The following is a 57,671-nucleotide window of genomic DNA, read 5'->3' as shown; positions in this document are numbered from 1 at the left end:
TCCGGATGCCGTCGCCGACGCTGCCGCTGATCACACAGTGGTGCAGCTCCGCGCGGGAGCCCGCGGCGAGCAGCACACCGTGCGCTCCGGCGCCCCTGACCCGTGCCCGGGTCAGGGCCAGCTCCCCGCCCTCCTCCACGGCCACGCCCGAGGCGCCGCTGGTGTCGATCTCACAGTCGAGCACGGCCGCGACGGCGTCGCGGCCCACCGAGACGCCGGTCTCCGAGGACGAGCGCAGCACACAGTCGTCGACCCGGGTGTTGCCGCCGTCGGCGACACGTATCCCGCCGTCGCCCGCCCGCTCGACGGTGCACGACTCCAGGCGTCCGCGTCCGTCGTCGACCACCTCGAAGCCGTACTTGCCGGGCGCGGTGATACGGGCGCCGCGCAGCAGCGGATTGGCGTGCGAGCGGATGGCGACCGCGGTGCCGACCGCGTCGGTCACCTCCAGCCGGTCGAACTCGGCGGTCGACTCCTCGGTGAGCAGCACGGCCGCCGCCGCGTCGGCGCAGTCCGACACCGCGGTGCGCAGGAACGACGGCGAGCTGGAACCCGACACCCGGATCGCCGAGCCGGTGGCCGCGGCGAACTCGCAGTCCTCGAAGGTGCCGCGGGACCGTTCGGAGACGACCACTCCGCCACCCTTGGTGCGCAGCGTCCGGCACCGGCGCAGCAGCGGGTCGGCGCCTGCGGACAGCGCGATGGCGGGGCCGGTGGTGCCGGAGACCGTGACGTCCTCGACGGTGGGGCGGGACGCGCTGGTGAGATAGACACCCACCGCCGTGTCGCGGACGGTGCAGCGGGAGACGTAGGTGGTGCTGTTTCCCTCCAGGGCGATGGCGGGCTTGTCGGTGGCGGTGATGTCGCAGGACTCGACGGTGCCCTGCGACTCGCCGTTGGCGAGGACGCCGTTGCCGCGGGCGTCACGGATGCGGCAGCCGCGCACCGTCGAGCGGGCGCTCTCGCTGAGGACGACGCCGGAGGTGCCGAGGTTCTCCAGCACACAGTCCTCGATGACGCTCGCCACCTCGGAGGTGTCCACGATCCCGGCGCCCTCGCGGTTGGTGACCCGGCAGCCGCGCATGGCGAGCGAACCGGTCTGCCGGGCCAGCACCGCCGTCCAGCCGGAACCGATCACCGTGCAGCCGTCCATGGCCACTTGCCCGCGCGGCGCGTCCACCACCGCCACGTCCTCGCTGCCGCCGCGCAGCGTCAGGTCGGTGAGCATCACCGCGTCCGCGACCAGGGTCAGCGCGGTGCCGCGGCGCGGACAGATCTCCACGCTGCCCGGCTCGCCCTCGGCGACGAGCGTGACCCGGGTCTTGACGGTGAGGTTCTCGGGGTAACGGCCGGGCCGGACATGGATCACCGCTCCGGTACGTGCCGTGGCCAGCGCCTCACCGATCGTCCGGAAACTCTCCGGTTGTTCCGGGCAGACCGTCAGTACCTGCCGTGACACGCTCGGACCTCCTGAATTGATGGTGCCGTGAACAATGCCCGGACCTGGCCGGGTTGGCGGCCGGGCTTCCCCTATCATGCGTGGCATGCGAAGCGATCGTTACCGCCGCGCCTCTGTGACACTCGCGGTGGCAGCCGCTCTCCCCGCGCTCATGATGTCCACGCCCGCACAGGCCGATGAGGACGAACCGGTCAGCCTGCCCGCGCTGCGCTCGCGCGTCGCCGCCGACGAGAGTTGCGCCACCGCGTCGCGCAAGACCGCCGAGCAGCAGCCGTGGACGTGGCAGGCGTTGCAGCTCTCCCGGGCCTGGCAGCTGTCGAAGGGCGCGGATGTGACCGTGGCCGTCGTGGACACCGGCGTGGGTTCCGACCTGCCCGCGCTCTCGGGCCGGGTGACCCAGGTGGGGGACGCGGGCGTGGACTGTGTAGGGCACGGGAGCTTCGCGGCGGGCCTCATCGCGGGAGCCCCCAGCGGTAAGGGCGCGGTCACCGGTGTCGCCCCCCGGGCCCGCATCCTGGCCGTCAAGGCCACCGACGCGCGCGGCACGACCACCGCCCAGCAGGTCGCCGACGGCATCAGGACCGCCGTGGACCAGGGCGCGGACATCGTCTACACCGGGCAGGCCCTGCCGGTGGGCAGGAGCGTGTTGACCCAGGCGGTCGCCCACGCCACCGCCAAGGACGTGCTGGTGATCGCCCCGGCCGCGCCGGACATCGCCCCCGAGGGCGCCGACGGGCGCCCCGATCCGCGGGCCCGCGCCTACTGGCCCGCCCAGGTCCCGCAGGTGCTGTCGGTGGTGGACTATGGGCCGGGCGGCGGCCGCCCCGAGAAGGCGGCGGCCCCCCTCGCCCCGGATCTGGCCGCCCCCGGCGACGCCGTGGTCGGCATCGGACCCAAGGGTGGCGGCCACTACATCGGTTCGGGGTCGTCGCTGGCGGCCGCGCATGTCGCGGGTGCGGCGGCGCTGATCCGCTCGTACCACCCCGAGCTGTCCGCCGCCGAGGTCTCCCGGCGGCTGACCGAGGCCGCCTACCCCGGGGAGGCCCCGCGCCTGGACACCTACGCCGGGCTGACCGTGGTCCTCGGTGACGGCACGCGGGCCGAGCCGAAGGCCGCCGCCGCCCATGTCCCGCCCGCCGCCCCCCAGACGCCGCGGATACGGGCCCTGCTGATCGCGGGCGGGGCCGGGGCCGTCGTCCTGCTGGTGGCCGCGGCCGCGTTCATCGTCCCGCGCGGCAAGGCCCGCGGCTGGCGCCCGGCCGGATAGGCCAGGTCCGCCCGCGCCCCGTCGGGGCACACCCCGCCTGAGCCGGCACGCCGGTGACGGCGTACGGAGCCCGCTCCGTACGCCGTCACCGCGGCCGCCGCCCGGGGTCATGAATCCTCCGGGCCCATCAGGGCCGTCTGGATCTGGACGCTCTTGCGCCGGGCGATCCGCAGACCCCGTCCGGGCAGCAGGATGCGCCCCTTGACGTTGCCGAAGAGGTAGCCCTCGGTGGGCGGGCAGGACAGCAGGATCGCGGGGGTGTTGACCTCCTGGAGCCGGCGCATCAGCGGGTCGTTGAGGCCCCGGCCGGCGCCCGCCGCCGCGCGCGCCACGACCATGTGCAGCCCGACCTCGTACCCCAGCGCGAGGAAGTCCATCAAACCCTCGAAGGGCTGGTTCAGCGGCCCGCCGCCGCCCACCATGTCGTAGTCGTCGACCAGGATGAACAGCCGCGGCCCGGTCCACCAGTCGCACAGCCGCATCCGGGACGGGGCGATGTCCGGGCCCGGCATCCGGGTCTTCACGGCCCGCGCTGCGCCCCCGACCAGCTCCTTGAGGGCGTCCAGCGAGACGGCGTGGCCGAGCCGGTACTCGTCGGGGACCGCCTCCACCAGCTCGCGGCGGTAGTCCACGACCATGATCCGGGCCTCGGCGGGGGTGTACCGGGCCATGATGGCCTGCGCCGCCAGCCGCAGCAGGTTGGTCTTGCCGCTCTCGGTGTCGCCGACCACGATCATGTGCGGACTGGTGCTGAAGTCGTGCCAGACGATGCCCATCCGGTCCTCCTCCAGACCGAGCGGCATCCGCAGATCGCCCTCGACGGGCGGCAGTTCGGCGGCCGGGAACTTCGTCGGCAGCATCCGCACCGGGGGAGCGGGCGGGCCCGACCAGTGCTCGCGCACCGCCGCCACCAGCCCGGCGACGCCGTCCGCGAGATCGTCGGACCCGGCCACGCCGTCGATGCGCGGCAGCGCCGCCAGATAGTGCAGCTTGGACTCGCGGGTGAGGCCACGGCCCGGGACCCGGGGCACGCCCGCCGCCTTGCGCACATCGATCCCCGAGTCCATCGGGTCGCCCATGCGCAGCTCCAGGCGGGTGGCGGCCTGGTCGCGCACCGCCGAGGACAGCTCGACCCAGCGGGCGGTGGTGACGATCAGGTGGACGCCGTAGTTGAGGCCCCGGCCCGCGATGGCGTTGAACGTCGGGATGTGCTGGTCGTACTCCTGGCGGACCGTGGACCAGCCGTCGATGACGAGGAAGACATCGCCGTGCCTCTCCTCGGGGAACTCCCCGGCCGCCCGGCGGCGGCGCAGCGTCGCCATCGAGTCGATGCCGTTGTCCAGGAAGAACCGCTCCCGGTGCGCCAGCACCGCGGAGACCTCGGCGATCACCCGGCCGACCCGCTCCTGGTCCAGCCGGGCCGCGACCCCGCCGACGTGCGGCAGGCCCACCAGACCCGCGAGCGTGCCGCCACCGAAGTCCAGGCAGTAGAACTGGACTTCGCGCGGGGTGTGGGTGAGCGCGAGAGAGGTGATCAGGGTACGGACGAGGGTCGACTTGCCGCTCTGCGGGCCGCCCGCGACGGCGACATGGCCGCCGGCCGCGGACAGGTCCACCCGCAGCTCGTCCCGGAGCTGGTCGAAGGGCCGGTCCACGACGCCGACCGGCACCGACAGCCGCCCCCGCTCGGTGAGATCCGTGGTCGTCAGCCCGTACTCGGCGTGCGGGGCCAGCGGCGGCAGCAGCGCGTCCAGCGGCGACGGGTCCGTCAGCGGCGGCAGCCACACCTGGTGCGCGGGCGGCCCGGCGTCCCGCATCCGCTCCACGGCCACCGACAGCAGCGACTCCCCGTCCCCGGCCTCGTTGTCGACGTTCTCGTCGGGCTTTTCCGGCTCCTCCGGCGGAAGGTCGGGCATCTGCCGCGGCACCACCCAGCCCGCCGTCCACGGCACCACCTGACTGGCCACCCGCGCCTGGTGCGCCGAGCCGCTGCGCCGCCGGTACGGGCCCGAGACGTAGGCCGCGCGGAAGCGGGTCAGCGCCTCGACGCCGGTCTTGATGAAACCGCTGCCCGGGGTCGGCGGCAGCTCGTACGCGTCCGGCACGCCCAGCACGCCCCGGCTCTCCATCGCGGAGAACGTGCGCAGACCGATGCGGTACGACAGATGGCTCTCCAACTGGTGCATCCGGCCCTCGTCCAGGCGCTGCGAGGCGAGCAGCAGATGCACCCCCAGGCTGCGGCCGAGCCGGCCGATCATGACGAACAGCTCCATGAACTCGCGGTGCGCGGCGAGCAGTTCACTGAACTCGTCGACCACCACGAACAGACTCGGCAGCGGCGTCAGCGGCGCGCCGTCCGCCCGCGCCTTCTCGTACTCCAGGGCCGAGGTGTAGTTGCCCGCCGCCCGCAGCAGCTCCTGACGCCGCATCAACTCGCCGTGCAGCGCGTCCTGCATCCGGGAGACCAGCGCCACCTCGTCGGCGAGGTTGGTGATCACGGCCGAGGTGTGCGGCAGCTCGTCCAGGCCCAGGAAGGTCGCGCCGCCCTTGAAGTCGACCAGCACGAAGTTCAGTGTTTCGGAGGAGTTGGTGAGCGCCAGGCCCAGCACCAGGGTGCGCAGCAGCTCGCTCTTGCCCGAGCCGGTGGCGCCGATCAGCATGCCGTGCGGCCCGGTGCCGCCCTGCGCGGACTCCTTGATGTCCAGCTCCACCGGCACCCCGTCCGGGCCCACCGCGATCGGCACCCGCAGCCGGGCGGCTCCGGTGCGGCGCGCCCACAGCGTGGGCGGCTCGTGGCGGTACAGGTCCGGGATGCCCAGCAGCGAGGTCAGCTCCACATCGGCGGCGAGCGGCTCGGCGGACTCCGTGGCCATGCCCATCCGGTACGGGGCGAGCCGCTTGGCCAGCGACGCGGCGACGGTCGTGTCCAGCCGGTCGGGCCGGCCGAGGAAGGTCACCTGCTCCTTGCGCTCGCGGTCCGTACGCACCAGGTTCATGGTCTCGTCGGCGACCTCGAACCGCAGCGTCGCGCGCCCCGGCCGCCAGGGCAGCTCACCGGTGAGGTCGAGCACCACCGCGTTGCGGTGGCCGGGCCCCTCCATGCGGTGTCCGCCGGGTGGCGCCACGCCGTCCAGCACGACCACCGTGTACGGCTCCTCGCGGCCCGCCGTCGCGTCCGGGTCGAACGGCGGCCGCTCCTGGAACTCCGCGCCCAGCAGGTCGTCCAGCTCGTTCACCGACGACACGACCATCCGCACGGAGCCGGCGCCGTCGCTCTCCTGCGCGTGCAGATTGTGCGGCAGCCACTTCACCCAGTCCCACTCGGCCCGCCGCTCGTCCGTGGTGACCACCGTGATCCACAGGTCCTCGGGTGAGTGCAGCACGGCCAGTTGGGCGAGCATCGCCCGGGTCAGCTCGCGGATCCGGGCCGGCTCACCCCGGAACAGCACCCGCGCCCAGGTCCGCAGATACACCGCGATCGGCTGGTCGGGGACGGTGGAGTAGGCCCGGATGAAGCTGCGCAGCGCGTGTGCGGTCAGCGGTTCCAGGTCCTCCACCGGCTTGGTGGACAGCGGCGAGAGCCTGAGCCCCAGCTTCTGCTCGCCGACCGCGACCCGTATCTCACCGAAGTCCGGGTCCGCCGGGCGCCGTTCCCACAGCCGGGTGGTGCCCACCAGCGACCACAGCGCGGCCGGCTCCGGATGGCGCCACAGCAGGGCGCGCTGCTGCTCCACCACGGCGGCCCGGACCTTCTTCCGGGTCTGTCGCAGATAGCGCAGATAGTCCCGCCGCTCGCCCTTGAGCCGCTGCTTGCGCTCGCTGTTGCGGCGTACGAACTGGCCCAGGATCATGGCGACCGCGGAGACCACCATCATCCCGAGTGCCAGATAGATGAACGCGCCGCTCCGGGAGCCGCCCGGCCGCATGTACATCAGCATCATGGACACCGACATCAGCGCCATCGGCAGGTAGTTCCACACCGCCGAGCTGTCGGGTGTCACTTCGGGGAGCGTGGGCGGCTCCTGGAGACTCAACTCCCCTTCGGGCATGTCCGGGCCGCGCCGACGCGCGGGCCTGCGGAACAGGACGGTACTCAAGTGGGCGGTCTCCTTCGGGCCGGGGGTGCTGCCGGGTGCTGCCAATGGGGCTGAAAAACCGGGTGAACGGGCGGCGACACGCGCGGCCGGGGCAGGCCGGGCCCGGCCATCAGGGCAGCCGCAGCAGATGGCAGGAGCGGTGAACCCGGGCCGGGGGCAGGAACCCCGGGCCGGTGGAGAAGAGTCTACGATCCGTTTGCACGGTTCACTTCGCAGGCCGTGACCGAAGCAGGCGGTTCAGCCAGTAGTGTGCAGCCTCCCCGCGCACACGTCCAACGACCCGAGCCCCCCGGAGACTTATCCGTCTCCCGAACACCGTCTTACGAAGAAGCGTGAGTACTCTCATGACTGACAGCGCTACGGCAGGGCTTTGCCGCGTCACCGTGCGCGCCCCCGCCACCTCCATCGACCTCGCGGTCCCCGCCGATGTCCCCGTCGTCGATCTGCTGCCCACGCTGGTGCGGTACGCGGGCGACGACCTCGCCGAACAGGGGCTGGAACACGGCGGCTGGGTGCTCCAGCGGCTCGGTGGCGAGCCGCTGGCCGAGGACAGCAGTCTCGAATCCCTCGGCCTGCTCGACGGCGAGACGCTCTACCTCAGGCCGCGCACCGACGCCCTGCCCGAGGTCCGGCTGGACGACCTGGTCGACGGCGTCGCCACCACCATGGCCGACCGCCCCTTCGGCTGGACGGCGACCATCAGCCGCCGTCTGCTGCTCGGCACGCTGATCCTCACCCTCGCCGCCGGACTCGCCGTCCTCTCGATACCCGGCCCGCCCGCCGAACTGCGCGCCCTGGCCGCGGCCGTCACCGGGGCGCTGCTACTCGGCGGCGCCGCCTCCGCCAGCCGCGCCGTCGGCGACGCGGAGGCGGGCGCGGCGCTGGGCTTCGCCGCCGTGCCCTACTTCGCCCTCGCCGGCTGGCTGCTGCCCGGCGGCGACCTCGGCGGACCGCACCCCCACCAGGTGCTCGGCTCCCGGCTGCTGGCCGCGAGCGCCGCCGCGGCGGGCGGCGCGATGCTGGCCGTCGCCCTGGTCGTCGCCTTCGCCGCGCTGTTCGTCGCCGCCGTGGCGGTCGCGGCCGCGGGCGTCCTCGCGGCCGTGCTGATGATGACCGCCGATCTGTCGGCCGCCCACGCCGCCGGTCTCGTCTCCCTGGCCGCCGTGCTCTTCGGCGCGTTCGTGCCCTCGATGTCGTTCCGGCTCTCCGGGCTGCGCATGCCGCCGCTGCCCACCAACGCCCAGCAGCTGCAGGAGGGCATCGAACCCCACTCGCCGGCCGCCGTGGCCGCCCGTACCGTCGTCGCCGACGGCTGGATGACCGGCCTGTACGCCGCGGCCGGGACGATCTGTGCCGGCTGCATGCTGGGCCTGGCACGCGCCGAGGACCTTCCCGAGATCATCACCATGGCAGCCCTGTCGGTGCTGCTCCTGCTGCACAGCCGCGGCCTCGGCAACACCCTGCAGCGACTGTCCCTGGTCGCCCCCGCCCTGTGGGGCGGCGCCCTGCTGACGTACGAGGCGGCCACCTCCTACAGCTCGACCGGCAAGCTCCTGCTGGTCGGCGGGTTGCTCGCGGTCGCCGCAGCCATCGCCATCGCCTCCTGGACGGTCCCGGGGCGGCGGCTGGTCCCGTACTGGGGCCGGGCCGCCGAACTGCTGCACTCCGCCATGGCGATCAGCATGCTGCCCCTGTCGCTGTGGGTGCTCGGCGTCTACGGCGCCCTCCGCTCCCTCAACGGATAACGCCCCAGACCGCCCAAGGACGAGTTCTCCATGCAGACCAAACGCGACCAGGTCCAGGCCCATATGTTCCTCATGGGCCGGCTGACCTCCAGCATGCTGCGCTCCGACCCGGACGCACCCGAGAGCCCCCAGGGCCGCACCAACCGCGGCGTCGCCATCGGCGTGATCATCGCCGTGCTGCTGTGCGCCGGCGCCTTCGTCCTCGGCCTCGTCTCGCCCGGCCAGAAGGACTCGTGGCGCACGGCCGGAAAGCTGATCGTCGACAAACAGACCGGCGCCCGCTACCTGTACCTCGACGGACGGCTGCGCCCGGTGCGCAACTACGCCTCGGCGCTGCTGCTCGCCGGCGCCGATCTGGAGACCGTCACGGTGGGCACCAAGTCCCTCAAGGGCACCCCGCTGGGTACGCCCATCGGGATCGAGGGCGCCCCCGACGCGCTGCCCGGGGCGAGCGACCTGTCCGACGACCCGTGGCAGGTGTGTTCGGCACCGTCGGCGCAGGACGACGGCAAGGTCGGCACCACGCTCGCGGTGGGCGCGGAGAGCCCGGGAGACGCGCTCGGCGAGGGCGAGGGTGTGCTCGTATCGGGCCCGGACCGCAATCGCTATCTGCTGTGGCAGGGCAGCCGGCTGCGGCTGGACCGCGACTCGGGCGCGGCCGCGGCGCTGGGCTACGCCTCCACCAAGCCGGTGCCGGTGTCGGCCGGGTTCCTGAGCGCGCTGCCCGCGGGCCCCGATCTCGCGCCGCCGGAGAACCCCGGGATCGGCCGGCCCGGTCCGACGCTGGGCGGCCGGTCCACCCGGGTCGGGCAGGCGTTCACGCTGGACGTCCCCGGCTCCGGCAGCCGCTACTACCTGCTGCGGAAGGAGGGGTTCGCGCCGCTCACCGCCACTGAACTGGCGCTGGTGCTGGGCGATCCGCAGACCCGGGCGAGGGCGTACGGGGGCCAGGCGCCGGTCGCCTCGCCGGTGACCTCCCAGGCGCTGCAGGGCAATCTCGCGCCGGAGGGCTCGCTGAACAAGGGGCCCGGAGAGGCGCCGAGTTCGCCGCCGAAGGCCGTGACCGTGGCCGATGGGCAGTCCCCGTGCGTCCGGGTGGCGCCGCAGGGCAAGGGCACCCGGGTCGGTGTCACGCTGGTCGAGGAGCCCGAGCTGGGCCCGGTGGCCCAGCACTCCGCGGGGGCGGCCGCGGCCCCCGCGTGTCTGCCCGTGGACCGGATCACCGTGCCGCCGGGCCGCGGTGTTCTGGTGCGGGCGCTGGGCGCCGGCGGTGGCCGGGTCGGCACCACGCTCTACCTGGTCACGGACTCCGGTGTGAAGCACCGGCTGGCGAACCAGGACGCGGTCAAGGCGCTGGGCTACGAGGGCGAGGGCCCCCAGGAGATGCCCTCGCTGATGCTGTCGATGCTCCCCTCCGGCCCCGATCTGTATCCGCGGGCCGCACAGAACGGCCAGGTCAACGTGGTGGCTCCGCGCTGCCGCTGGCCCGGCAAGGGCGGACAAGCGAAAAGCAATCTGACGACAAGTCAGAAGGGCGGGAAGACAAACAACGCCTCATAGCATCGCCGTCCTGACACCGATCGAGGAGAGGGGTGCTTGTGTCCGCCAACGGCATGCAGCAGTCAGAGGAATCCGCGACACGGAACGGCATCCAGGCCCTGGAGATGGCCTTCAGCGGCGTCATGAAGTGCCGGCAGGACGTCGAGTCCACCAAGAACAACCTCATGGCCCACTACAAGGGCAGTGACGGTGGCGCCTTCCGCGACCTCGTCACGTCATGGGAGGAGAAGGCCGATGTCATCCTCACCAACGTCCAGGACATGATCGAGACGCTCAACCAGACCCTCGTCGAGCAGGGCAAGCAGCAGGGGTCCTCGAACGAGGCCATCAACCAGGCCTACTCGCAGTCGGACGCGGTTTTCGACACCCTGACCGGCTGATCCGGCCGCCGGCTTCCCCACCATCCGTTCGGACCTAGGCGAGACGAGGACAGGCAATGAGCGATTTCACCGACGGCTACATCTACGTCGACTACTCGCACATGAGCAACGCGGCCGACGACATGATCACCCAGACGAAGGCCATCGCGACCACGCTCGAGAACCTGGAGATGGAGCTCAACGAGCTGAAGAACACCTGGATCGGTGACGACAAGGACGTCTACACCCAGAAGCAGCAGGCCTGGGACAACGCGGTCAAGGCGATGGAGGACCTGCTGACGAAGCACTCCGCCCTGCTGACCTCGGTCTCCGAGAACTACCAGTACAGCGAGCAGTCGCTGACGCAGATGTGGGACTCGGTGAAGATCGGCCGCTGACGCCCGCCGGCGGCCGGCCCGCCGCGGCCGGCTCGCCCATCACACCCCCCAGCGGGAAGGACCCGGAGTGGACACCAAGGATCCGAACGAGAAGACGACCAAGCTGACCTTGGACAAAGCCGGTCTCCAGAGTTTTCTCGACGATCGTGTGCTGCCCTTCAAGGACGAGATCCGCAAGATCGCCGAGGACGACCCCACGTTCGGTCCCTCGATGGGCTCATTGATCGGCAAAGAGGACATCAGCATCGAGGATTTCGACTCCTACCAGGCCGGGAAGCCGCTGTCGCTCGGCTGGATGCTCCAGGAGGGCGAGGTCGACGGGCAGGTGGCGAAGCTCAACAAGAGCCTCGCCACGATGGCGGAGAACGTCATCCAGATCTACAAGGAGCAGGCCAAGCTCTTCGAGGACATCGAGCAGAACCTGAATACCACCCTCACCACACTGTTCTCCGCCCAAGGCGACAACCTGACCACCATCGACGGCCAGGAGTTCCTGGACATCTTCGAGGACGTGGACGACGACCTCGGGGGCGGCAAGTCCGGCGGCGGCAACGATGACGAGGACTAGCCGCTGAGCGTCCCGCCGCCCCCGTTCCCGCCCGCCCCCACCTCGCTGACCGGCCCGCCGGAGGTCCCGCGCCATGTCCAAGAAAGTCCCCGTCGCCCACTCCGACAACGACTGGTGGGCCAGGGCTGTTCGTGTGCTGACGGGCGTCACCCTGCCGGCCCGGGCGGACCTCTTCGACAGCCTCCTCGGGAACAACGACATCCCGCTGATGCGACTGGAGTTCTCCGACTACGACGGCGAGCCCTCCAACGCGATCGTCGAAGCGGTCGACGACCTGTCGTGGCGTACCGAGAACTCCGGCTGGCGCATCAACAACACCGACTTCGTGATCCCGTTCTACTCCGGGAAGCACGGCCCCATCAGCGGGGCGCCCCCGGGCACCAAGGTCGTGATGAAGCAGGCCCGCATCACCCTGCTCGGCACGAACGGCACGGACGACCCCCCGGCCGGCGGGGTGGTCGTGGGTTCCGAGTTCAAGAGCAAGCTGGGCAAGGACTTCGAGGGTCAGTCGAAGGACACGACCTGGAGCAACGTCGGCCTGTCGCACTACAGCTACGGCGGCGGCATGGCGCTTGTGTCGCTGATCAACAACAACAAGACCACCGGATTCGATTGGTACGGCCTCAGGGTCAACGAGAAGGACGCGGTGGACCTGGATTCCTTCACCAGGTCGGCCGAAGCCCTCGACCGGGCCGCGCACTTCTTCAAAAACCGGTACGACGACCTCCGGGACTGGGAGTTCGACCTCGGCAAGGAGGAGGCGTCGTGGAAGGGAATGGCTGCCGGGGTCTTCCGGGACATGGTCCACGGGATGGCGCGCAACTACAAGTCGTACAGCGAGCAGATTCCCCTCAAGGGCACCGAATCCAAGTACGGGTCTGAACTCCGCAACTACCGGAAGGACATCCACAACGCAGCCTATGGGCTGTACGAAAAATGGAACACCTGGCAGCTGCTCACCGGAAATCCGCTGCGCTGGCTGCACGACATCCTGCTGGATGTCTCCGAGTGGATCTGGAAGAACAACATCACCAAGGTCCGTTTCTATGAGGACTACGGATACGAGTATTACGACTCGTACCACGCGGTGAAGCTGGATGGCTTCCACGGCGACCACCCGACTTACGGCCAGCTCGAGGACAAGGAGACCTGGAAGAAGATCGGCGAAGAGGCCATCAAGAAGTGGCAGCAGTCCGTCGTGGACGTGCTCGGAGAGGCGGGTAAGGCAGCCATCCTCGCCATTCAGAACTCGGTGAACGACCAGGACCTGCCCAAGAAGATCGATACGGAGACGACCAGCCTGAGCCAGGAGTTCGCCAAGGACCAGGCGGCGAAGGAAAAGGCGGACGCCGAGAGGGAGAAGAAGAGGATCGAGGAGGAGAACAAGAGGAAAGAGGAGGAGAACAAGAGGAAGGAGGAGGAGGCTGAACGCAAGGCCGAGGAGAAGGAGAAGGAGTGGGAGAGGAAGCAGGCAGAGGCTGAACGCAAGGCCGAAGAGAAGGAGAAGGAGCAGGAGAGGAAGCAGGAGGAAGCCGAGCGCAAGGCCGAGGAGAAGCAGCGGGAGCAGGAGGCGAAGCAGGAGCAGAAGGAGAAGGAGCAAGAGGAGAAGCAGCGGGAGCAGGAAGCGAAGCAGGAGCAGAAGGAGAAGGAAGCCGAGGCCAAGCAGGCCGAGAAGGAAGCCGAGCAGGAGGCGAAGCAGGCCGAGCAGGAGCGCAAGGCAGAAGAGAAGCAGGCGGAGCAGGAGGCCAAGCAGGAGCAGAAGGAGAAAGAGGCCGAGGCCAAGCAGGCCGAGCAGGAACGGAAACAGGAGGAGCGCTACAAGGAGCAAGAGGCACAGCAGCAGATTGCTACGGCATTGGCGCGCACGGAACGCGAGCAGGAGAAGAAGGAGCAGGAGAAGAAGCAGGCGGAACAGGAGGCCAAGCAGGCCGAGAAGGAAGCCGAGCAGGAGGCCAAGCAGGCCGAGCAGGAGCGCAAGGCAGAAGAGAAGCAGGCGGAGCAGGAAGCGAAGCAGGAGCAGAAGGAGAAGGAGGCCGAGGCCAAGCAGGCCGAGCAGGAGGCCAAGCAGGCCGAGAAGGACAAGGAGGCGGAAGCCAGGCAGGCCGAGCAGGAACAGAAGCGCATTCAGACCGAGAGCGAATACGAGGCCAAGCAGGAGCAGAAGGAGAAGGAGCAGGAGGCCAAGCAGGCCGAGCAGGAGGCCAAGGCCGAGGCCAAGCAGGCGGAGCAGGAAGCGAAGCAGGAGCAGAAGGAGAAGGAGGCCGAGGCCAAACAGGCGGAGCAGGAAGCGAAGCAGGAGCAGAAGGAGAAGGAAGCCGAGGCCAAACAGGCGAAGCTGGAGCGCGAACAGGAACAGCGCCAGGCCGAGGCGGAGCAGCGCTACGAGCGCCAGAGCCGGGAGCTCGGCGGCGGGAACCCGCGGCGGTACGAAAGCCCGGACCTGCCCTCCGACCTGCCCTCCGACTACGGAAACCAGAGCCCCTCGCTCGACCGCAGCGGCGGCACGACGACCCTCAACCCCGACCGCTCGGTCACCCTGGAGTACCCGGACGGGACCTCACGGACCATCGATGTGCCCGGTGGCGATATCTCCACCGTCCTGCCGGACGGCTCGACGGACATCGACAATCTGCGCCCCGGTGACTCGATCACCAACAGCGACGGCAGCATCACGACCCTGGAGCGGGACGGGACCCTCACCACCGACTTCCCCGACGGCAGCAGCACCCGGATCGACCCGGAGAAGGGCCTGATCACCAACCATCAGGCCGACGGGACGACCACCACCACGTCGATCGAGTCGGGCGAGACCCTGCCGAGCAACCTCGGCGGCTCCACCGGCCTCCACTCGCCGTCGAGCTCGTCCTCGTACGACGACGGCCTGTACGGCCGCGGCTACGAGGACGAGCTGTACGACTCCACCCCGTACAACGGCGATCCGTCCGGCAACGGCTACGGCTCGGGCACCGGGAGCGGCAGCGGCTCGCCCGGCGGTATGCCGATGCTGCCCCCCGGCACCCGGATGAACGGGTCCACCAGCGGCGGCGCGGGCTCCGAAACCGAGCGGGTCCGCGGGGTGTTCGACGACCCCAGCCAGCCCATCGTGCGCCGCGTCGGCTCCCCCCGGCCGTCGGGTTCGAGCTATCAGGAGGAGGAGATCGTCGCGGCTCGCGGCGGCGGGATGGGCACCGCCGGCGGTATGCCCTTCGCCACGCCGATGGGCGGCGGCATGGGCGGCGGTCAGCCGCAGACCCAGAGCTCCGACCGTGAACGGGCCGCGTGGCTGGAGGAGGACGAGGACGTCTGGGGCACGGACGAGGGCGGCGCGCCGGCCGTCATCGGGCGTTGAGAGCGGCGAGGGAGACGAGCCGATGAAGAAGGAATCGATCAAGAAACAGCTGGCCAGGGCCATGGCCGACATGGAGCGGACCCAGCAGGCCGTCGCCCAGGCCAAGGCACAGCTTCGGACGGCCTTCGTCACCGTGCGCTCACGTGACCGCGCGGTTGAGGCGACCGTGGGCGCACAGGGACAGCTCACGGATGTGAAGTTCCTGGACGGCAAGTACCGCACCATGGGCGCCGCGCAGCTCGCGGCCTCCGTGATGGAGGCGGTGACCCAGGCCCAGGCGCAGATGGCCCAGACGGTCATGGACACGTTCCGGCCGCTGTCCGACAGCGTGAGCGGCGCCCCCCGCCTCGACGGGGTCGGCATCGAATGGGACGAGATCTTCGCACCGCTCGCGGACACCGCGTCGAAGGGCCGTACCGCGCACACCCGTGCCGGCGACCGGCTGCGGGACGAGATCGACGAGGACGGGGACCGGAGGTAGGCCCGATGAGCTACGGATACGGTGGCGAGGCGTACGAGGCCGACCCCGCCCGGCTGCAGGCCATGATCGGTGAGATCCAGGCCATCGCCAAGCAGGCGAGGGAGCTTCCGGGCGGATTCACCTCGGCCCTGCAGCCCACCCGGCGGTGGTACGGGATCGACGACGAATTCGCCAAGGAGACCGGCGTCAAGTACGAGCAAACCGTCGAAGGGGTCGCCGACACCTTCTCCGCCATCTCCGACTGCATCATCGGCGTGGTCGAGGGCCGGCTGCAGGAGCTCCAGGAGGTCCGGGGGGCATCGTCCTTCGCCACGGACAGCATCGACGAGCTGCGGCGGGGAGTTGACTCCGTGGGCGGGGGCGGCTCCGGAGGCGGCGGCGGGAAACATTGAGCGGTGCCGACAGAGGAAGCTCCGTCCCCGAGGACTCCATCGAATTTCCCGATGACGTCAACGACATGCTCTTCGTCCTGCTGGGTGAGCGGCCGCTACAGGCCTCCTCGGACATGGCGTACAGCAGCAGCATGCCGTTCGACGAGTACGCGCAGGCGCTGCTGGACCTGCGCGATCGCATCCTGGACTCGGTCAACCGGGTCGACGGCGCGCTGCCGACCCAGGTGGCCGAGGTGTACAAGCAGGCGATGGGCATGCTCACCGGCGCCGGCGGCCAGGACGCCATGGCGGAGTTCGCGGAGAGCCTGAGGGATCTGAGCAAGGGGCAGGTCGAGCACTCCAGAAACATCATGGAGAGCAAGTGGGAGATCATCGCGGAGATCATCCAACTGCTCATCGAACTGGCCTTCATCGCCGCCATGGCGTTCTTCACCGGAGGGCTGTCCTTCGGCGACGCCGCCCTGGCGAAGGCCAGAAGCCGTCTGACGGTGCTGATCATCCTCGACCGGCTGCTGCGGATGAGCCACTTGATGCCCGCGTTCAGCGAGGCTCTTCAGGAGGCGTTCACGACCTTCGCGGTACGGCTGGCGATGCTGGGCCTGAACAAGGGGGATCGCCGCCCCGACGGGATCGACTGGGGCAACATCGGCAAGTCCGCCGCCTTCGGGGCCCTGGCCGGGTTCTTCATCAGCGGCCTCTCGAACATATTCGGCAGCGTCTTCAAGAACTTCTTCAACAACTTCGGCAACAACAAGTGGGGGAAGTTCGGCGGCGACGTCTTCAACAGCTTCGGGAGCGAAGGTGTCGGGGAGGCCTTCGCCGAGTTCCTGATCAACGGCCTCTTCGAAGGCAAGTGGAAGTTCGACCCCATGTCGCTGGTGGGCGGGGGCCTCAGCGGAGTCTCCGAACTCATCATCGGCAGTGGCCTGGACTACATCGGCAAGAGCCTGAACCAGAAGTTCATCGGCGGCAATCTCTTCAGCAACCTGTTCAACAGCCCGCCGGGGCCGAACTCCGTCCTGGGCGGGGGTGGTGGTGGCGCAGGCTCCGGCGGATCGACCACCGTCGACACGGTCACCAACGACGACTCGACCGCGGCCCCGACACCGACTCCGCCCCCGACGCCGCTGCCACCCACGCCCGTTCCCACGACGGTCACCCCTCCGATCGTCCACAACAACGTCGGCCCCACCCCGACGAGCGAAGTCCCTGACACTTACCCGGACATCGACCCGTATGCCGACAGCGACGTGTACTCGGACACTGACACGGTGTACTCCGGCTCCGACACCGACTCGATCGTGAATTCGGACTCCGACGCGTACTCGGACATCACCGACTGGGACGCATACGAGGACACCCCTTCGGACACCGGTCCGGGCGCCGTGCCGCTGCCCGCTCCCAAATCCGGGGCTCCCGACCCGATGCCGCTGCCGTCGACGTCCCCGCGGCCGGACACCACCTCGCTCCCGGATTCCGCGTCGGCCGACCCCATGGCGTACGTGTCCCCGTCCGGCACGCCCACCCCGACCCCCTCGACCACGCCGTACACATCGCCCCGCGGCCGCGACACGGACCTCTACGGAGACGGGTTCGACGCGACCCTCGACGATACGCCGGACACGACCCCCGCCCCGGACACCACCGCCACCCGAGACGACGCCGTCACCGACGAGACGGCACAGTCCACCCCGCACCACAACCCGGCCGCGGACCCGGTCCGGGACCCGGTACGCCCCGAGCAGTGGCGGGGGCGGCAGCAGCAGACGTCGCCGACCGAGATCCACACCGAGATCCAGCCCCCCGCCACCGACGATCAGACGCAGGACCAGGACCAGGACCAGGACCAGGACCAGGACCAAGGCCAGGGCCAGGGCCAGATCCAGGGCCACGGCCCGGTGACCCAGCCCGCCCCGGACACGTCGGTCGTCCGCACCACGGTCCAGCGCGTCCAGGCCGACGACGGCCGCTGGGTGCGCAACCTGACCCTGGACCTTCCGGTGCGCTTCGGCGACGGGTTCTCCGCCGATCAGCTCCAGGAGTTCCAGGAGCGGATGCGCGGACTGCTCGACACCCGGATCAACCACGGGCTGCCGCTGCCGCGCTCGGGGGATCAGCTCCACGTCGACCTCAACCTCGTCCACGCCCCCGACGACGCCGAGGCCATCGAGCTGACCGCGACGGACACCCCCGCCCCGTCCGATCAGTTCCACCTCCGGATGTCCTCCGACGACCCGTCACTCGGCGCGCCCGAACGCGCCCGGCGCCAGGCCCGCGACGACGCGACCGCGCTGCGCCAGGTGCTGCGCTACGCCGGTCTCGACCTGGACCCGGACGCGCTGCCCGGCCCTGCCGTACGGCCGGAGCACCTCCAGACCGTCGAGGACCTGACCGACACCGGCCCGGCCGTGGCCGACCAGACACCGCTCACCCCCGCCGTGGCCGACCACGCACCGCCCGCCCCGCCCGCCCCGCCCGTGGCGATCGCCACGACGTCCACCGCGCCCACCGCCCTGACCGACCCCACCGCCGTCACCGGCCCCACGCCCCCCACCGGCCCCGCCGACCGGACGGAGCCCGTCGAGCCCGACACGGCCCCCGTGCCCGAGCCGACCATCCTGGCGACGGCGTCCTCGTCGCCGGCCCAACTGCCCCCGCCGCCTGCGAACCCCGTCCCAAACGTGCCGGTGATGGCGGAGCCCGTCGCCGACCCCGTGCGCCCCGGACAGTGGCGCCCCCGGCGGGACGGCGCGCCCTCGGCGCCGCTGTGGACCGAGCGCTACGACCCGGCCGCCGACCCCCTGGCGGACGGCCCGGGCCGCGGGCCGCAGACGCTCGGCGGACGCGACACCGTCATCCGTACGTGGATCCGGCGCATCCAGGCCGACGACGGCCGCTGGGTGCGTAACCTGACGCTGAATCTGCCGGTGAGCTTCGGCCAGGGGTTCCCCGCCGACCGGCTCCCCGGCTTCGAGCGCCGGATGCGCGAACTGCTCGACACGTACTTCAACCACGGACTGACGCTGCCGCGCTCCGGCGACCAGCTGCACATCGACGTGCACTTCGTCCACGCGCCCGACCACCCGGAGGCCATCGAGCTCAGCACGGCCACCGACCCCACCGAGTTCGACCAGTTCCACTTCCGGCTGTACTCCGACGACCCGTCCCTCGGGGCGGAGGAGAGAGCCGAGCGCCTGCGCAAGAACGACGCCCGGTCGCTGCACGAGCTGATGCACTTCGCAGGTCTGGGGGACCGGTCGCTGGACCCCTCCTCGCTCTTCCGCCGGATCGCGAACGGCTCGGTCGACAGCGTCGGGATCATGGCCGATCCGAACACGCTGCCCGGCCGCGCCGTGCCGCTGCACTACCTGAGGACCATCGAGGACGTCACCGACTCCGGGCCCGCCGTGCCCGACCACCCCCGGTCGGCGCGGCCCCTGCCCACCACCTCCGGCGACCCGGCCGATCTGCTGCCGCCCGCCCACCTGCGGCCCGCGCATCCGCCGTCCCAGGCGAGCGTCGGGGTCAAAGCGGCGCCAGAGACCGCCGGAGACCTCAACGAGCTGTGGGAGACGGCCAGGCGCCAGAACCCCGGCGGCGGGCCCCTCACCATCACGGTGGACGGCGGCAGCGTGACCGCGGGGGAGCTGATGACGGCCGTCCTGGACCGGCTCGGCGCCACCGGCCGGGCGGGCGAGATCACCCTGTCCAAGCCCACGGCCAAACTCAAGGCGGGGGCCACCCACAAGGTGCTGCTCTCCTTCAACGAGGACGGCCGGCCCGCCACCGTCACCTGGGAGATCCGCGTCGAGTCGGCGCTCACGGCCACCGCACCCGAGCCGGGGCCGGCCGGCCCGCCACCCGCCCCGTACGACCCGGCGACCACGCCGGAGGCCAACGCGCGGGCGCTCGCGGTGGGCCGCGACGTCAGCGCGCTCATCAACCGGCTGATCCGGGACGACGGACAGCCGCAGGGCGTCCAGGGACCCCTCGTGCTCACCGGCGGCGCCCAGGCCAATCTGCGCTACGGCAGCCCACGCCCCCTCGCAGACCTGGACTTCCGGCTCGCCACCCCGGATGTGCGGCAGCACGAGGAGCTGATCAACCAGGCCCTGGCCGAACACTTCCCGAGCCCGCCCGGCGCCCAGCCCCCTGTCCTGCGGCAGGACGAGCGCGACCCCCGCGCCCTCAGCGGCCGGATCAACGGCGTCGACATCACCATCGGCCCGACCACCACCCCGTACCGCGACACGGACGAGGCCGACGGCATCGTCGTCCCGTCCCTCATGGACTCCCTGGTCGACACGGCGTACGCACTGGCCACCCGCCCGGGGCGGCACCAGCGGGGCGCGGACCTGTTCGACCTGCTGTGGGCGCTGGGCGAGCACCCGGGCCTGGACGCGGCGCTCGCCGAGGAGCTGGTCAAGCGGCGCGGCGCGGAGTACGCCGCCCAGCGGCCGGCCGACGGCAAGGGGAATGTGACGGGTCAGTTCATCGACGTCCTGGGCGGGCTGATGGGGACCAGAGCGGCGCGCAAGTCCCTGGAGGCCCAGTGGCGCGAGTTCGGCGCCACCCCGCAGGACGTCGAACGGCTGCGCACCACCCTCGCCGACCTCGCCGACAGCTTCCGGGCCGGGTCCGGCCCGTACCGCGCGCTGGTCCTGACGGCGGGCAACTTCACCGGCGACATGTTCGGCCTCGCCACCGCCCTCTCGCTCAACCCGAAGCTGCACGTCGGCGTCATGACCGGACCGCGCACCCGCGACCAGGTCGGGCCGTTCCTCCGCAAGACCCTCACCGCCCCGGTCCACGCCCGCTACGCCCGGGCGATGGCCGAACTCGACGCGGCCACCGATCTGTCGCCGGGCGAGCGCGCACAGGCACGGGACCGGCTCACCGCCCGGCGGGACGCCGAGCTGCGCGCGCAGCAGGACCGCCTCCACACCCTGCACACCGACGATCCGCACCAGCTGTACACCCAGACCGCCAACGGTTACGAGGCCCTGCCCTACGACGGGATGAGCCCGCCCGTGCCACCGGCGCTGCGCGGCACCCGGCTGCAGAAGCCGACGAAGTACGCCACGGCCGAGGTGGCGCAGCTGTGGGACGCCCAGGGGCGCTCGCGGGCGCAGATCCGTGGCGCCTGGGGCCTGGAGACACCCCACACCGAGCGGGTGCGGCGTTTCCTCGCGGCCCGGGGAGTGCCGGAGGGCGGCCCGCACGTGGTGCTGTGGTCGCGGCTGGGCAGCCGTCAGGAGGGTGACGCACACCCGCAGCACGACAGCGGCACGACCGGCCTGCGGCAGATCATCGACCGTCTGCCGCCCGGGACGAACGTGATCATCGCGGGTGACAGCGCGCGCAACGGCGCGCTCAAGCGGCTCGCCGACGGCTACGAGAACGTCCACGACCTCACGGAGTTCTGGAAGGACGACGACTGGCGGCAGGCGTTCCCCGACGAGACGCGCGAGGTCCAGTTCCAGGTCTTCGACCACCTCTCCCAGGCCTCCGGCGGCGACCTGAAACACCTGGGGTTCCGCAGCGGCAACCTGGAGGCGTACGCCCTGATCGGGCATCAGGTCCGCTATCTGGAGGAGACCGGAAACCTCCAGGCCAAGCGCATGAAGGCCTGGCACGACCCGAAGATCGGCTATCAGCGGATCACGGTGAACAAGGTGCCGACACTCGCCGGGCAGTGGGTGGTCAAGAACGCCGAGGTGACCGGCAACGAGGCGCCGGTGCCGTGGTGGTCCGACCTCGACGGCGCGGGCGCGGAGTCCCGCGCGCGGCTGAAGACCGAGGCGCTCGCCGCCTACGGCATCAAGAACGCCCCCGCCCAGCGCGGTTTCGACCCGCTGGACCTGGAGGCCATCGGCTCGTATCTCGGCTTCTCCGCCCAGGGCTCGCAGGGCTCGCTCGACGCGCGCCCCCTGCCGCCGCCTCCCGGCACCCCGGCCCAGGCCCCGACCCCGCTGGCCGGCCGGACGGGGCAGCGGCCGCGGGCCCGGCGGCCCACCCCGTCCCCGGCCTCCCCGGGCCGCGTGGCGGACCTCGCCTCCCGGCTGCCGGACATGCCGGCGGCGGAGCGCGCGAAGGAGCTGGCGCTGCTGTCGTCGGCCGACCGCGAGAAACTGGCGTCGGACCCGGCGCTGATCGACGCGCTGGAGGCCAGGCTGACCGCGCCGGAGTTCGCCGCGACGGCGGCGCGGCTGCTGATCCAGGTGCCGAAGGGGGTGGGCCAGCCCGACTCGGCACGGCGCGAGGTGCTCGGCCGGCTCACCCCGATGCTGGGCAACCCCAAGGTGGCGGCCACCCTGCTGAGGGCCCGTGCGCGGGTCGTGGTGGTGCCCAAGGACGAGGCGATGACCTCGCTCGCCCCGTTCCGCCATCTGCGAGGCAAGCCGGTCGGCGCGGACGGGCGGGTCTGGGACACCGTGCGCGGCATGGGCGGCCGGACGACAGCGGTGACGGAGGAGAACCTTCTCGGCAAAGAGAGCACCATCGGCGACGAGCACATCTACGCCAAGGGGTACTCCACCACCACACACGAGTTCGCGCACGCCATCCATCGGCACGGGCTCTCCGACAAGGACCGCAAGCGCATCCGCGACGCCTTCTACGCCAAGCGCAACCGCGAGCGGCGGTCGCAGCTGCCGGGCTCCAAGGTCCCCCCGCCGCAGTGGCCGGACGGCGTGGCCAGGGACCTGGCGGGGCGGCCGGTGCTGAACTACTCGGCCCGGGACGAGTACGAGTTCTTCGCCCAGCTGACCAACGCCTACCTCGGGACCAACGAAGGCACCGACCCGTACACCGGGCGGCGCCGCAACAACGGCGCCCAGTGGGTGCGGGAGTACGAGCGGGGACGGCCCAAGCGGGAGCGGCTGTTGCCCCTGCTGGAGCGGCTGTACGGCACGAGCCGTATCCAGGCGGAGAATCACCTGTACGAGGGGTTCCGGGGCCTGTGGGACCAGGCCGAGAACACCCACCGGCCCCAGCCGCACGTCCCGGCGCCCGCGCCCGACCCCGCGCCCACCGCTCCCGCCACCGTGGACACCCTCGCGGCCGACGGGCCGCGGACCACCACCCAGGACCAGCAGGAGCGGAACGGAGACCAGGACGCAGACCAGGACGGAGACGGTACCGAGACCGGTACGGACACGCCGGAGACGACGCCGCCCAAGGATCCGCTGAGCATCGAACACCACCTCGACCGCCGCCGCCCGCCCCGCCTCGACCGCGGGCTGCCGCCCGCCCCGCTGGAGCGCGAAGGCGCCCGGTTCACCGACGGCAGCCGGATGCCCGCCCCCCTCGACGGCATCCGACAGCTGATGTCGGATCTGCCTGAGGAGGTGCTGGCGCGGTCGGCCGCCTTCGGCACCAAGGACTTCACCCTGCGCGGCACCGACCAGGCGCTGAAGGAACTCGAACGCGAGCTGCGGGCCAGGCCGGGCGCCCGGCCACGCAAACCCCGCACCGGCGCCCCGCGCGACACCGGGCTGCTCGCCGAGGTGGCGACGGCGCTCCGCGAGGACCTGGGCGGACTCAGCGGCGACGGGCGCGAGTTCACCTACACCGACGAGAAGGGCCGGGTCCGGGTGCTGCACCTCGCGGTGCGCCACTACGGCGGCTGGGAACGGTTCACCGACACCTCCGACGGACCGCGGAAGGTCGAGTCGACGGCGCGGACCCAGCGCACCACGGGACGCACCCCCACCCAGAGCACCAGCTACGCCCTCAATCCGTTCGCCCCGCTGTGGCCGCTGACCAAGCCGCTGGGCGTCTTCGGCCGGGTCGGCCTGCGCTTCGCCCGTACCCACGCCGTCGGCTACACCCTCACCTCCCAGACCACCAGCCAGTCCAAGACGAGCAGCACCGACACCTCGCACCGCTACCTCGACGACGTCTACTACGAGTTCACCGTCACCGATGAGCGGGGCCGGCCCGTGACGGAGGACGGCGGCCGGACCCCGGCGACGTTCGGCTTCGGGATGCGCGGCGGGCTGTCCCTGCGGCTCTCGGACAGCGCGGTGACCGAGGCCAAGCCGGGCCGCATCCCACCCCTGATCCGCTACCGGGGCCGGCCGCACCACCGGCTCGTCACCACCGAGGACTTCGGCCCCCTCAGCCATGTCCGGGACTGGGCCGCCGGGCAGATCGGGGCCCGCCCCGGCTCCTCGGCCCACCGCGAGCTGGACGCGTTCCTCTCGTCCCGCAACTTCCAGCGGATGGCCCGGGTCCTCGGCACCGGCCGGATGACCACCGCCCCGCTGTTCGCCGATGACAAGCTCCGCACGCCACTGGGCGTCTTCACGGTGCAGGTCCTGCCACGCCGGGCCGTCCTCGTCGACGAGACGACCGCCTCCGCCCTCAAGGACGTCACCGCGCTCACGCTCACCAACGAGCGGAATCTGTCGATATCTACCGGCCAGGAGCTCAACGGCTCGGTGGGACCGGCCTTCAACTGGCTCGGCCTCAACGGGGATGAGCTGAATCTGCGTTTCCTGCTCGGCTTCGCCGCCCGCTACGGCCACCGGACCACCCGCGCTATGAACACCGGCGGCTCCGGCGCGGTCAAGACCGAGGGCGAGGTCAAGAACACCCCCGTCGGCCTCTATCTCGTCGAGAAGGCCGTCGTGGTGCGGCGCGCCGGCCGCGACCGCACGGCGGGAACCACCCCGGGGACCGAGCACGCGGCCCGGGTGTTCGTCACCTGGAGCCTGGACCGGATGCCCCGGTCCGAGGCGCGCCGGCTGGCGGGCTGGGACGACGGGACACGGCTGCGCATGCGCAGTGGCGCGCCCGAGCCGTACGCACCCGCGTATCTGACCCCCGACCGGCCGCCCACGCTGGGGGTGGCCAGGGTCGAGGAGTTCACGGCCGACGACGCCACCGCCGACGACGCCACCGACACCACCTGGCTCGACAGGCTCGCGGACACCGTCCTGCGGGAGGCCGCCCGCGCCTACCCGGGCCTGGTCGCGCCGCTCGACGAGCTCGACCCGGACAACCCCCGCTGGCGCGACGCCGACCACTTCCAGACGGTGCTCACCAACACCCTGGAGATCCTCACCACGCTCTCGTACCACACCATGGCCGGATCCCTGGAGACGCTGATCACCAGCGGCGTCCGGATCCCGCTGCGCGAGTCCCTGCGCTTCAAGCGCGGCTATCGCTATCTGTGGCTGGACGGCGAGCTGACCGGCCGCCGCTACGAGGGCACCCAGGCCGGGCTGAAGATCAAGCACTCCGCGCCCGGCGGCGAGAAGCTCGACAGCGACCACGGGGTGGTCCACGACCTGGAGGGGGGCATCGAGGGCAACGGGACCCTGCGTACCACGGCGGCCACCGCGCTCGGCCTCTCCAAGCACTCCGGCAGCCTGTTCCTCGGGCTGAGCGGGGGTCGAGGCCGCGGCCAGAACAGCGTGTTCGGGCCCAGTACCGCCGTCGAGCGGGCGGTGGCGAGCGCCCGACCGCCGCATCTGTACAGCTACCGCCTGACCGTCACCGTCTCCCGTGGCGGCTACTGGCGACTGCCCGGCCTGCTGCGCGGATTCGCCTCCGCCGGGCTGCTGGGCACCCAGCCCTTCGTCTTCCGCGAGAAGCCGTCCGACGTGATCGGCACCACCGCCGGCGGCACCCCCGTGGGCGGCGGCCCGCTCACCGGGCGGGTGCTGCTCAGCATCCTCGACGAGCACACCTCCGCCACCGATCCGCACGCGCCGGGCACGGCCAACCCCTACCGCGACTTCGACGACGGCATCGACAGCACCCCGCTGGGCGACGCACAGGCCCTGGCGCTCGCGAAGGCCGACCACACCGCCCTCGACGCCGCGGCCCGCCGCGCCCCGCAGCCGTTCCAGGGCCACGCCCAGCTCACCATCGCGGTCCTCGGCCAGCCCGCCCTCATCCGGGCCGTGGAGGAGTCGCTGCGGGGCGCCTCGGGCGGGTCGTGGCATCTGACCCAGCAGGGCGCGCCCGCCCATGACGCGGCGCTGCGCCCGTTCCAGGCCCCGTATCTGACGGCCAACGCCGACCAGAGCCTCAGCCCGTCGGGCTGGCGGATCACCGGGCTGTGGGCCAAGGGCCCGTACCTCAACCGGGGCGGCGTCCTCGCCCACCGGATGACCGTGGCGGGGCTGACGCCGCTGTCCGAGCCGGCCCCGATGGCCGCCGCCCTGAAGATCACCGGCGGTACGCAGTCGGGCGGGAAGAACACCGTCACCTACAGCTTCCTCTTCGGCGGGCGGCTCTCCGCCTTCCAGCCGCACGGCGGCGAGCGCGGCCCGGCCGGGTTCTACTCGCTGAACATCAGCCCCTGGTCGTACGGCCGGACCAAGGGCGACACCGTCACCCGGTCCGTCACCAACGAGGTCTCCCGGCAGGACAACACCCACCAGGTGCTGGTGTCCGGCAACGCGGAGCACGAGATCGCGGTGGCCTCCAGCGCGCTCGGCACTACGACCGGCGCGGGCAGCCGACTGGTGCCGCGCGGCCTCGCCGCCGCCTCGGGACAGACGCTGGCCGTCCCGGGCGGCTGGATCGGGCTGCTTCCCGAGTACAGCGCCGTGGAACTCAAGCTGATCGACGACGGCTGGGGCGCGGTGCCGCACTACGACGCGCAGACCTGGTCGCCGCAGGCGTGGCTGCCGGGCAACGCGCTGAGCGGCTATCCGCTGGGCGAGCTCAACGCGGCCGCGGTGCTTGACGCCTTCGACCGCGCGCTGCGCGGTCTGTCGCTCGACGAGACCGGCCGCAACGCCCTGCTGCGCCTCGCCTCAAGCCGGCTGCTGCGGGCGCTGCGCGGGGACATGGAGGGCACTGGCTCCACGGTGCCCGCCAGGACCGGGCGCTGGGGCTGGGACGGGATGCGCATCGGCGGCCGCCAGGTGCGGCTGCGGGTGCAACTGATCGCCGGCGCACCACGGTTCCGCCGGCTCGGACACGGCATCGACTGGGAGGACAACCTCGCGGCCACCGAGTCCACGGGCTCCAGCCTGAGCCGCACCCGCGGGCCGGACTTCGGGCTGTCGGTCGGCGAGAACGCGTACACCCACAACCCCGACGCCCCCACGGCGGGCCCCGGCTACAGCGAGACCGGCTCCGGCCGCAAGACCCTCACCGCCAGCCACTCGTCCAGCCCGATGACGACCTGGACGGTGGCCACCAGCGAGCCCTACGCCGAGTACGACACCCCCTACCGGCTGCGGATCGTCCTGGAGGTCGAAGACGCCCCGGACCCGGCCCCGCCGACGGCCGCCGACAGCCGCGTCAGACACCTGACCCACCGGGCGCGGCAGGCGTCCCGCTACGTCCGGGGCAAGCGCCGCGTCGTCGAGGAGGGGGACGTCGGCACGCTGCGCAAGCAGACCCCGCTCAGCCTGATGAGCCCGGACCCGGCCGGTCCGCGGACGGCCCCGGCCACCGTCGACCCCCTCGGGCCGCCCGATCTTCCCGCCCCCTCCGACCCGCGGCCGGCGGCGCCCCCGTCGCTGCGCGGGGACGGCGACTGGCGGCGCGTCACGTTCCTCGACGGCACGGTGGGCGTGTTCGAGATGCCCGCCCAGGGGTTCCAGGTCCGCGGGGTCATCGGCTTCGAACAGGTCCGTGCGGGAAGTTATCTCGCCCTCGCCAAGGCGTACGACATCGGTTTCAAGACCGATGGCGACGACGTCCTCGTACGGGCCAAGGACACCGGCCTGACCGGGCTCGGCACCGGCTCGGCCCACACGCTGGACGAGGGCACCGGCAACATCGTGCTCGCCGCCCACTACCCGCTCACCCTCGAGCCGATCGGCTACCAGGTGCCGGGGCTCACCGAGGACAGCCTGGTCGGCGGGGCGGACGGTCAGCTCGCGCTGTACTCCAAGCCGCACTTCGGCGGGGCCCAGCTGCTGACGGTGGCCCCCGGCACCAACCTCCAGATCGCCCGGCGCCAGGTCACCGCCGACGGGGTGTCCGCCTCGGGGTCGGAGGGCCAGACCTCGGCCGTCGACGCCGGCGTCTCGGCCTCGATGGGAGGCGCCGGCTCGACCAGGCCGGGCGCCGCGGCCACCGGCCCGAACACCTCGCAGGGCGAGGGCGCCGCATACAACCGGGACTTCATGGCGGAGATCTCCGTCAACGACGGCGAGGACCGCGCCTTCCTCTTCGCCGTCCCCACCACCTGGCTCAGCAGCGCCACCGTCCACCGGCACATCAGGGACAGCGCCCTCGGGCGGATGGTGGCCTCCCCGTTCCACAAGCTCATGCCGGGCCACTTCGGCTCCGCCGGACGGCAGGCGTTCGAGACCGACGCCGCCGTCATCGCCTGGGTACGGGAGGACGTGGCCCGCAGGCTCGGCCTGATCGACGACACCAACTTCCCCGCGGAGGCCGGGAAGGCGTGGGACGCCGTCCAGGAGGCGGCCAAGGCCTGGACCGAGGCCGACGAGAAGTACTGGGAGGTGCGCCGTCAGCAAGGCTCCGGACCACGTGACACCCTGGCCAGGGCGGAGCGTGAACTGCGGGACCTCCAGCGGCGGCTGACCGAGGCGCGTGACGCGGACGTGGCGGCGCGGCAGCCGCTGGTGGACGCCAGGGCCGCCGCCGCGGAGGCGGACCGCGCCGCCGGTGAGCTGGTGGCCGCCGCGCGGCTGCGCGTCGAGCAGGAGCGCGGCGCGGCCGAGGACGCCGCGCCCGAACACGACGGCTGGGCCGAGCTCCAGCGCGAGGGGCTGGCGGACGCCCTCGGCGCGCTCACCGCCGCCGAGACCCGCGCGGCCGAGATGCGGGCCTCGGCCACCGAGCGGGTGGCCGAGGCCGAGCGGACCACGGCCACCGACCGCGCGCGCACCGCGCGGGAGCTCCAGGCCGCGACGGCCGCGGAGCGCAGGGCGACCGACACCCGGGACGCGGCCCAAAAGGCCCTGGACCACTGGCAGGGCACCCTCGACAAACTCCAGGTGACAGCCGAGGCGCTGGCCACCGAATACCACCGGGTGCGCACCGCCGCCGACCGGCTGACCCGCTGGCACCGGCTCAACGCCACCGAGGAGGGCCGCACCCGGCTCGACGGGCTGCCCAAGCCGCCCGAGGTGACATTCACGGACCCGACGAAGCCCACCGCCGAGGAAGCCACCGCGGACACCGCGGACACGGACCCCCAGGACGCGCCGCGCTACACCCAGGAGGACGGCGACGAGGACCCCGCGGCGCTCATCGCCCCGGACGGCGAGCGGTTCGCCCTCCTCGATGTGCCCAGGGACGGCGACGCCTTCTTCCACGCCCTCGCCGAGGGCCTGCACCGGCTGGACCCCGCCCTGCTCGCCGACGCGGGCCTGGACCTGTCCAGCCGGGCGGCGCTGGTCCGCGGCCTGCGGGAGCTGCTGGCCGCCCGGCTGGCCGACCCCGGCAACGCGGATCTGCTGGACGTCCTCGCCCCGGACACCACGGACACCTTCACCGACGACGAGATCGGCGGCGCCTGGATCGAACTGGGCGAGGACACCGCCGAACGGCGGGAGTTCGAGGCAATCGGCGTGCTGCCCGACTCGCTCCCCGTACGCACCCGCTCCCGCCTCGCCCTGGCCGTCACCCAGTTGCTGCGGCCCGGCGGCACGGCGGAGCGGGGCGGCTGGGACCACGGCGCCGCCGACCTGCTGCCGCTGCTCGCGGCGCGCACCTTCGGCGTCCCCGTGCGCGTGGTGACGCCGGACGGAAGTTTCCTCCAGTTCTCCCCGGACGGCTTCTCCGCCGACGGGTCCGGCGCCGACGCGGACCCCGTGCAGCTGTGGCTGGGCGGCGAGGGCGACGACCGCCACTACCAGCTGATGCTGCCCGAGGAGTCCGTCGACTCGAACCCGCCACCCGGTCTGCCCGCGCCCGCACCGGCCACCACCGCACCCGCTGCCGCGGCCGCCACGGGGACCCAGCGCCCGGCGCACACCACACCGCCCTGGACGGCTCCTCAGGACGGCCAGGACGGGCCCCGGTTCGACGCGGCGAAGGACCACCGCACCCTCACTGGCCCCGACGGGCGGGTGTACGACCTGGTGGAGGCCGAGGGGGACGGCAACCGCTTCTACGCCGCCGTGGCGGCGGCCCGGCCCCCAGCCACCGCCCGGACCACCCCGCAGGGCGGGGACACCGGACCGGGCGTACCGGGGGCGACCCCGCTGGCCGCCCTGTCCACCCCCCAGGTGGCGCGCCGCATCGCCACGCGCGTGGCCGCGCAGCCCCTGCCGGACGGCGTCCGCCTCGACCCGTCGGCGACGTTCCGCTGGGAGGACGTGGCGGGGCTCTCGCTGGGGCTCGACGCCACCCGGCGCGACGCCCTGCGCGGCGAGATGCGCCGCACAGGCGGCCGGATCCCGCAGGCGACCCGGGACGCCGACGGCAACGGGGAAGCGCTGCTGCGCGTCCAGCTGCACGCGGCCCGCCGCTGGGACGCCACCACCGCCGCGCTGGCCGCCGCACTGACCGCGCGGGCGGAGAGGATCACCCTCACCCTGGTGTCCGAGGACGGCACCCACCGTACCTTCGGCGACCCCGCGGCCACTCCCGAGAACACCGTCACCCTCTATCAGCGGGGCGACGAATTCTTCCTCGCCCGCCCCCGCCCGCGCCCCGCAGAGGACGAGACCGGCGACGTCGAGGACCACGTCAGTGACGCCGAGGACGAAGCGCCGGACACCGAGGACCGGACGCGGGACACTCAGGACATCCCCCTGCCGCCCCCGCCCGGGAGCGGCTCGGGCCGCTCCCTCATTCCCGCGAGCCCGGACGACCTCCAACGGCTCCGCTATCAGCACGAGGCCGAGGCGTACGAACGCAGGCTCGGCGACTACCTCGCGGAGCATCCCCAGGTCGTCGAGCAGATCTCCCGGTTCGCCCGCCTCGTATGGGAGAGGACGCCCCCGCCGCTGCGGGGCCTGCTCGGCACCTACGAGGAGGTGGTGCCCGGTGCGGTCGGCGTCGATCCCCAGACCCTGGAACAGGTCGCGTACCACGGCAACTTCCGTGAACAGTCGACCCTCCTGTGGAACGCGCTGCGCCGCGGCGTCTTCCGTATGCTGCTGGGGACATCGACCGAACCACCGCCCCTGATCAACGAAGAGCGCCGCTGGCGCGGCGACCCGTCCGACGGCCCGTTCGCCCGGCGCGCCCCGCACGAGATCCGTCCGCCGCTCGGCGCCGCCGAGCGGGCGTTCACCTCGGACGGTGCCACCTGGAAGCCGGGCGAGGAACTGTCGGGCATCAACCACGAACCCCCCCGGCGCCTGGCCCAGGACCCCCGCCCGCTGACCCTGGAGGACTCGCCGCATGCGTCGGCCCAGCGCACCGGCGGCCTGATCATGACCGGCACCTCCGGCACCGCCTACAACCTGCTCGAGGCCGCCGAGGCGGCGAACCAGCGCTGGAACGCCGGTCTGGACCTGCGGTGGACGCGTCTGGCGACCGTCGGGATGCTGCTGTCCAACCGTCACCACACACTCCACGAGGTCCTGACGGGGACCGAGCTGTGGGCCGGCGAGGAGGCACATCCGGACCGCCGCGAGCTTGGCTTCGACTACGACGACAACTGGGGCCGCTACCACCGTCTGTCACCGCTGTCGGAGGAGGACCTGCGGGAACACGTCGCGGTCGGCGGGCGGTTCCCCGACGAGCGGATCCGGGAGTACTACGCGGACACCACCTCGGGGGCCCCGTCGGGCGCGGCAGCCCCGCGGCTGTCCCGGCTGCTGCCCCGGGATTCGTGGTGGCGGCTGTTCATCGACCCCAATGTGCACGCCGAAGCGTTCCGGGCGACCCCCGAGGACGTGGGCGGCCACCTCGACACCCGGACGTACCCCGGCTACCGGCTGGGCATGACCGAGGCGTACCAGCAGGTCCTGGACGTCGGCGGCACCGGACGCGACTGGTCGCGCATCGACGCCGACGCGTACGAGGAGCTGCACCACATCGCCACCCGCCATCTCACGCCGGGCGAGGGGCAGAACGTGGCGACCACGTGGTCGGGCCACGAAGGCGGCCGGATGAAGACCACGATGCGCGGCACCGGCGCCGACCGCGTCGCGGCGGACATCAAGGACGACCTGCTGCTCGGCCGCAGGCTGCTGTTCTCCCTGAACGAGCCGCGTGAGCCGGGCATGGCCAAGCCCTGGGTGGTCTTCCACCACGGGCAGCGCGGCGGCCAGATCTCCATCGACTACGCCCCGGGCGAGGCACGTCAGGTGGTGCAGGCCGCGCTGGACCGCTACTACGGCGAGGTGGCGGTCGCGGTCACGCCCGACGAGAAGCTGCGGGCCGTCGCCCGGGTGACCCGGGCCCTCCAGATCCTCCAGCCGTTCACGGATGCCAACAGCCGAGTCAATGTCCATCTGCTGATGCAGAAGTTCCTGCTGGAACAGGGCTTCCGCCCGGCGGTGCTGATGGACTCGCGCTCGCTGTTCCTCGGCGGGTTCACCGTGGACGAGATCGTGGCGAGCCTCAAGGAGGGCATGGCGCGGTTCGCCGGGCATGCCGCCCAGGCGCGCTGGGACGGGTTCAACGGGCCCCAGGGGCCGCCCGCCGAACTGGTGGTCCGGCTGGCCACGGCCCTGGGGCTCGCCGACGCCGGCCCGGAGGCGCGGCTCCGTGAGGTGACCGCCACGGTGCGCACGGCCCGGGCGCTGTTCGGCGACGCGCTGCTCGGCCCCGACTCCCGCTCCGACGTGACGGACCTGGCGCGGCTGGCGGCGATCCGGTCGCTGAGCGGACCGGCCACGGCGCGGTTCCCCTCCCGTACCGCCGACCGGGCGATCAGCGAGTACGCCCGGGAGGTGTTCGGGCTCGACTCGGTGGACGAGGTGAGCGAGGCCCACCTGGGCGCGCTGACCGACGCCGCCACCGAGGCGGCTGCCCAGGACCGGCCCCTGGACATGGACGTGCTGCGGTCCCTCGCCCGGCCTCCGGCCACCGACGCGACGGCGGAGGACGCTGCGTCCGACCGGTCGCGGCCTGCGTCGCCGGGCCCGGAGGGCGTCGTGGAGCCCGCATGGGACACCCTCGTCCACATGGCCCCGGACGACGGCCGGAAGACGCTGGAGTTCCGGCTCTCGGAGCTGACCGGGGGCGCTCCGGTGCGCGAGGCCGACGATCTGGGCGAGGCGCTGCTGCCCTCGGTGGCGGGCGAGCCGCTGGGCGGGGTCCGGCTGGTGCTGCGGGCCGACGCCGTCTCGTTCGGGAGCGATCCGGTCGAGACGGTCGCCGAGCTGGCCGAGAGCCTGGCCGCTCCGGTCGACCTGCTGCTGGCCGCCGCCGACGGCACCGTACGGCTGCTGCGCTTCGACGACCAGGGCCGCCACCAGGACCTCGGCCCGGTGCTGAGCGCGCAGGACCTGTCGCTGCTGCGGTCCGAAGCGGTCACCGAAGTGCGGACCTTGCGGCGGCTGGGGCCCGACGCGCCCGTCGGCCTGGACGACAGGACCGTGCTGCAGGCGCATCAGCAGCTGTCGCCCGATCAGTGGTGGCGGACGCTGCGCCAGCGCGGCCAAGCCATCGCCCAGACCCTGGAGACCGGCGACATCCTCAGACTCCGCGGCGGCGCGCCCCGCGGCGACGGCTCGCGGGGCGAGAGCTCGCGGGGCGAGCCCTCGCGCACCGCCCGCAGCCGCCCGCCCGTGCTGGACGTACTCGCCGAGGACGAGGAGCCGGACGAGGACGAGGCACCCGCCCCCGGCCCCAGCGCCCTGCGGGGCCAGGGCGGGCCGCGGCCCGGTCCGGGGCGGACTGCCGACGAGGCGCAGCGCGCCGCGTTCAGGGATGCCCCGGACCGGGACGCCCCCCGTCCCGACCAGGCCCCCGCCCCGGCGTCGTCGGCGGCGGTGCCGATGACCGCCGCGCTCCGCGACGCGCTGCCGCCGGTCCTGCCGCCCCGGTCCCATGTCTCCTTCGCCGACGGCTCCTCGGTGCTCGACACACGGCAGCGCGCCCGCGTCGACGAACTGGGCCGCCAACTGGCCGAGGTCGCAATGCGGGACGCCCTGGCCGGTCTCGCCCCACCGAAGGCGAAGGTCACCGGCCATCGCGACGGCGCCGGATCCGCACGGGCGGACGCCGGCCAGGGCAGCCGCGCCCTGGACCAGGAGCGCGCGGACACCGTGGCCGACGCGCTCATCGACACCCTGCACACATCCCTGCGGCGGGCCCGGCGGAACGAGCCGTCCACCGCCGCGCCGATCGACGCCCGCGACATCCCCATCGAGGCCGTCGGCCAGGGACGGACGGGCGCCACGGACCGGCAGCCACGCACCCGGACCACGGTCGAGATCGTCCGCTCACGCTACTCGGGGGCGGTCGAGCGGCTGGACGCCCTGCGGCGCACGGACCCCGACCCCGCCCTGCGCGACGGCCCGTTCGACCCGGATCCGCTGGTCCGACGGATCCTCCACCTGGCCCCGGACGCGCCGGTGAGAAGCGAGCAGCGGCGCGAGCTGTACCGGTTGGTGGACGAGGCGATCGCCGCCGACCGGGCGGGCAGCCTGGCCGAACTCGGCGTCCACCACCTGGTGCGGCGGGGCGTGTTCGCCAAGGCCACCACGATCACCTCGACCGGCGGCAGGACCATGGGCCGCAATCTGACGGGCCGCCCCATCGGCGCCATCGACCGGCGGTCGTACGTCGTCCGGAACCCCGACGGCTCCCTCGGCGAGCCCATCACGGGGGAGTGGTGGCGCAGGCCCGGTGCCAGGCCCCCCTACGTGGTCGTGGCCGAGGGCGGCCACGACCACATCATGGTCTCGTTGCCGGGCTCCGCCCCCGTACGGGTGACGCCGGCGGAGTTCGCCGCACTGCTGGCCAGGGACCCCGATGTGCTCGGCCTCGACCCCGACGTTCCGGTGCTGCTGGCCGTGCCGGGCGCGGGCGGCCGGGGCCTCCTGCTGCCCCGTACCGGCGCCTTCCGGACCAACAGGACGGTCTGGGCGCACAGCGGCGAGGTGACCGTACGCTCCGGCCGCATCGAGGTGATCGACCGGGGCAAGGGCGGACCGCCGGTCGGCGGGTGGATCGGCAGCGAACCGGACGACCTGGACGAGGAGGACATCGCCGCACAGGAGGGCTTCGTCCGCACGACCGACGGACACCTCATCCCGGACAGCGCCATCAAGCACACGACCATGGTGACCGACGGGCGCCCCTACGGCCGCGCGAGCTTCAACGACCCGGACATGCGGATCCGGGAGGGCACCTTCGAGGTCCTCCCCGACACCGACGAGTACGTCGTCCTCGATCCCGTCACCAGGCAGCCGGTGGGCCCGCCGGAGAAGGTGCCGTGGGCCGGCCGGAACGCGCACTTCGTGAGCACGCACGCGATGCCCAACCGGTTCAGACTCACGGACGACGGCGACCGGTCCTGGAGCGTGGACGGCGACGAGATGGGGGGCTTCCTGGAGCGGCGCCCGAGCATCCGGCGGCTGCGCGCCGAGGACGTGGTCGTCACCATGAGCTGCTGGATCAACGCGCGCGCTGACGGCTACCCGGAGGTCGGCAACCTCAGCCGCGACACCGCCGCCGCCGACCCGCTGGAGACCGTCTCGGCCATGCAGCTGGTGGCGAACAGGACCCGGCACACCCACTTCAGCGCCGATCGCACCTCCGGATACCGCGCCTCCCAGGGGCGGCACTCGATCGTCACCGACCCGCGGCTCCGGCCGCGCCGCTGGCTCGAGACCCGGCCCGAGCCGTACGGCGCCGAACTGGACGAGCTCGCCCGGATCGCGGGCCTGCACAGAGGGGAGGGGCGCGCCCCGGCCGAGGTCAGGAAGGTGACCCTGCGGCTGGTCCGGGCGCTGCGCATCACCTTCGGCGTCACCGTGGAGAACGGCAAGGACGACCCGGCGGGCGAGTACCGGCGGCTGCTGCGCGGCATCGGCGCGGTGGAGCGGATGCGCCGTGCGGAGCCGGGGCTGCGCGGTGCCGACGGACGGTTCCGGATGGAGCTGCTGAAGCGCGCCGCCCTGGGCCATGCCGGGGTGCCGCCCCGCGCCGGCGGCCGGCCCGCCGAGCCGACGCCGGAGCAGGTCAAGGCGCTGCTCCTCGCGGCGCCGTCCGCGCCGCGCCGGACGGAGCTGAGCGAGTTCGTGTCCATGCCGTCGGTGGAGGAGGGCCTGGACCTGCTGCGGAGGCTGATCCGCGGAGACCAACTGGGCCTGGACGAGCGCGTGGCGCGGGTGCTCCGTCCGGACTCCCGGGACCAGGTGACCGACGCGGACCGGGAACGGCTGCTGTGGGCGGTGATCGAAGCCCATGAAGTGCTCTCCGACACCCCCGATGTGGCGGCGCTGGCGGCCAAGGTCCTGCACCTCGGCGACGGGGCCGGGCCGCTCGACAGGGCGCGCCACGCGGAACTGGTGTGGCTGATCGCGGCCGCGTCGGCCGCGGGCCGCGATGTCCACCACCCCACCGCCCTCGCCGCGTACCACCTCCAGCTGAACGGAGCGTTCTCCGACGACACGCTGATCCGCACCCCCGGCAGCGAGGCCAGGGGCCGCGACTGGACCGGTCAGCGCTCCACCAAGCCGCTCGAGGTGGCGTACTACCTTCAGTCCCCGGACGGCACGCTCGAAGGGGCCCTCGAGGCCCGCACCCCGCAGTACACGCCGTGGAACGTCGACGGCACCGCCGATGTGCCCAGGGCACGGCTCCCGTTCTTCGTCCTGGCCGACGGCGGCGACGACCACATCGACATGCCCTGGCCGGACGGCTCACGTCGCCGGGTGCCCCACGACGAGATCGCCGAACTGCTCGTCCACGACCCGTGGCTGACGGTCAGGCCCCCCGACGCCGAGGTGGCGGTGGTCAAGTCCCACGCCGGCAGCGGGAGCCGCAGCCTGCCGAAGGCCCTCAACAGCCGGGCGGCGACCGCGCGCGCCACCCTCTCGTCCCGCGGCCCCGTCACCGTGCACGACGATCCGCTGACCGGTACCCGCGTGATGGTGGTGACGGCGGCCCCCGGGCAGAGGCACCACTGGCAGCGCAGCCGTCCGCCGGCCCCGGCGCCGGGTCTCGCGCGCACCGCGACGACCTTGGAAGCGGACACGTTCAACGCGGACGATCCGTCCAGGGAGCCCCGCGAGGAACCGGTGTCACGCGGCGGCGCCAGGGCGCGCGGCGGCCTGCCCCGACCGGAGGGTTCGCGCCCGGCGCGGAGCGGGCCGCCCGTACTGGACGCGCGCGTCATCGCCGCCGCCGAACCGGCAAGGCGGACCTTGCGGCGGGTGCGGGGGCGCATCGGCGACGAGACCCGGCCCGCCGCGCCCCAGGAGCCGCGCCGGCCCGGGCCGCTGGTGACGAACGACTACGAGGTCATCGACACCAGCGGCGACGGTGTGCTGTTCCGCCGACCGGACAACCCCGTCCTGAGCGTCGCCCATCCGCTGGGAAGGTCCGCCTCCCGGAGGGCCGCGCTCTACCTGCCCAGCCAGGGGTACGCCGAGACATCGACGGGCGAACGACCCACCCTGCGCTTCTCGGGGGACCGGACACTCGCCCTCCAGTGCGGGGACAACGGGGAACAGGGCTTCAACCAGCAGGTGTACGCGACCCGGAAGGCCATCGAGCGGGCGAACGCGCAACTTTCCGAGGCGGGAAACCACGTACGGCTGACGGCGCACGAGGACGTGGCCATCGTCCTTCCCGCCCCGGACGGCACCCGCGGTGAGCCCCTGTTCAAGGTGGAGCCGGAGTTCCTGACCCGCAGCGGCCGTTCGGAGGAGGAGATCTGCCGCGACTTCGCGAGGATGCTGGCCGGAGGGGTGCCCGTCTCCCATATGGTCTTCACCGACCCCGACGGCGGCGAAGTGGTCACCGTGCCCATCAACGCCTCCGACGGGTGGGAGGTCACCGGCACCCACCATCTGGCGCGTGCCCTGGCCGAGGTGGCCGATGGCCTGGAGGACCCGGAGCGGGTGGATCCGCGCTGGGCGGCGGCGCGGGTGCGCGAAGACGACCGGCCCATGGGCGGCGTGGACGGCCCGCTGCCCGGTGAGTCCTACGGGAGCGCGCAGAGCCTGGCGGAACCGGACGATCCGCGCCGTGCGCGGCTGGACGCGGCGGTGAGACGGATCGGTGCCAACGGGGGCGCCTGGGCGCCGGTCGGCTCCGGCTATGTGATCCAGTCGATCGGCGCGGTCGACGAACAGGGCCGTCCCGTACTGAACCGCAACTTCGCCAAGGCCCAGGCCGAGGAGGGCGTCCCGTTCGGCTATCACTTCGCGCAGGTGGTGCTGGCCAGTGAGGACGGCGCCGACCAGATCACCCTGGAGAACCACTCGCGCAGGCTCTCTATGAAGTCCCTGCTGTCCTGGATGGTCGAGGAGAACCAGGACCGTTCCGGCGCCGAGGAGTGGTGGCGGCTGGAGACCGGACTGCGCAGGAGGATCGAGGAGGCCGAGCGGGACGGGACGAGCGCCCGGGAAGTGGAGCGGCTGCGCAACTATCTGAAGGTGACGGAGGCGCTGCTCGCCGTCGACCGGGCGACGGCCGACCGGGACGGGCAGGTCCGCGGCACCCCGGAGCACGCGGCGGCCCAGGGCGAGCTGGACCGGGCGCTTGGCCGGGCCCAGGCCGCGATCAGGCGTGCCGCCTCGCTCGTCCGGAGCGAGGACATGTGGTACTTCCGCATGTTCAGCGGGCGGCAGGGCGAGAGCATGCACGAGGTCAACGCCGATCTGCTGTCGGACGGCCCCTCCGCTGAGGTCAACCCGCTCACGGCGGTCGTGGTCCACGGCCACCGGATCACTCCGAAGACCCTCACCGTCGAGAGCGGGCGACAGGTGACGGCTGATCAGAACCGCTTCGTCCTCGACGACCTGGCCGCCACCGTGGCCCGGGTGGGGCTGTGGAACCTCGCCCATGGACTCCCCCTGCCCGACATCACCGTCACCGGGCGGGACAACGTCCGCGGCGGCAGCGCGAGGGATTCCGGCCCGTGGCGGGCCGAGGCGGTCGCCGCGGCGTTGCGGGAGCGGCTGGCCGAGCACCTGAACCGGCTCCAGGGCCCGCAGGGAAGACCACGTGTCACGGCGGATCAGTTCCGCGTCACGCCGGTGTCCAGGACCTTGCGCCCTGGCCGCGACGTCGGCCGGGCTCATGAGGTGCATGTCGCGGTTGACGACCACCGGGGTTCGGCGCGGATGGAGGCGGCGGTTCGGCTGCGCGGCGGGACGAGGGACACCGGGGTGGAGCCGGTGGCACAGGGCTGGCCGGTCGGTCATGAGCTGACCGTCGGGGGACCGCGGTACGGCCGTGGAGTGCGTGAGGTGCCGCCGCCGGACGCACCGGAGGGGAAGGGCAAGTCGGCGGAGCGGTGGCGGAGGTACCGGCGCCCCGCTCCGAATTCCTCCACACCATGGGGCTATGAGGTCAGCGATACGGGGAAGATCCGGCTGCCCGACGGCGAGGTGCTGCCGTCGGAGGGGTGGCAGCGGTTCGGCGAGGACTTCGTCCATCCGTCGGCCGGGGTGTTGCTGCGGGGGGACAGCGGCTGGATCGGCCGGGTGGCCAACATCGACGCCCTGCGGGACGCGCTCGAACTCCTGGATCCCGAGACGGCGCCCCACCAGGTGGTGGTGGACGCGTCGGGAATCCATCTGACACCGGTCGCACCGGCCACGGAGGGTGCCAAGGCGGTCCAACTGCCGTGGGAGGCTCCCACCGAGGCCCCCGACGGCGAGGGGGATCTCATCGCCGACGAAGTGTCCGAGAAGGAGGTCCCCCCGCTGGACCGGAGCCGCACCGTTCCGGTGAAGCTGCTGGAAGAGCTGGGGGTGGAGCTCACGACCTCCCAGCGGGCCCAGGCGGCCCTCCTCGTCGACATGCTTCCGCTCGCGGACATCGAACTCACCCCGGCCCAGCATCTGCTGCTGCTGGCCGTGGACCCGTCCTACGCGGCCGGCGGCCCGGGAGACGAGGGCGTCTGATGCGCGGATGGCCCCGGCGGAAACCGCCGGGGCCATGGGCAGCCGAGCCGGGACGGCGGCTCAGGAGCGGGTGAAGTACCACTCGTGGTTGTTGAGCTTCTCCGGTGCACACGGCCAGACGATCAGGTCACGCGTCTGGTCATCCGGCCCGTACGAGTCCAGGCAAGTGTTGTTGCTGGCGAAGTTGCGGATCCAGAACCGGCCGTCGGACTGCTTGTCCAGCCACCACAGCTGGTTGTCGGCGGTCGTGCCGTTGCACGGGAACTCCGTCACCTTGGTGGCGTTGCCGGCGGCCCCGTAGCCGGGCAGGTCGAGGCACATGCCGTCCATGACGTTGCGGATCTGGAACAGGGGAGCTCCGCCCGGACCCTTGCTGTCGTACCTCTTCTCCACGTTCCACAGCTGGTTGTCGTCCGTGTTGCTGTTGCAGGCCGACTGGTGGATCGGTCCGTCGGGGTTGCCGCTGGTGAAGCCGGGGACGTCGACGCAGGTGCCGTTGGTGTTGTTCTTGATCAGCACCCGGGTCATGACGGACGGCAGATTGCTGGGGGTCTTCTTCCCCACGGAGGTGCGCTTCTTCTCCTTCTCCGTGGCCGTGGCCGTGGGGCTGGGCGGCGAGGTGACCGCGGCCCTCTCCTTCGCCGGGGAGGGGGACTTCGACTCCTTGTCCTTCTCCTTCTTCTCGGCCTTGCTCTTCTTGGGCGACGGCGACTCGGCCACGAACTCGCCCGCCCGCCCTCCGTCGTCGTCCAGCACGGTGTCGGCGGAGTTGGAGGTGGCCACCTTCTTGCTGTCGTCGTCGTCCTTGCCGGTGGCCATGACGAGCAGCGGCACGGCGACGAGGATGGCGCCCGCCATGGCGGCGCCGGCGAGGAGAGGCTTCTTGGGGCGGCCGGAGAGATCGGCGTCCGCGTCGGGGGAGTCGCCGCCGGGGCCGGTGGCGGTGGCGACGGCGGTGGCGGTGGCCGCCGAGGCGCCACCGGACCGGCCGTCACCGGATCCGGCGGCGGCCGCACCGCTGCCCAGGAGCGCCCTCCGGGCGCGGCTGCCCCCGTCCGACTGCGCGCGGGCCGCCGACTTCTCGGCGCTCGCCGATTCGGCCTTGCCGCCCTCCTCCGTGTTCGCCGGGGCGGAGGGCGGGGCGGTGGGGCGGGCGGACGGCTTCCTGCCGGTGAGCTGTTCTTCGATGCTCGCCGCGTCGGGCGCGGTGGCCTCTTCGCCCGCGGCTTTTGTGCCCGCGGCCTTCGTGCCGAGGGCCTTCTCGCCGGTGGCGGACGCCTCGTCGTCGGCGGCCGATTCCCCGGCGGCGGCGGTTTCGCCGGTGGCGGACGTGGCGGCCTTGTCGCCGGACGCCGATGAGGAACCGCGTGGCGAGATCGGCTCCGGCTCGGGCGACGCGAAGAACGCCTCGGCCGACTTGCCGCTCGGCGTGTTGCCGTCACCGGCCCGCTGCTGATCGGACATGGACTTCTCCTCGGGGCCACGGACACGGGTCCCGTGGCGATGGGGGTGTTGACGGGGGATCGATAAGCCTGGGTGGCCGTGGTCAGCGGCCCTGCTCCGGCGTCGGACGGCGGGCCGGCTCATGGCCCGCCACCGGCGCCATCGGGCCCGCCGCGCGCAGATGCCGGGCCAGCCGCGCCGGGTCGGCGCCGTCCCGGCCGGACAGCTCGCGGGCGAGCGAGGCGTGCAGCAGCTGCCTGGAGGACGGGGTGAGCGCGCTCAGCACGACCTCCCGCGCCAGTTCGGGGAAGCGGTAGCGACCCGTGTCACACTCGTCCGGGTCCGCGTCCCAGACCAGGACACGGGCGGTGACGGCGGCGTCGACCAGGGGCAGCAGCCGGTCCCTCGACATGCCCTGGACATCGGCGAGCAGCCCGATGTCCAGGTGCGCGCCGTCGGCGGCCGCGTAGCCGAGCATCGTCCTGGCCGGTGCGGTCAGCTCGGCGAGCCGTGCCTGGACGACGCTGCGTACGGCGGCCGGCACTCGCGCCGCGGGGCCCATGCGCCGCTCCGGCGGCAGCTTCAGCAACTCCCCGAGGGCGAAGGGATTGCCCTCGGCGCGCCGGTGCAGCGCCGCGGCCTCCTCGGCCGAGGCGGGCTCGCCGCGGGCGGCCAGCAGTTCGGCCACCTCCGCAACGGACAGCGGCTCCAGGTGCAGCCGGGTGGCGCCGTGGCGGGCCAGTTCGGCGAGCAGCCCGCTGGCCGCGGGGTCGTCGGCGTTCCGCAGGGCGCACACCACGGCGACGGGGGCGTCCCGCAGCACGGCGGTGAGCCGGCGCAGCAGGTCGTGGAAGTCCGGTGGCGCCCAGTCGAGGTCGTCGACGACGCACAGCGCGGGCCCTCGGGTGAGTTCCCGTACGAGCGCGGCGAGCCGGTCCTCGTCCCGGCGGGCCCCGGTGGTGTTCCCGGGGCGGGCGCCGGTGCCGCTGCCGGGCCGATCGCGACGCAGCGCGTCCAGGAGCTGGGTGGCGGGGCACACCAGGGAGATGCCGTGGCTCTCGCTGAGCGCCTGGCCGCCGCTGGCCCGCGCCACGGTGAACCCGGCCTCCTCGGCCACGGCGGACATCTCCTCCAGCAGCCGTGTCTTGCCGGACCCCGGCTCGCCCGAGACGACGGCCCACTGGGTGCGCCCCGAGGCCGCGGCCCGCAGCAGGGCGGCGAGCTGTGCCGTCTCCTCGGCCCTGCCCACCAACGGCGCCGCGACGGAGGCGGTCCTGGCGGGGGAGAGGGTGAGCGCGGGGCCGGTCGGATGGGGCTCGCCGAGGACCTGGGTGTCGTGGCGCAGGATGGCGGTGTGCAGATCGGAAAGACCGGGGCTGGGGTCCAGGCCGAGCTCCTGGGCCAGGAACGTGCGGAACCGCTCGTACTGCCGGAGCGCCTCGACGGAGCGTCCCGCCCCGTACAGCGCGCGCATCAGCAGCGCCCATGAGGCCTCGCGGAGCGGGGCGCTGACGGTGAGGCCTTCGGCCACGCCGATCGCGCTTTCCAGGTCGCCCTGCTTGATGAGGATCGTGGCCCGCAGCTCGGTGGCGTCCTGGCGGGCGGTGTTGAGCCGGGCCGTCTCGCGCGCCGCGAAGGCGTGTTCGGCGGTCTCGCCCAGGGCCTCACCGCGCCACAGGCCGAGCGCTTCGTCTATCTCGTTGCGGGCGAGGTCCAGTTGGCCGCGGCGCATGGCCTGCCGGGCCCGGGCCACGGACATCTCGAAGCGCGTGGTGTCGCGCGCCTCGTCGGGCACCTTCAGGGCGTAGCCGGTTGGGCCGTTGACCAGGAGGGTGGAGCGGCCGCGCCGCACGGGCTCCAGCACCGAGCGCAGTCTGCTGATGTGTGCGCGTACGGAGGAGACGGCCCCGGTCGGCTGGGACCCCTGCCACAGGTCCTGGCAGAGCTGTGCCAGGGAGACGGGCCGGCCGTCCTCGATGAGCAGACGGATCAGCAGCACCCGGCGCTGCCGCGGCCCCAGGGCCAGCGCTGTGCCGTCCCGTACCACCTCGACCGGGCCCAGCAGGCTGTACCACGTGGAGTGATCGTGCACCGAGTTCCTTCCCTGTCAGCACGCGTGGGGGTTCTCCCACGGCCTGCGCGGCAGGGTCCGTGGGAAGGGGCTGCCGTGCGGGATGAGTGGTCCGGCAGGGACCGGAAAGCCCTCTTGGTGTCGCCACCACGGGGCGCAGGCGACAAGCCCGGATACTCCGAACGCGACGCTATAGAGACCGCTTTGAGTGGGTCCAGGGGTGCCGGGGCAGCGTGTCTGGGCCTTTCGGGCAACGGCTGCGTCCGTCGGGGCGCGCGGGCCGAGCCGTGGCGGGTCTCCTGGATCGGAGCGGTCACCGGGGCGCCCGGCGGCCGCCGGCGGTCCCCGCCCGGCCGATCCTGCCTGGGCGTTCATGTCCGCGCAGCGATTTTTCGAGGATTTTCCTTAGCGTTTTCGTTGTATGGGTTGCCGGTGATATCGGAACGATAAGGGATGATTTCGACGCACAGCCGCTCAGGACGGCTCACGTATGATCAGATCCGGAGCCGCACAATCCGTTTCGACGGTGGACAAAGGGAGAACATTGCGCGCCTCTTTAGAGCCGCCGAATCCACAGTCGGCGACAAGGGAATCCAGGCGCAGGATTTCCGTCGTGATCCACGCGCAGGACCCGATCTCCCGGGAAGGGGCGCTCGGCCAGCTGCGCCGGCACCCCGAGGTCGCCCTCCTCGACGAGCCGGACGCCAAAGCGGGAGATGTGGCGGTGCTGCTCGCGGACTCGGTCGACGAGGCCACGCTCTCCAGCCTGCGCAGGCTCATCCACGACGCCGGGCTGCGCGCGGTCCTGGTCGCGAGCCTGATCCGCCGCGCCGAGCTGCTCGATGTGATCGAGTGCGGCGTCGGGGCCATCGTCTGGCGGCGCGAGGCCACCGGAGACCGCCTGTTCCAGGCGGTCCTCGCGGCCTCCCGCGGCGACGGTGACCTCCCCACCGACCTGATCGGCCAGCTCGTCAGCCAGGTCGGCGCGCTGCGGCCCGGAGCGGTCGGCCGCCCCGGGTTGCCGCTCGGCCTGACACCACGTGAGACCGATGTCCTGCGGCTGGTCGCGGAGGGGATGGGCACCGGCGAGATCGCCGTCAAACTCGCCTACTCCGAACGGACCGTGAAGAACGTCATCCAAGGCCTGACGGCCCGCCTGGGCCTGCGCAACCGCGCCCACGCCGTGGCCTACGCCCTGCGTGAGGGATACATCTCCTGACACCTCCCTCGCGCTGCTCGCCGCCGGGGAAGTGAGCACCGGGGCCGTCAGACCAGCGCCTCGTGGACGAAGCACCACCGCCACTTCTCGCCCGGCTCCATCGGCTCCATGATCGGGTGTTCCTCGGCGGAGGCGTGGGCGCGGGCGTGCCTGAGCGGTGAGGAGTCGCAGCAGCCGACGTGTCCGCAGGTCAGACAGAGCCGTAGATGCACCCAGGGGGTTCCCAGACGCAGACACTCCTCGCAGCCCTCGGGGGTGCGCGGGGTGACATCGCGGATCATCGACAGATGCGGGTCCGGCGTGGTGGGCATGTCGTTCACCCCTTCCCTCACTCCTGATCGTAGGTGACGACCGGTGATCCAGAGGCCGGCCGGGCCCCGGGAGAGATCCCGTCCGAGGGAGCCGGTCCTCAGCGTCGGTCCCGTTCGCGCAGGAAGTCCGCCAGCCCCTCCAGCAGCCGGTCCACATCTCCGGCGTCGTTGTACGGGGCGAGGCCCACGCGCAGCCCGCCGGTGTCGCCGAGCCCCAGCCGTCGGGAGGCCTCCAGGGCGTAGAAGGAGCCGGACGGCGCGTCGACGCCGCGGGCGGCCAGATAGTGGTAGGCGTCGACGGTGCTGCGGCCCTCGAGGGTGAGCAGCAGGGTAGGGGTGCGGTCGGCCGCGCGGGAGTGGACGGTGACCCCCTCCAGGCCGGCCAGCCCGGCTTCGATCCGCGCCCGCAGCGAGTCCTCGTACTCCTCCAGCGTGGTGAGCGCGCGGACCAGCCGCTCCCGGCGCGGGCCGTCCCGCTGCGGGCCGAGAGCGGCCAGGAAGTCGACGGCGGCCCGGGTGCCGGCCAGCAGCTCGTACGGCAGGGTGCCGAGCTCGAAGCGCTCGGGGACGGCGTCCGTGGAGGGCAGCAGCTTGTCCGGGCGCAGCGTCTCCAGCAGCTCGGGGCGGGCGGCGAGGACGCCGTGGTGGGGGCCGAGGAACTTGTAGGGGGAGCAGGCGAAGAAGTCCGCGCCCAGCCGCCCGACGTCGACGGGGCAGTGGGCGGTGTAGTGGACCCCGTCGACGTACAGCAGGGCCCCGGCGTCGTGCGTCAGCCGGGCGATCTCGGTGATGTCGGGGCGGGTGCCCAGCAGGTTGGAGGCGGCGGTCACCGCGACGAGGCGGGTGCGGTCGCCGAGTAGGACGCCGATGGCCTCGGGGGACAGCTCGGCGGTGCCGGGGTCGAAGTCGGCCCAGCGGACCGTGGCACCGGCCGCCGCCGCGGCCTGCACCCAGGGGCGGATGTTGGAGTCGTGGTCGAGCCGGGTCACGACGATCTCGTCGCCGGGCCGCCAGGTCTTGGCGAGGGTGCGGGAGAAATCGTAGGCGAGCTGGGTGGCGCTGCGGCCGAAGACGACGCCCGACGGGTCGGCGCCCAGCAGGTCGGCCAGCGCCCGGCGGGCGGCGGTCACGGTTGCGTCGGCGTTGCGCTCGCCGGGTGTGCGGGTGCCGCGGTTGGACAGCGGGTCGGCCAGGGCGTCGGAGATGGCCTCGATGACAGGCAGCGGTGTCTGGGTGCCGCCGGGGCCGTCGAAGTGGGCGGAGCCGGCCTTCAGGGCGGGGAACTGCCGACGGACGGCCGCGATGTCGTAGTCGATCATGGTTTCTTCCTCCGGTCGAACCAGACGGTGGCCAGCGTGGGCACCAGCCCCGCCCAGAAGAGGATCCGCGGCACGGTGCGCTCCGTCCACGGCATCTGCGAGATCAGCAGGGCGCAGAGCATCGCCAGGGCCGCCTGGGCGAGTACGACGCGGGCCCAGCGGCCGCGGCGCACCAGGGACCACACGTTCAGCTGGACGCCGGTGCGCAGCCTGCGGTAGCGGCGCCAGGCGCCGAAGCCCCAGATCGCCGCGATCACCACCAGCACCCACAGCCGGTTGCCCAGCGGCACCGGCAGCTCCCGCGCCGCCTCGCCGTCCTCGGGGAACAGGTCGACCATGACGCCCGCGGCCGCCACACAGATCAGCGCCAGCCAGCGGATGCCGCGCAGCAGCCGGTAGGTGGCCCGGTCGAGGTCGTGGCGCAGCGCGGCGTTGTCCGGGGCGGCGGCGAGAGCGTCGGCGTACACCGTCGCGGCCTGCTCGGCCGTGGTGCCCGGCTTGTGCGCCTCCTGCATGCTCACCAGATACAGGGCCTGGTTGTTGGTGGGGTCCAGGCGGAGCACCTGGCGCAGCGCCCACTTGTAGGTCTCGGTCTCGTCCGCGGCACCGGCTGCCCGCCACAGCGCCTGGTAGGCGTCCACGCTCTCCGGGTCCAGCCGCACCGCCTCCTTGGCCAGGCCCAGGGCCTCGACGCGGCGGGTCGGGTAGTACATCAGGAACTCGGCGAGCAGTGCGTGCGCGAAGCTGTTCTGCGGATCGACGCGCAGCGCCTGGCGCAGCGCGTCCTCCGCCCTGCGCCAGCGCTCCGGCTGCTCCAGGTGGTCCGCGCGGCGCAGCGCCTGGGCGTAGACGCACAGCGCGCCGATGTCCTCGGGGGCGCGCTTCAGCGCTTCGCCGAGCGAGGTGAGCGCCTGCTCCACCCGGCCCGCCGCCACCTGGCAGCGGCCGAGCCGCACCCAGGCGCGGACGTCGTCGGGGTCCTCGGCCAGGCGGCGGCCCAGCAGGGCCTGGGCCTCGTCGTACCGCTTGAGCTCGATCAGCGCGTCGGCCCGTTCGAGCGCCGGGTGCGGGGTCACAGCTTCCGCCTCTTTTTCAGATACGCGAGCAGATCGTCGTACATCCCGCCCTCGTTGGCGAACATGGCCACGTTGCGGGCGGCCGCGAACCACGGCTCGGTGGAGGGGACCACCGACTTCGCGGCGTTGAGCAGGTCCTTCATGCCGATCATGCGCACGGTGCCGGTGCGCGCCGAGTCGAGCAGCGCCGTCTCGGCCGCGGCCTCGCACACATGGGCCAGATCGGCGCCCGAGAGGCCGTCGGTGGCCTTGGCGAGCTTGCCCAGGTCGATGTTTTCGATGGGGCGGTCGCGCAGGTGGTAGCGGAGGATCGCCTCACGCGCGGGGGCGTCGGGGGGCAGCACCAGGAGGGTGCGGTCCAAGCGGCCCGGCCGGCGCAGCGCTGTGTCCACGTCCCACGGGAGGTTGGTGGCGGCGAGCACGAACACGCCGTCGTTGGCGGGGGCGTCGATGCCGTCCAGCTCGGTCAGCAGCTGGTTGACCGTGTTGCGCATGCCACTGTTCTGGGTGCGGCTGCGCTTGCCGCCGAGGGCGTCCAGCTCGTCGAGGAAGACCACACAGGGGGCCTGGCGGCGGGCGGTGGCGAACACCTCGTGCATATTGCGCTCGGAGTTGCCGATCCACATGTCGAGGACATCGTTGATCGACACCGACAGGAACCCGGCGCCGAGCTCCCCGGCCACGGCGCGGGCGATGAAGGTCTTGCCGCAGCCGGGCGGGCCGTACAGCAGCAGCCCGCCGCGCAGGCTCTTGCCGTACAGCTTGCGCAGCTCGGGGTTGCGCATGGGGGCGAGGAAGGCCGCTTCCAGGCGTTCCTTGACCTCCCGCATACCGCCGACGTCCGCCAGCCGCACCGTGCCGGGCCCGGCCACCTCCCAGGCGGAGGCGTCCTGGGGGTCCCCGCTGCCGTCGACGGTGAGCGGGGTTTCGACGAACCGGGGCGGTACCGCGTCGCCGACCTGGTCCTCGGCGGCCCGCCAGTCGAAGCCGCCGCGGGGCGTGGCGGCCGGTGGCCGCGCGGCGGGCGCCTCGGTGGCGGGCGCCTCCGTGGCGGGCGGCGCGCTCTGCCGGGGTTGCGCGGGCGCCCCCATGGCGCGGGCCATCAGCTCCCGTGCCTGCGGATCGCCGGGCGCGTGCTGGAGCGCGACGGCGACTTCCGCGATGGCCGCGTCGTGCCGGCCCGCGGTGAGCAGGAGTTCGGCGAGGTGCAGCCGCAGCGGTACGTCGCCGGGCGCCGCCGCGACGGCCGCGCGCAGGCTCTGGATCAGGGGCGAGTCGTCCGACATGGCGCACACTCTAGGAGGTGGGCCACGGAGATGATCAGCCTCCCCCCGAAGTGCGTGGCCCCCGGTGTGCGCGGTCGGTTACGCGTCCGATTCGTCGGGACAGCGGGCGATCACGACGATGGCCGCGTCGTCGTCCACATGCCCGCCGGTGTGCCGGAGCATGTCGTCCTGGAGATAGCGCGTCAGTGACTGCGGGTCGTCGCCCGTCCAGGCCGCGACGCGGTCGACGAGCGGGTAGAAGACACCGGCGGCGTCCCGCGCCTCGATCAGACCGTCGGTGTAGAGCAGCAGCAGGTCGCCGTCTTCGAAGTCGAAGGTTTCGGTCTTGTAGTCGCTCGCACACGTCGTGGTCAGCCCCAGCGGCAGCGCGGGCTCGCCGACCTCCAGCGTGCGTACCTTCCCGCCCCGCAGCAGCAGCGGAGGGGGGTGCCCGCAGTTCACCATCGCGGCGAGGGGGCGGTCGTCGTAGACGTCCAGCGCGAGAGCGGTCACGAATGACTCGTGAGGGTCGGGGCCGGCCTTGCCGCCGTGGTCCCAGTTCCAGCGCATCGCATTGCCCAGGTGCGCGGCCAGGGCGGTCAGCGGGAGGTCTCGGTAGGCGGACCCGCGGAAGGCGCCGATCAGCATCGCCGCGTCCCCGACGGCGGCCAGGCCCTTGCCGCGTACATCGCCGATGATCAGGCGGGCCGCGCCCTTGGTGACCACGGCCGCGTACAGATCCCCGCCGATCTGCGCCTCCTCCTCGGCCGAGAGGTACGCGGAGGCGATCCGCAGCACTCCCATCCGGTCGGGCAGCGGCCGCAGCAGGACCTCCTGGGCCGCCACGGCCACCGAACGCACCTGGGTGAGCTTGCGCTGGTGCCGGTCGGCCGCGAACCGGAAGGCCGTCAGCAGGATGGAGATCAACAGGAGGGTGCCGACCTGCGCCTGGTGGTTCGCGGTCATCAGACCGCCGTGCAGCTGGGCGATGGACACCTGGGCCGCGACGGCGAGGGCTCCAATCAGGCCGACGGCCGCGGGGCCCGCGAACGAGGCAGTGATCGCGGGCGCGGCGATCAGGAACGGCCCCAGATGGATGGACGCGGGTGCCTGCAGGTCGATCAGGGTGATCGACAGGATGATCGCGAGCGGAATGGCGAGCAGCCCCCGGCTCCACCGCCGTGAACCGGCCGGATGAGCAGGACCGTGCCGAACGCGCATATCTCCTGCTTACACCCGTTCCCGCCACGGTGCCCGACCGCTGGGGGCGGCTATACGGCGGCGCAGGTCCTGCGTACGTAGCCGTCGCTGTCCGGCGTGGACACCTCCACATCACGGCGGACGATGGCGACCCCTGACTGCTGCCGGCCGGCACAGGCGGCCTCGAGCGCGGAGTCCTCGTACTCGATCATGATGACCTTCGAGAAGGCCTCGGTGTAGCCGCCGCACTCGGGGGGACGCTGCTGCCCGCACTCCTCCGCGATGGCGAAGTCCAGGCCCAGCTTCTCGCGGTGCGAGGCGAGCTCCAGGGTGTTCTTCTGGCCGATCGCCAGGTGCGCGGCGTGTGCGCGGTCGGCCAGCAGCTTGATGAACGCCATCGCGTCGTCTTCGGTGAGCAGATCCTGGGAGCGGGTGTAGCTGTCGTAGTTGTCCGGCTCGACGGCCTGGAAGCCGTCCTCGGCGCAGCCGTCGATCCAGCCCCCGACCGTGTCCGCGATCCGCTCCCGCTTGTCCTCGGTGCCGATGTCGAGAAGGGCCTCATCCCAGTCCTCGTCGATCACCACATCGCCGTTCGCGTCCCTGAGCAGCAGATCGGAGTCCCAGTCGCCTTCGGCGTCCGGCTGCGCCTGGAAGGCGTTGACGTAACAGATGTTGTACAGGCCCGGTGCGGGCGGGGCCTCACGGTCCCTGCTGACGATCTCCACACCGGAGGGCGGGGCGTACGGCTCGCTGATCTGGTAGTCGAAGTTCGCTCCGTCGGTCGGCGGGAGCGTGACACCGTCGGGCGGGGCGGCGCGGTCGGCATCGGTGGAGGCGGTGGCCCTCGGGGCCTTGGTCGTCTTCTTCGTCCGTGGGGTGTCCTCCGGCCCCGCGTGTGCGATTCCGATCACGGTGAAGAGGGCGACGATGCCGATCAGGGACACCAGCACCGCGCCTGTCAGTGGCCGACGGGGCGAGAGGGAGCTGCGTAGAGACATGTGCTTTCCCATATGGTGGACGCTGACCCCGCCTCGGACCTTCGATCCTGGCGACCAGTGCCGGGCTGGTGATGGGGGACATCCGTTACCGGCTGGGTGCGTCGCTCTCGGCGCCGTGCTCCTGGGAGACTTCGGCGTACTGAATGTAATGATCGAGCTGAACGAGCGTCAAGTGGGGTTTCGCGAGGGCACCGGGCACCCTCCCTCCGCAGGGACGGAAGACCAGGTCCGATAGGGTGCGGGCCATGTCTTGGCACCACGATTCCCTGCACACCCTCCGGCGTCGGCGGCCCGTTGCGACAGCGCCCCGCCGGAGCAAGAAGACCCTGATCGCGGCCGTCGGCATCGGAATGGCCCTGGCGCTGAGCGGGTGCAACGACGACAACGGCGGGACCAAGGACGGGGCCGACGGGGCCAAGGACGAGGGTGCCCGCGCCACCCAGCCGAAGTCGCCGTCGGCGGGGTCTTCGGCGTCGTCGGGGTCCTCCTCCGCCCCGGCGAGCCCGGCGGCCGACAAACCGCTGGTCGCGGGGTGGCAGACGCAGACCCGGGATGAACACCACTTCCGCTACGACGTGCCGGCCAAGGCCGAGAAGTGGAAGGTCTTCAACCCGGACGTCTCCCTCTCCTACAACGACGAGAATGGCAAGCCGATCGTCGTGATGACCGGCGCCGCCAACTACCGCCAGGGCGGTTGTGCGTCGAGCCCCAACCCCAAGGCGTTCGGCGAGGCGGGCAAGGGCCAGCTCGCCACGGTCGGCACCACCGGCGGAGGCACGGACGGCAGCCTGCAGGAAAATGCCCGGAACTGGGCGGGCAACTGGGGCTTTGTCGCCTACGGCGGCAAGGACAACAAGCCCAAGATCGAGGTCAGCCAGGCCAAGCCGTGGAAGCGCAACGGCATCGAGGGCTACACCGCGACCGCCAAGGTCACGGTCGTCAACCGCCCGAGCTCCTGTGTCCCGCCGAGGGCCATCGTGCACAGCATCGCGCAGAAGCTCCCCGACGGCACCATGCACGGCTGGGTCATCTACGCGGACCAGGGCGTGCCGCACGCCCTGACGTCGGCCGAGATCGACAAGATCATGAACACCGTCCGGCCGACGGACGGCTGAACACCCGCGCCTGGCGGACACCGGGCGGTTCCGGGTCTCCGTTCGTGCGCGACTCGCCTTCGGGCGGGCCGGATGAGGCCCGCCCCAGGGCGAAGCTGAGTCTGTGTCATTTTTGCCGTCCCCGGCCCTTGTGGGTTGGGGACGGCTTCATTACTTTCCAGTAGGCAGCGCGTTGCCATGTTCACGACCGCGCCGGGAAGAGCCGTTCCCCGCCGTCTGGAAGGAACCACCATGCCTGTCCGCACAGCCGGGCGTGCCCGGCGAGTGTTCTCCGTGAGCGGCCCTCGGCACCGCGGAGCCACCCGAACCCTTCTCTCCCTCGCCGCCGCCGTGGTGCTGGCCGTGACCGGCTCGGCCGCGGCGACCGCCGCCCCGCCCGCCACGGCATCGGGCGACGCGCACACCGGCGCCGCCGGGCTGCGGGAGGTGATGTTCGTGGGCAACAACTGGGACGGCACGGCCGATGTCATCAAGTCCACCGGAGACCTCGCCAAGATAGGCCGGATCAACGTCATACCGGACAAGGACCAGCGGCTCACCGAGATCTATCTCAACCCCATCAAGCTCGCGTTCTTCCTCGGCATTCGGCAGGGGCCGGGGGAGGGGCACGACCAGTTCGTCGACGACATGTACTCGACCCCGGACGGATCGGCCATCGTCGTCTCCCGTCCCAGCTTCGCCGATGTGGTCTCCATCGACCTCGCCACGGGCAAGGTCAGGTGGCGCTTCCCGGTGTCGGGGTTCCGTGCCGATCACATGGCGGTGTCACCCGACGGCAAGCGGGTCGCGGTGTCCGCCTCGACCTCGAACACGGTGCATATCCTCGACATCGAGACGGGCAAGCAGCTCGGCCAGTTCTCCGCCGGCGACAAGCCCCATGAGAACGTCTTCACCGACGGCGGGAAGTATCTGTGGAACATGTCGATCGGCGAGGTCAACACCGCGCTGGACGACCCGTCGATGGACTGGACGAAGGGCGACCGCCACATCACCGTGGTCGACGCGGCCACCTACAAGCAGGTCAAGGTCATCGACATGCGGGACCGGCTGGACGCCTTCGGCCGCAAGGACCTGTCGGATGCGGTCCGGCCGGTGGCCTTCACCCCCGATGAGTCCAAGCTCTACTTCCAGGTGTCCTTCTTCAACGGATTCCTGGAGTACGACGTGGCCGGCGACAAGATCACCCGGGCCAAGACCCTCCCGAAGAACCCCGCGACCAGCGAGGACCGCACCACCTGGGTCAACGACTCCCGCCACCACGGGCTGTCGATGAGCCCGGACGGCAACAAGCTGTGCGTCGCCGGGACGATGGACGACTACGCGACCGTCGTGGACCGGGTCTCCTTCCAGGAGGGCCCGCTGGTGCCGACCTCCAAGCCGTACTGGGCGACGGTGAGCGGCGACGGCAAGTCCTGCGTCGTGTCCGAGAGCGGCGCCGACCAGGTCACCGCGATCGACTTCGCGACGGGCCGGAAGGTCGCGTCCGTCGCGGTCGGCGACCACCCGCAGCGGGTCCGCATCGGCCATGTGGCGGCAGACTGGACCGGCCCGCAGACCCCATGAGACCGGTGGAGCCGCGGGGCCGGTCCGGGCGCGGAACCGGCCCCGCGGCGGCGCCCCCGGCGCCGGGTCAGTCCGCGCGTACCGGCCCCGTCGACCTCCTGACGATCAGGTCCACCGACATGTCGAGCCGGATCGGGGCCAGGCCGGGGCCGTCGGTGACCGCGTCGAGCACCCGGATGCTCTCGGCCGCCATCTCCTCGAACGGCTGTCGCACGGTGGTCAGCGCCGGGGCGGCGGAGGCGGCGGCGTCGATGTCGTCGTACCCGACGACCGACACGTCATCCGGGACCCGCAGCCCCCGCTCCACACACGCCTCGATGACACCCAGGCCCTGCAGATCGTTGCCGGCCACGAAGGCCGTCGGCGCGTTCCACAGGTCGAGGAGGGCGTGGGCGGCGCGTCTGGCGGGCTCGGTCTGGAACGGCACCACGCGGATCAGATCGCGGTCGGGACGGATCCCGGCGTCGCGGAGCGCGGCGAGATATCCGCCGAAGCGCGCCCGGCAGCAGGTCAGTTCGAGGGGGCCGGAGAGCAGCGCGACCTGCCGGTGACCGAGGTCGGTCAGATGGCGGGCCGCGAGCCACCCGCCCCGCCACTGGGTCGCCCCGACCGTGTTCATCCCCTGCGGCGCGTCGCCGATCGTGTCGAGGACGACCGTGGGGACGCGGGACCGGGCCAGCCGGTCCGCGACGGCCGGCGGGACCGGGGAGAGCACGAGGACGACACCCCCCGGGCGGTGCGCGAGCAGTGGGTCGAGCCAGTCCCCGTCGTCATCGGCGTGGTTGACCGTGAGCGCGCGTCCGGAGGAACGCAGCACCCGGGAAAGGCCCCGCAGCAGCGGCGCGTTGACGGCGCTGACCACGCAGCCGAACACCACCTCGACCGATCCGCGCCGGGGCCCGCGGCGACGCCACTCGTAGCCGGTGGCCCGTACCGCGTCCAGGACCCGCTGCCGGACCTCGGCCGACACCCCGGGCCGCCCGTTGAGGACCTTCGACACGGCGCTCTGCGAGACATTCGCCGCTTGCGCCACGGTCTCCATGCGCACCGCGGACCGTACACCCATCGCCTGCTCCTCCCATCAGTCGCTCACCCGATCCGGCCCTGTACGGCCGGTCAGGCCCCGTCGCGGGCCGCGCGTGGCGCGGTGCTCTCCCGGACCACGAGCGAGGTCGCCAACTCGATCCTGCGCCCGGCCGAGGAACCGTGCCGCGACTGCTCCTGGGCGATCAGCCGCACCCCCTCGCCCCCCATCTCCGCCAGCGGCTGACGGACGGTCGTGAGCGGCGGGGCGAGCATGGCGCAGATCATCGTGTCGTCGAAGCCGACGACCGACAGATCGTCGGGCACCCGCACCCCCCGTGCGCGGGCCACCTGGTAGACCCCGGCCGCCTGGGCGTCGGAGCCGGCGAAGATCGCCGTCGGCGGCTGCGCCAGATCCAGCAGGGCCGCGCCGTGGTCCGTGCCACTGGTGATGCTGAAGTCGCCGTAGCGCGTCAGGGCGGGGTCGGGGGCGAGGGAGAACTCGCGGTGCGCGGCGAGATAGCCCTCGTGCCGCTCCCTGGTGCACTGGATCTCGGCGGGGCCGCCGATGAACCCGACGCGCCGGTGGCCGAGTTCCAGGAGGTGGCGCGTGGCCGCCGCGCCACCTGACCAGTTGGTCGCCCCGACCGTCGGGATCGTGGGCTCGCTGGTGCCGACCGGGTCGAGGAGGACCAGTGGCGCGGGCAGTGCCGCCAGCGCGGCGATCTCGTCGTGGCGCGCCCGGGAGAGCACCAGGATGATGCCGTCCGACGGACGGGTGCGCCGGGCGTCGACCCAGTCGCTGATGCGGAAGCGCGGATGGCCGGTCGCGGTGAGCGCCAGGGTGTACCCGAGGCTGAACGCTGCGTTCTGGGCCCCGGCGATGAGCTCTCCCGCCCAGGGCGAGGTGGTCCCCTCGATGAGGACGTCCAGGATCCCGCCGAGTTGCTTCCGGCGCCCCTTGCGCTGCAGATAACCCGTGGCGTGCGCGGCCTGGGTGACGCGGGCGCGGGTCTCCTCCGAGATGTCCGGCTTGTCGGCGAGCACCCGGGACACCGTGGAGACCGAGACCCCCGCGGCCTCGGCGACGGCCGCCATCGTTGGGCGCGTGGTCATGCTGCCTTTCCCTCCCGTAGGCCATCGCGACAGTACAGTCCTGCCGCAAATTCCCGCAATATTTGTTGGAATATTCCGCGAGGACCCCATGCAAACCACCAGTGGTCCGCGCTTTCGATCCACCGTATTGACAGTCGTTTTTACCCCGGCTTAGCTTCTCGCTCGCAGAACTTCCGCAAAGTTTTGCGGGTAATTGCAGAGTTGGTGAAAACCGCGGGCCCGCCCGCCGAGCACGGAGATGTGACGAGTGTCTGCCATCGATGACGAAACGGCCGGGCTCGGCCGCGGCCGAACCGAGGTCCGCGAGCTGATCGCGGCGATGACGCTGGAGGAGAAACTCGCCCAACTCGTGGGTCTGTGGCAGGGAGTCGACCGCGAGGGCGGCGCCGTGGCCCCGCTGCAGGATGCCATGGACACCGTCGAGCAGAGCTTCGCCGACTTCGCCGCACACGGACTCGGCCAGATCACCCGGCACTACGGGACCCGGCCCCTGGACCCGCGGGAGGGCCGGGCGACCCTGGCCGCCAAGCAGCGGTGGCTGAAGGAGAACACCAGGCTCGGCATCCCCGCCATCGTGCACGAGGAGTGCCTGACCGGGCTCGCCGCGTGGAAGGCGGCGACCTACCCCGTACCGCCGGCCTGGGGCGCCACCTTCGATCCGCCGCTCGTCGAGCGCATGGCGGCGCGGATCGGCCGCACCATGGCGGGCCTGGGCATCCACCAGGGCCTGGCACCGGTCCTCGACGTGATCCGCGACATGCGCTGGGGGCGGGTCGAGGAGTGCATCTCGGAGGATCCCTACCATGTCGCGGTCACCGGCGCCGCATATGTGCGAGGCCTGCAGAGCGCCGGGATCATCGCCACCCTGAAGCACTTCGTCGGCTACTCCAACTCGCGCGCCGGCCGCAACCTGGCGCCGGTGCACGCCGGGCCGCGCGAGGTCCGCGACGTGCTGGAGTTCCCCTTCGAAGTGGCCGTACGGGACGCCGGGGCGCGCTCCGTGATGAACTCCTACGCCGAGATCGACGGAGTGCCCGTCGCCGCGAGCACCGGGCACCTCACCGGCACCCTGCGCGAGGAGTGGGGCTTCACCGGCACCGTCGTCGCCGACTACTTCGCCGTGGCCTTCCTGCAGACCCTGCACAAGGTGGCCGAGGACGGCGCCGACGCCGCGGCCCAGGCGATCACCGCCGGGATCGACGTCGAACTCCCCACCGGCGTCACCTATCTGCAGCCCCTCAAGGAGCGCATCGAGGACGGCCGGCTCGGCATGGACGTCGTGGACCGCGCGCTGGAGCGGGTGCTGCGCCAGAAGGCCGAACTCGGCCTGCTCGACCCCCAGTGGTCACCCGAACCGGCACCCGCCGACGGCGCGCCCGCGGGCGGTGCGCCCGCCGACGCCGTGGACACCGAAGAGGACCGCGCGCTGGCCGCGGCCATCGCCGAACGCTCCCTGGTCCTGCTGCGCAACGACGGTGTGCTGCCGCTGGGTGCCACCCGGGCCGCGCCCGCGCGCATCGCGGTCATCGGCCCGAACGCCCGGTCGCGGTCCGCGATGTTCGGCTGCTACTCGTTCGTCAACCACGTCCTGCCGCACCACCCCGACCACGACACCGGCCTCGGCGTCGAGACCGTCGAGGACGCCCTGCGCCGCGAGTTCCCCGACGCCGACATCGTCACCGCCCGGGGCACCGGTGTCGACGACGGTGCCACGGACGGCATTCCCGCCGCCGCCACCGCCGCGGCCGGTGCGGAGGTGGCCGTCGTCGTGGTCGGCGACCGCTCCGGTCTTTTCGGACGCGGCACCAGCGGCGAGGGCTGCGACGCCGACGACCTGGAACTTCCCGGCGCGCAGCGGGAACTCGTCGAGGCGGTCCTCGCCACCGGGACACCGACCGTGGTCGTCCTGCTGACCGGGCGCGGCTACGCGCTCGGGTGGCTGCTGGATACGGCCGCCGCGGTCGTACAGGCCTTCTTCCCCGGCGAGGAGGGCGCGGCCGCCATCGCCGGAGTGCTCAGCGGCCGGATCAACCCGAGCGGCCGGATGCCCATGAGCCTGCCCCGCGGCGCCGGGGCACAGCCCTACAGCTATCTGCACCCGCCGCTCGGCGCCGCGAGCTCGGTGACCAACATCGACACCGAGCCGCCCGTCCGCTACGGATTCGGCCTCAGCTACACCCGGTTCGCCTACGAGGACCTCACGGTCGACGTCGAAACCGTCGACGTCGCCGACGCGATCCGCTGCGCCGTCACCGTACGCAACGCCGGCGACCGGGAGGGCGCCGAGGTCGTCCAGCTGTACGCGAACGACCCCGTCGCCTCGGTCACCCGCCCGCTG

Annotated in this window: 26 protein-coding genes (2 of these 26 only partly in view); 14 read left to right on the top strand and 12 right to left on the bottom strand. The window is 72.3% G+C overall.

All coding sequences use genetic code 11. The features are described from left to right. Positions 1–1,459 carry the 5' end (the start) of a right-handed parallel beta-helix repeat-containing protein gene (locus tag ACFZDL_RS10105; RefSeq protein ID WP_353590071.1) on the bottom strand. Its footprint begins 1,859 nt before the window's first position, so 1,459 of the gene's 3,318 nt are visible here — the first part of the coding sequence; it begins with the start codon at positions 1,457–1,459; its stop codon lies beyond the left edge, outside the window. Positions 1,460–1,544: 85 nt separating this feature from the next. On the opposite strand from ACFZDL_RS10105, the gene ACFZDL_RS10100 reads away from it, so the two are divergent. After that, entirely contained in the window at positions 1,545–2,726 is a 1,182-nt protein-coding gene (locus ACFZDL_RS10100) for a S8 family serine peptidase (protein ID WP_391190833.1), read from the top strand. A gap of 107 nt (positions 2,727–2,833) precedes the next feature. Here the strand turns inward: ACFZDL_RS10100 and eccCa are convergent, their stop codons facing one another. After that, positions 2,834–6,823, bottom strand: a complete 3,990-nt coding sequence (gene eccCa / locus ACFZDL_RS10095) for a type VII secretion protein EccCa (protein ID WP_353590070.1) — start codon at positions 6,821–6,823, stop codon at positions 2,834–2,836. Between the two features lie 344 nt (positions 6,824–7,167). Here eccCa and eccD point away from each other — a divergent pair, with 344 nt between their 5' ends. The 9 genes from eccD to ACFZDL_RS10050 all read left to right on the top strand — a co-directional run bounded on the left by eccD (position 7,168) and on the right by ACFZDL_RS10050 (position 39,614). Further along, complete coding sequence (eccD, locus tag ACFZDL_RS10090) at positions 7,168–8,568, top strand: type VII secretion integral membrane protein EccD (protein WP_353590069.1); 1,401 nt, start codon at positions 7,168–7,170, stop codon at positions 8,566–8,568. Positions 8,569–8,598: 30 nt separating this feature from the next. After that, complete coding sequence (gene eccB, locus ACFZDL_RS10085) at positions 8,599–10,128, top strand: type VII secretion protein EccB (RefSeq protein WP_353590068.1); 1,530 nt, start codon at positions 8,599–8,601, stop codon at positions 10,126–10,128. A gap of 38 nt (positions 10,129–10,166) precedes the next feature. Continuing rightward, the gene (locus ACFZDL_RS10080; protein ID WP_353590067.1) at positions 10,167–10,508 is read left to right on the top strand and encodes a hypothetical protein; all 342 of its coding nucleotides are present in this window, start codon (positions 10,167–10,169) and stop codon (positions 10,506–10,508) included. A 56-nt stretch (positions 10,509–10,564) separates the two neighbouring features. Continuing rightward, positions 10,565–10,885, top strand: a complete 321-nt coding sequence (locus ACFZDL_RS10075; RefSeq protein ID WP_353590066.1) for a WXG100 family type VII secretion target — start codon at positions 10,565–10,567, stop codon at positions 10,883–10,885. A 67-nt stretch (positions 10,886–10,952) separates the two neighbouring features. Then, positions 10,953–11,453 carry a type VII secretion system-associated protein gene (locus ACFZDL_RS10070; RefSeq protein ID WP_353590065.1) on the top strand — a complete coding sequence of 167 codons (501 nt, stop codon included), beginning with the start codon at positions 10,953–10,955 and terminating at the stop codon, positions 11,451–11,453. A gap of 73 nt (positions 11,454–11,526) precedes the next feature. Further along, positions 11,527–14,802 carry an AAWKG family protein gene (locus ACFZDL_RS10065; protein ID WP_353590064.1) on the top strand — a complete coding sequence of 1,092 codons (3,276 nt, stop codon included), beginning with the start codon at positions 11,527–11,529 and terminating at the stop codon, positions 14,800–14,802. Between the two features lie 22 nt (positions 14,803–14,824). Then, on the top strand, positions 14,825–15,283 hold the full coding sequence (locus tag ACFZDL_RS10060) for a YbaB/EbfC family nucleoid-associated protein (RefSeq protein WP_353590063.1): 459 nt from the start codon (positions 14,825–14,827) through the stop codon (positions 15,281–15,283). A gap of 5 nt (positions 15,284–15,288) precedes the next feature. Next, positions 15,289–15,675 (top strand): hypothetical protein, encoded by a 387-nt coding sequence (locus ACFZDL_RS10055; RefSeq protein WP_353590062.1) that lies wholly within the window; start codon positions 15,289–15,291, stop codon positions 15,673–15,675. Continuing rightward, positions 15,672–39,614 (top strand): lonely Cys domain-containing protein, encoded by a 23,943-nt coding sequence (locus tag ACFZDL_RS10050; protein ID WP_353590060.1) that lies wholly within the window; start codon positions 15,672–15,674, stop codon positions 39,612–39,614. Before ACFZDL_RS10055 ends, ACFZDL_RS10050 begins: the two co-directional genes overlap by 4 nt. 60 nt (positions 39,615–39,674) lie before the next feature. Here ACFZDL_RS10050 and ACFZDL_RS10045 read toward each other — a convergent pair whose 3' ends face one another. Beyond that, positions 39,675–41,078 (bottom strand): RICIN domain-containing protein, encoded by a 1,404-nt coding sequence (locus tag ACFZDL_RS10045; RefSeq protein WP_353590059.1) that lies wholly within the window; start codon positions 41,076–41,078, stop codon positions 39,675–39,677. Between the two features lie 82 nt (positions 41,079–41,160). After that, positions 41,161–43,149 carry a BREX system ATP-binding domain-containing protein gene (locus ACFZDL_RS10040; RefSeq protein ID WP_353590058.1) on the bottom strand — a complete coding sequence of 663 codons (1,989 nt, stop codon included), beginning with the start codon at positions 43,147–43,149 and terminating at the stop codon, positions 41,161–41,163. Positions 43,150–43,741: 592 nt separating this feature from the next. On the opposite strand from ACFZDL_RS10040, the gene ACFZDL_RS10035 reads away from it, so the two are divergent. Further along, complete coding sequence (locus ACFZDL_RS10035; RefSeq protein ID WP_391190826.1) at positions 43,742–44,347, top strand: LuxR C-terminal-related transcriptional regulator; 606 nt, start codon at positions 43,742–43,744, stop codon at positions 44,345–44,347. 47 nt (positions 44,348–44,394) lie between these two features. On the opposite strand, the gene ACFZDL_RS10030 is transcribed toward ACFZDL_RS10035, so the two are convergent. From ACFZDL_RS10030 to ACFZDL_RS10005, 6 genes are all read right to left on the bottom strand, one after another. Further along, complete coding sequence (locus ACFZDL_RS10030) at positions 44,395–44,658, bottom strand: UBP-type zinc finger domain-containing protein (protein ID WP_353590056.1); 264 nt, start codon at positions 44,656–44,658, stop codon at positions 44,395–44,397. Between the two features lie 98 nt (positions 44,659–44,756). Beyond that, a complete protein-coding gene (locus tag ACFZDL_RS10025) occupies positions 44,757–45,974 on the bottom strand; it encodes a cysteine desulfurase-like protein (protein WP_353590105.1) in 1,218 nt (405 codons plus the stop codon). After that, a complete protein-coding gene (locus ACFZDL_RS10020) occupies positions 45,974–47,053 on the bottom strand; it encodes a tetratricopeptide repeat protein (protein WP_353590055.1) in 1,080 nt (359 codons plus the stop codon). Before ACFZDL_RS10020 ends, ACFZDL_RS10025 begins: the two co-directional genes overlap by 1 nt. Beyond that, positions 47,050–48,339, bottom strand: a complete 1,290-nt coding sequence (locus ACFZDL_RS10015) for an ATP-binding protein (RefSeq protein WP_353590054.1) — start codon at positions 48,337–48,339, stop codon at positions 47,050–47,052. The genes ACFZDL_RS10020 and ACFZDL_RS10015 overlap by 4 nt, the downstream gene beginning before the upstream one ends. A 78-nt stretch (positions 48,340–48,417) precedes the next feature. After that, positions 48,418–49,539 (bottom strand): PP2C family protein-serine/threonine phosphatase, encoded by a 1,122-nt coding sequence (locus tag ACFZDL_RS10010; RefSeq protein WP_353590053.1) that lies wholly within the window; start codon positions 49,537–49,539, stop codon positions 48,418–48,420. Between the two features lie 50 nt (positions 49,540–49,589). Continuing rightward, positions 49,590–50,516, bottom strand: a complete 927-nt coding sequence (locus ACFZDL_RS10005) for an endo alpha-1,4 polygalactosaminidase (RefSeq protein ID WP_353590052.1) — start codon at positions 50,514–50,516, stop codon at positions 49,590–49,592. Between the two features lie 245 nt (positions 50,517–50,761). On the opposite strand from ACFZDL_RS10005, the gene ACFZDL_RS10000 reads away from it, so the two are divergent. After that, positions 50,762–51,631, top strand: coding sequence for a hypothetical protein (locus ACFZDL_RS10000; protein ID WP_353590051.1), 870 nt, complete (start codon positions 50,762–50,764; stop codon positions 51,629–51,631). Positions 51,632–51,862: 231 nt separating this feature from the next. Further along, entirely contained in the window at positions 51,863–53,194 is a 1,332-nt protein-coding gene (locus ACFZDL_RS09995; protein ID WP_353590050.1) for a YncE family protein, read from the top strand. A 67-nt stretch (positions 53,195–53,261) separates the two neighbouring features. On the opposite strand, the gene ACFZDL_RS09990 is transcribed toward ACFZDL_RS09995, so the two are convergent. Then, positions 53,262–54,260 (bottom strand): LacI family DNA-binding transcriptional regulator, encoded by a 999-nt coding sequence (locus ACFZDL_RS09990; RefSeq protein WP_353590049.1) that lies wholly within the window; start codon positions 54,258–54,260, stop codon positions 53,262–53,264. 50 nt (positions 54,261–54,310) lie between these two features. Then, positions 54,311–55,333, bottom strand: a complete 1,023-nt coding sequence (locus ACFZDL_RS09985) for a LacI family DNA-binding transcriptional regulator (RefSeq protein WP_353590048.1) — start codon at positions 55,331–55,333, stop codon at positions 54,311–54,313. A 247-nt stretch (positions 55,334–55,580) separates the two neighbouring features. On the opposite strand from ACFZDL_RS09985, the gene ACFZDL_RS09980 reads away from it, so the two are divergent. After that, a protein-coding gene (locus tag ACFZDL_RS09980; RefSeq protein ID WP_353590047.1) for a glycoside hydrolase family 3 N-terminal domain-containing protein crosses the window boundary here: on the top strand, positions 55,581–57,671 show its 5' portion. The gene runs 252 nt beyond the window's last position; 2,091 of the gene's 2,343 nt are visible here — the first part of the coding sequence; it begins with the start codon at positions 55,581–55,583; the stop codon falls past the right edge of the window.

Origin of the sequence: Streptomyces sp. NPDC007917 (assembly GCF_042959105.1) — a bacterium.
Lineage (GTDB): Bacteria > Actinomycetota > Actinomycetes > Streptomycetales > Streptomycetaceae > Streptomyces.
Note: the sequence above shows the minus strand (reverse complement) of the source record. Positions and strands in the feature narration are given on the sequence as shown.

Excerpts from the sequence above, each read along its gene's own strand:
- ACFZDL_RS10100 (WP_391190833.1), top strand. The coding sequence starts at position 1,545 with ATGCGAAGCGATCGTTACCGCCGCGCCTCTGTGACACTCGCGGTGGCA.
- eccD (WP_353590069.1), top strand. The coding sequence starts at position 7,168 with ATGACTGACAGCGCTACGGCAGGGCTTTGCCGCGTCACCGTGCGCGCC.
- eccB (WP_353590068.1), top strand. The coding sequence starts at position 8,599 with ATGCAGACCAAACGCGACCAGGTCCAGGCCCATATGTTCCTCATGGGC.
- ACFZDL_RS10075 (WP_353590066.1), top strand. The coding sequence starts at position 10,565 with ATGAGCGATTTCACCGACGGCTACATCTACGTCGACTACTCGCACATG.
- ACFZDL_RS10065 (WP_353590064.1), top strand. The coding sequence starts at position 11,527 with ATGTCCAAGAAAGTCCCCGTCGCCCACTCCGACAACGACTGGTGGGCC.
- ACFZDL_RS10060 (WP_353590063.1), top strand. The coding sequence starts at position 14,825 with ATGAAGAAGGAATCGATCAAGAAACAGCTGGCCAGGGCCATGGCCGAC.
- ACFZDL_RS10055 (WP_353590062.1), top strand. The coding sequence starts at position 15,289 with ATGAGCTACGGATACGGTGGCGAGGCGTACGAGGCCGACCCCGCCCGG.
- ACFZDL_RS10045 (WP_353590059.1), bottom strand. The coding sequence starts at position 41,078 with ATGTCCGATCAGCAGCGGGCCGGTGACGGCAACACGCCGAGCGGCAAG.
- ACFZDL_RS10030 (WP_353590056.1), bottom strand. The coding sequence starts at position 44,658 with ATGCCCACCACGCCGGACCCGCATCTGTCGATGATCCGCGATGTCACC.
- ACFZDL_RS10015 (WP_353590054.1), bottom strand. The coding sequence starts at position 48,339 with ATGTCGGACGACTCGCCCCTGATCCAGAGCCTGCGCGCGGCCGTCGCG.
- ACFZDL_RS10010 (WP_353590053.1), bottom strand. The coding sequence starts at position 49,539 with ATGCGCGTTCGGCACGGTCCTGCTCATCCGGCCGGTTCACGGCGGTGG.
- ACFZDL_RS10005 (WP_353590052.1), bottom strand. The coding sequence starts at position 50,516 with ATGTCTCTACGCAGCTCCCTCTCGCCCCGTCGGCCACTGACAGGCGCG.
- ACFZDL_RS10000 (WP_353590051.1), top strand. The coding sequence starts at position 50,762 with ATGTCTTGGCACCACGATTCCCTGCACACCCTCCGGCGTCGGCGGCCC.
- ACFZDL_RS09995 (WP_353590050.1), top strand. The coding sequence starts at position 51,863 with ATGCCTGTCCGCACAGCCGGGCGTGCCCGGCGAGTGTTCTCCGTGAGC.
- ACFZDL_RS09990 (WP_353590049.1), bottom strand. The coding sequence starts at position 54,260 with ATGGGTGTACGGTCCGCGGTGCGCATGGAGACCGTGGCGCAAGCGGCG.
- ACFZDL_RS09985 (WP_353590048.1), bottom strand. The coding sequence starts at position 55,333 with ATGACCACGCGCCCAACGATGGCGGCCGTCGCCGAGGCCGCGGGGGTC.